This window comes from Aurantiacibacter gilvus (assembly GCF_038289935.1).
In the GTDB taxonomy this organism is placed as follows: Bacteria; Pseudomonadota; Alphaproteobacteria; order Sphingomonadales; family Sphingomonadaceae; genus Alteraurantiacibacter; species Alteraurantiacibacter gilvus.
The window spans coordinates 949,904-1,004,302 of the sequence record NZ_JBBYHV010000001.1; the positions used below are offsets into that span (position 1 = coordinate 949,904).

Annotated in this window: 57 protein-coding genes and 2 tRNA genes (2 of these 59 only partly in view); 42 read left to right on the forward strand and 17 right to left on the reverse strand. The window is 63.5% G+C overall.

The window, feature by feature from the left end:
* Positions 1-85, reverse strand: partial view of a NupC/NupG family nucleoside CNT transporter gene (locus AAEO60_RS04700; RefSeq protein WP_341672483.1) — the 5' end (the start) only. The gene continues 1,232 nt to the left of window position 1, outside the view; 85 of the gene's 1,317 nt are visible here — the first part of the coding sequence; it begins with the start codon at positions 83-85; its stop codon lies beyond the left edge, outside the window.
* Between the two features lie 140 nt (positions 86-225).
* On the opposite strand from AAEO60_RS04700, the gene AAEO60_RS04705 reads away from it, so the two are divergent.
* Together AAEO60_RS04705 and cdd are read left to right on the forward strand one after the other, a co-directional pair.
* Positions 226-894 carry a queuosine precursor transporter gene (locus tag AAEO60_RS04705; RefSeq protein WP_341672484.1) on the forward strand — a complete coding sequence of 223 codons (669 nt, stop codon included), beginning with the start codon at positions 226-228 and terminating at the stop codon, positions 892-894.
* Positions 891-1,319: a cytidine deaminase gene (gene cdd, locus AAEO60_RS04710; protein WP_341672485.1), complete on the forward strand. Its 429-nt coding sequence runs from the start codon at positions 891-893 to the stop codon at positions 1,317-1,319. The genes AAEO60_RS04705 and cdd overlap by 4 nt, the downstream gene beginning before the upstream one ends.
* Here the strand turns inward: cdd and AAEO60_RS04715 are convergent.
* Genes AAEO60_RS04715 through AAEO60_RS04725 form a run of 3 tightly spaced genes read right to left on the reverse strand, consistent with a single transcriptional unit; the run spans position 1,316 to position 5,270 of the window.
* Entirely contained in the window at positions 1,316-3,463 is a 2,148-nt protein-coding gene (locus AAEO60_RS04715) for a malate synthase G (RefSeq protein ID WP_341672486.1), read from the reverse strand. The two genes, cdd and AAEO60_RS04715, sit on opposite strands and share 4 nt — an antisense overlap.
* Positions 3,460-3,615: a hypothetical protein gene (locus AAEO60_RS04720; protein WP_341672487.1), complete on the reverse strand. Its 156-nt coding sequence runs from the start codon at positions 3,613-3,615 to the stop codon at positions 3,460-3,462. Before AAEO60_RS04720 ends, AAEO60_RS04715 begins: the two co-directional genes overlap by 4 nt.
* A 59-nt stretch (positions 3,616-3,674) precedes the next feature.
* Complete coding sequence (locus tag AAEO60_RS04725) at positions 3,675-5,270, reverse strand: isocitrate lyase (protein ID WP_341672488.1); 1,596 nt, start codon at positions 5,268-5,270, stop codon at positions 3,675-3,677.
* Between the two features lie 144 nt (positions 5,271-5,414).
* Between AAEO60_RS04725 and AAEO60_RS04730 the strand changes: the two genes are divergently transcribed.
* From AAEO60_RS04730 to rpmE, 16 genes are all read left to right on the forward strand, one after another.
* Complete coding sequence (locus tag AAEO60_RS04730) at positions 5,415-6,815, forward strand: helix-turn-helix domain-containing protein (RefSeq protein ID WP_341672489.1); 1,401 nt, start codon at positions 5,415-5,417, stop codon at positions 6,813-6,815.
* 81 nt (positions 6,816-6,896) lie between these two features.
* Positions 6,897-7,649 (forward strand): phosphatidylserine decarboxylase, encoded by a 753-nt coding sequence (locus tag AAEO60_RS04735; RefSeq protein ID WP_341672490.1) that lies wholly within the window; start codon positions 6,897-6,899, stop codon positions 7,647-7,649.
* Complete coding sequence (locus AAEO60_RS04740) at positions 7,646-8,590, forward strand: CDP-alcohol phosphatidyltransferase family protein (RefSeq protein WP_341672491.1); 945 nt, start codon at positions 7,646-7,648, stop codon at positions 8,588-8,590. The genes AAEO60_RS04735 and AAEO60_RS04740 overlap by 4 nt, the downstream gene beginning before the upstream one ends.
* 437 nt (positions 8,591-9,027) lie before the next feature.
* On the forward strand, positions 9,028-9,798 hold the full coding sequence (rpsB, locus tag AAEO60_RS04745; RefSeq protein ID WP_341672492.1) for a 30S ribosomal protein S2: 771 nt from the start codon (positions 9,028-9,030) through the stop codon (positions 9,796-9,798).
* Between the two features lie 147 nt (positions 9,799-9,945).
* Positions 9,946-10,872 (forward strand): translation elongation factor Ts, encoded by a 927-nt coding sequence (gene tsf, locus AAEO60_RS04750; protein WP_341672493.1) that lies wholly within the window; start codon positions 9,946-9,948, stop codon positions 10,870-10,872.
* 222 nt (positions 10,873-11,094) lie between these two features.
* Complete coding sequence (locus AAEO60_RS04755) at positions 11,095-11,361, forward strand: hypothetical protein (protein ID WP_341672494.1); 267 nt, start codon at positions 11,095-11,097, stop codon at positions 11,359-11,361.
* 89 nt (positions 11,362-11,450) lie between these two features.
* Positions 11,451-12,170: a UMP kinase gene (gene pyrH / locus AAEO60_RS04760; protein ID WP_341672495.1), complete on the forward strand. Its 720-nt coding sequence runs from the start codon at positions 11,451-11,453 to the stop codon at positions 12,168-12,170.
* Between the two features lie 6 nt (positions 12,171-12,176).
* Complete coding sequence (gene frr / locus AAEO60_RS04765; protein WP_341672496.1) at positions 12,177-12,731, forward strand: ribosome recycling factor; 555 nt, start codon at positions 12,177-12,179, stop codon at positions 12,729-12,731.
* Positions 12,732-12,791: 60 nt separating this feature from the next.
* On the forward strand, positions 12,792-13,433 hold the full coding sequence (gene uppS / locus AAEO60_RS04770) for a polyprenyl diphosphate synthase (RefSeq protein WP_341673544.1): 642 nt from the start codon (positions 12,792-12,794) through the stop codon (positions 13,431-13,433).
* Positions 13,420-14,202 carry a phosphatidate cytidylyltransferase gene (locus AAEO60_RS04775; protein WP_341672497.1) on the forward strand — a complete coding sequence of 261 codons (783 nt, stop codon included), beginning with the start codon at positions 13,420-13,422 and terminating at the stop codon, positions 14,200-14,202. Before uppS ends, AAEO60_RS04775 begins: the two co-directional genes overlap by 14 nt.
* Positions 14,199-15,353 carry a 1-deoxy-D-xylulose-5-phosphate reductoisomerase gene (locus AAEO60_RS04780; RefSeq protein ID WP_341672498.1) on the forward strand — a complete coding sequence of 385 codons (1,155 nt, stop codon included), beginning with the start codon at positions 14,199-14,201 and terminating at the stop codon, positions 15,351-15,353. The genes AAEO60_RS04775 and AAEO60_RS04780 overlap by 4 nt, the downstream gene beginning before the upstream one ends.
* Positions 15,354-15,404: 51 nt before the next feature.
* Positions 15,405-16,478 carry an RIP metalloprotease RseP gene (gene rseP, locus AAEO60_RS04785; protein WP_341673545.1) on the forward strand — a complete coding sequence of 358 codons (1,074 nt, stop codon included), beginning with the start codon at positions 15,405-15,407 and terminating at the stop codon, positions 16,476-16,478.
* 199 nt (positions 16,479-16,677) lie between these two features.
* Positions 16,678-19,392, forward strand: coding sequence for an outer membrane protein assembly factor BamA (gene bamA, locus AAEO60_RS04790; protein WP_341672499.1), 2,715 nt, complete (start codon positions 16,678-16,680; stop codon positions 19,390-19,392).
* The gene (locus tag AAEO60_RS04795) at positions 19,392-20,084 is read left to right on the forward strand and encodes an OmpH family outer membrane protein (RefSeq protein ID WP_341672500.1); all 693 of its coding nucleotides are present in this window, start codon (positions 19,392-19,394) and stop codon (positions 20,082-20,084) included. Before bamA ends, AAEO60_RS04795 begins: the two co-directional genes overlap by 1 nt.
* A 24-nt stretch (positions 20,085-20,108) precedes the next feature.
* Complete coding sequence (gene fabZ / locus AAEO60_RS04800; RefSeq protein ID WP_341672501.1) at positions 20,109-20,558, forward strand: 3-hydroxyacyl-ACP dehydratase FabZ; 450 nt, start codon at positions 20,109-20,111, stop codon at positions 20,556-20,558.
* A 354-nt stretch (positions 20,559-20,912) separates the two neighbouring features.
* A complete protein-coding gene (rpmE, locus tag AAEO60_RS04805) occupies positions 20,913-21,137 on the forward strand; it encodes a 50S ribosomal protein L31 (RefSeq protein ID WP_341672502.1) in 225 nt (74 codons plus the stop codon).
* Positions 21,138-21,269: 132 nt separating this feature from the next.
* On the opposite strand, the gene AAEO60_RS04810 is transcribed toward rpmE, so the two are convergent.
* The 3 genes from AAEO60_RS04810 to AAEO60_RS04820 all read right to left on the reverse strand — a co-directional run bounded on the left by AAEO60_RS04810 (position 21,270) and on the right by AAEO60_RS04820 (position 22,891).
* Positions 21,270-21,758: a DUF2165 family protein gene (locus AAEO60_RS04810; protein WP_341672503.1), complete on the reverse strand. Its 489-nt coding sequence runs from the start codon at positions 21,756-21,758 to the stop codon at positions 21,270-21,272.
* A 63-nt stretch (positions 21,759-21,821) separates the two neighbouring features.
* On the reverse strand, positions 21,822-22,268 hold the full coding sequence (locus AAEO60_RS04815; protein ID WP_341672504.1) for a GFA family protein: 447 nt from the start codon (positions 22,266-22,268) through the stop codon (positions 21,822-21,824).
* A complete protein-coding gene (locus AAEO60_RS04820; RefSeq protein WP_341672505.1) occupies positions 22,259-22,891 on the reverse strand; it encodes a prolyl hydroxylase family protein in 633 nt (210 codons plus the stop codon). Before AAEO60_RS04820 ends, AAEO60_RS04815 begins: the two co-directional genes overlap by 10 nt.
* Before the next feature lie 196 nt (positions 22,892-23,087).
* Between AAEO60_RS04820 and AAEO60_RS04825 the strand changes: the two genes are divergently transcribed.
* The 11 genes from AAEO60_RS04825 to AAEO60_RS04875 all read left to right on the forward strand — a co-directional run bounded on the left by AAEO60_RS04825 (position 23,088) and on the right by AAEO60_RS04875 (position 32,674).
* Positions 23,088-23,164 (forward strand) — tRNA-His (locus AAEO60_RS04825).
* Positions 23,165-23,209: 45 nt separating this feature from the next.
* The gene (locus tag AAEO60_RS04830) at positions 23,210-24,277 is read left to right on the forward strand and encodes a Leu/Phe/Val dehydrogenase (protein ID WP_341672506.1); all 1,068 of its coding nucleotides are present in this window, start codon (positions 23,210-23,212) and stop codon (positions 24,275-24,277) included.
* Between the two features lie 85 nt (positions 24,278-24,362).
* Positions 24,363-25,100: a heme ABC transporter permease CcmC gene (gene ccmC, locus AAEO60_RS04835; RefSeq protein WP_341672507.1), complete on the forward strand. Its 738-nt coding sequence runs from the start codon at positions 24,363-24,365 to the stop codon at positions 25,098-25,100.
* Positions 25,100-25,240, forward strand: coding sequence for a hypothetical protein (locus AAEO60_RS04840; RefSeq protein WP_341672508.1), 141 nt, complete (start codon positions 25,100-25,102; stop codon positions 25,238-25,240). Before ccmC ends, AAEO60_RS04840 begins: the two co-directional genes overlap by 1 nt.
* Entirely contained in the window at positions 25,237-25,698 is a 462-nt protein-coding gene (gene ccmE / locus AAEO60_RS04845; RefSeq protein WP_341672509.1) for a cytochrome c maturation protein CcmE, read from the forward strand. Before AAEO60_RS04840 ends, ccmE begins: the two co-directional genes overlap by 4 nt.
* Positions 25,695-27,695: a heme lyase CcmF/NrfE family subunit gene (locus AAEO60_RS04850; protein WP_341672510.1), complete on the forward strand. Its 2,001-nt coding sequence runs from the start codon at positions 25,695-25,697 to the stop codon at positions 27,693-27,695. Before ccmE ends, AAEO60_RS04850 begins: the two co-directional genes overlap by 4 nt.
* Positions 27,692-28,228: a redoxin family protein gene (locus AAEO60_RS04855; protein WP_341672511.1), complete on the forward strand. Its 537-nt coding sequence runs from the start codon at positions 27,692-27,694 to the stop codon at positions 28,226-28,228. Before AAEO60_RS04850 ends, AAEO60_RS04855 begins: the two co-directional genes overlap by 4 nt.
* Positions 28,228-28,632 (forward strand): cytochrome c-type biogenesis protein, encoded by a 405-nt coding sequence (locus AAEO60_RS04860; protein ID WP_423970136.1) that lies wholly within the window; start codon positions 28,228-28,230, stop codon positions 28,630-28,632. The genes AAEO60_RS04855 and AAEO60_RS04860 overlap by 1 nt, the downstream gene beginning before the upstream one ends.
* Positions 28,629-29,300 carry a tetratricopeptide repeat protein gene (locus tag AAEO60_RS04865; protein WP_341672513.1) on the forward strand — a complete coding sequence of 224 codons (672 nt, stop codon included), beginning with the start codon at positions 28,629-28,631 and terminating at the stop codon, positions 29,298-29,300. Before AAEO60_RS04860 ends, AAEO60_RS04865 begins: the two co-directional genes overlap by 4 nt.
* A 91-nt stretch (positions 29,301-29,391) precedes the next feature.
* Entirely contained in the window at positions 29,392-31,284 is a 1,893-nt protein-coding gene (locus AAEO60_RS04870; protein WP_341672514.1) for a potassium transporter Kup, read from the forward strand.
* A 70-nt stretch (positions 31,285-31,354) separates the two neighbouring features.
* Positions 31,355-32,674 carry an APC family permease gene (locus tag AAEO60_RS04875; protein WP_341672515.1) on the forward strand — a complete coding sequence of 440 codons (1,320 nt, stop codon included), beginning with the start codon at positions 31,355-31,357 and terminating at the stop codon, positions 32,672-32,674.
* A 10-nt stretch (positions 32,675-32,684) separates the two neighbouring features.
* Here the strand turns inward: AAEO60_RS04875 and AAEO60_RS04880 are convergent, their stop codons facing one another.
* The 5 genes from AAEO60_RS04880 to AAEO60_RS04900 all read right to left on the reverse strand — a co-directional run bounded on the left by AAEO60_RS04880 (position 32,685) and on the right by AAEO60_RS04900 (position 38,184).
* Positions 32,685-33,356 carry an inner membrane-spanning protein YciB gene (locus tag AAEO60_RS04880; protein ID WP_341672516.1) on the reverse strand — a complete coding sequence of 224 codons (672 nt, stop codon included), beginning with the start codon at positions 33,354-33,356 and terminating at the stop codon, positions 32,685-32,687.
* Positions 33,356-34,219, reverse strand: a complete 864-nt coding sequence (ftsY, locus tag AAEO60_RS04885; RefSeq protein ID WP_341673546.1) for a signal recognition particle-docking protein FtsY — start codon at positions 34,217-34,219, stop codon at positions 33,356-33,358. The genes AAEO60_RS04880 and ftsY overlap by 1 nt, the downstream gene beginning before the upstream one ends.
* 281 nt (positions 34,220-34,500) lie before the next feature.
* Positions 34,501-35,670 carry a MiaB/RimO family radical SAM methylthiotransferase gene (locus tag AAEO60_RS04890; RefSeq protein ID WP_341672517.1) on the reverse strand — a complete coding sequence of 390 codons (1,170 nt, stop codon included), beginning with the start codon at positions 35,668-35,670 and terminating at the stop codon, positions 34,501-34,503.
* A 13-nt stretch (positions 35,671-35,683) separates the two neighbouring features.
* Positions 35,684-36,496 (reverse strand): diaminopimelate epimerase, encoded by an 813-nt coding sequence (dapF, locus tag AAEO60_RS04895; RefSeq protein ID WP_341672518.1) that lies wholly within the window; start codon positions 36,494-36,496, stop codon positions 35,684-35,686.
* Between the two features lie 50 nt (positions 36,497-36,546).
* Complete coding sequence (locus AAEO60_RS04900) at positions 36,547-38,184, reverse strand: putative bifunctional diguanylate cyclase/phosphodiesterase (protein ID WP_341672519.1); 1,638 nt, start codon at positions 38,182-38,184, stop codon at positions 36,547-36,549.
* A 127-nt stretch (positions 38,185-38,311) separates the two neighbouring features.
* Here AAEO60_RS04900 and AAEO60_RS04905 point away from each other — a divergent pair, with 127 nt between their 5' ends.
* Positions 38,312-38,722, forward strand: coding sequence for an EVE domain-containing protein (locus AAEO60_RS04905; RefSeq protein WP_341672520.1), 411 nt, complete (start codon positions 38,312-38,314; stop codon positions 38,720-38,722).
* 89 nt (positions 38,723-38,811) lie between these two features.
* A complete protein-coding gene (locus tag AAEO60_RS04910; RefSeq protein WP_341672521.1) occupies positions 38,812-38,982 on the forward strand; it encodes a CsbD family protein in 171 nt (56 codons plus the stop codon).
* A gap of 60 nt (positions 38,983-39,042) precedes the next feature.
* Here the strand turns inward: AAEO60_RS04910 and AAEO60_RS04915 are convergent, their stop codons facing one another.
* Complete coding sequence (locus AAEO60_RS04915) at positions 39,043-40,698, reverse strand: thiamine pyrophosphate-binding protein (protein WP_341672522.1); 1,656 nt, start codon at positions 40,696-40,698, stop codon at positions 39,043-39,045.
* A 217-nt stretch (positions 40,699-40,915) separates the two neighbouring features.
* On the opposite strand from AAEO60_RS04915, the gene AAEO60_RS04920 reads away from it, so the two are divergent.
* Entirely contained in the window at positions 40,916-41,056 is a 141-nt protein-coding gene (locus AAEO60_RS04920) for a hypothetical protein (RefSeq protein ID WP_341672523.1), read from the forward strand.
* A 4-nt stretch (positions 41,057-41,060) separates the two neighbouring features.
* Here AAEO60_RS04920 and AAEO60_RS04925 read toward each other — a convergent pair whose 3' ends face one another.
* A complete protein-coding gene (locus tag AAEO60_RS04925) occupies positions 41,061-42,389 on the reverse strand; it encodes an MFS transporter (RefSeq protein ID WP_341672524.1) in 1,329 nt (442 codons plus the stop codon).
* A 119-nt stretch (positions 42,390-42,508) separates the two neighbouring features.
* On the opposite strand from AAEO60_RS04925, the gene pgsA reads away from it, so the two are divergent.
* Both pgsA and AAEO60_RS04935 read left to right on the forward strand, forming a co-directional pair.
* A complete protein-coding gene (pgsA, locus tag AAEO60_RS04930; protein WP_341672525.1) occupies positions 42,509-43,102 on the forward strand; it encodes a CDP-diacylglycerol--glycerol-3-phosphate 3-phosphatidyltransferase in 594 nt (197 codons plus the stop codon).
* 40 nt (positions 43,103-43,142) lie between these two features.
* Complete coding sequence (locus tag AAEO60_RS04935; RefSeq protein ID WP_341672526.1) at positions 43,143-44,594, forward strand: amidase; 1,452 nt, start codon at positions 43,143-43,145, stop codon at positions 44,592-44,594.
* Between the two features lie 7 nt (positions 44,595-44,601).
* Here AAEO60_RS04935 and AAEO60_RS04940 read toward each other — a convergent pair whose 3' ends face one another.
* Both AAEO60_RS04940 and rnd read right to left on the reverse strand, forming a co-directional pair.
* Entirely contained in the window at positions 44,602-45,498 is an 897-nt protein-coding gene (locus tag AAEO60_RS04940) for a hydrogen peroxide-inducible genes activator (protein WP_341672527.1), read from the reverse strand.
* A complete protein-coding gene (rnd, locus tag AAEO60_RS04945; RefSeq protein WP_341672528.1) occupies positions 45,495-46,763 on the reverse strand; it encodes a ribonuclease D in 1,269 nt (422 codons plus the stop codon). Before rnd ends, AAEO60_RS04940 begins: the two co-directional genes overlap by 4 nt.
* A 190-nt stretch (positions 46,764-46,953) precedes the next feature.
* Here rnd and aspS point away from each other — a divergent pair, with 190 nt between their 5' ends.
* The 8 genes from aspS (at position 46,954) to AAEO60_RS04985 (ending at position 53,435) form a co-directional block, all read left to right on the forward strand.
* A complete protein-coding gene (gene aspS / locus AAEO60_RS04950; protein WP_341672529.1) occupies positions 46,954-48,735 on the forward strand; it encodes an aspartate--tRNA ligase in 1,782 nt (593 codons plus the stop codon).
* Positions 48,736-48,799: 64 nt separating this feature from the next.
* Positions 48,800-49,264: a hypothetical protein gene (locus AAEO60_RS04955; protein WP_341672530.1), complete on the forward strand. Its 465-nt coding sequence runs from the start codon at positions 48,800-48,802 to the stop codon at positions 49,262-49,264.
* A 111-nt stretch (positions 49,265-49,375) separates the two neighbouring features.
* Complete coding sequence (locus AAEO60_RS04960) at positions 49,376-49,612, forward strand: acyl carrier protein (RefSeq protein WP_341672531.1); 237 nt, start codon at positions 49,376-49,378, stop codon at positions 49,610-49,612.
* A 97-nt stretch (positions 49,613-49,709) separates the two neighbouring features.
* A complete protein-coding gene (gene fabF, locus AAEO60_RS04965) occupies positions 49,710-50,972 on the forward strand; it encodes a beta-ketoacyl-ACP synthase II (protein ID WP_341672532.1) in 1,263 nt (420 codons plus the stop codon).
* A 1-nt stretch (position 50,973) separates the two neighbouring features.
* Positions 50,974-51,945 (forward strand): endolytic transglycosylase MltG, encoded by a 972-nt coding sequence (gene mltG / locus AAEO60_RS04970; protein WP_341672533.1) that lies wholly within the window; start codon positions 50,974-50,976, stop codon positions 51,943-51,945.
* Between the two features lie 76 nt (positions 51,946-52,021).
* Positions 52,022-52,540: a 2'-5' RNA ligase family protein gene (locus tag AAEO60_RS04975; RefSeq protein ID WP_341672534.1), complete on the forward strand. Its 519-nt coding sequence runs from the start codon at positions 52,022-52,024 to the stop codon at positions 52,538-52,540.
* Positions 52,541-52,573: 33 nt separating this feature from the next.
* Entirely contained in the window at positions 52,574-53,272 is a 699-nt protein-coding gene (locus AAEO60_RS04980) for a Crp/Fnr family transcriptional regulator (RefSeq protein WP_341672535.1), read from the forward strand.
* An 86-nt stretch (positions 53,273-53,358) separates the two neighbouring features.
* Positions 53,359-53,435, forward strand: a tRNA-Met gene (locus AAEO60_RS04985).
* A gap of 3 nt (positions 53,436-53,438) precedes the next feature.
* Here AAEO60_RS04985 and AAEO60_RS04990 read toward each other — a convergent pair.
* On the reverse strand, positions 53,439-54,399 hold the 3' portion of the coding sequence (locus AAEO60_RS04990; protein ID WP_341672536.1) for a hypothetical protein. 254 nt of this gene lie beyond the right edge of the window; the window shows 961 of its 1,215 coding nt (coding positions 255-1,215); the start codon falls outside the window, past its right edge — the gene reads right to left on this strand; the stop codon is at positions 53,439-53,441.

Consider the following 54,399-nt stretch of genomic DNA (forward strand, 5'->3'; position numbering starts at 1 on the left):
CGATGCGCAGGCTGATCTGCTTTTTGGCGTTCGACAGCAGGAAAGCGAGCAGCAGGATGACAGCTATGCCGGCAAGTGAGATCAATTGGGGTGGCACGGCAGCTCCAGGTTTCAGGCTATGCTTTCTGGCGAAACCACAGTCTTTGCCCATTAGTGCAGCGGGTTCAAACGGATTTTGCCCACAGGCCTCTTCCAATTCGCGACGCTGTTGAATAGCCACAGCCGATGGCACTCCAACCCAACACCACTTCGATGCCTCGCGCGCAGTTTGTCCTCACCATGTTATATGGCGGGATGACGGTGATCGCCGGGGTGCTGGCATTCAAGCAATTCGCCATCGGTCCGTTGGTGGTCGAAAGCGGAATCCTCGCCTTCCTGCTGCTGGTGGTGCTCTCCAGCACGACGGCGCAGCTTTATGGCAAGCCCGCGGCAGACCGGCTGGTACTGTGGGGTTTCCTGCCGCTGGCCTTCTCGATCGCGCTGATCTGGCTGGTGCTGGCGCTGCCGGTGTCGCCGGACATGCCACCAGAGAACCTCGCCGCGTTCGAGCTGGTCCACGGCCAGACGCCGCGCATCATGGCTGCCGGGCCAGTCGCCTACGGTGTCTCTCTGCTGCTCAACGTGTGGATCTTCAGCAAGCTGCGCGGCAAGGGCCCCGAAGGCGAGAACGGCGGCAACCTGTGGCTGATGGTGCGCGGGGGCATTGCTTCGGCGATCAGCCAGGCGGTCGACACGCTGATCTTCATCACGCTGGCCTTCTATGGCGAGTTTCCCATCGGCAACCTGCTGGTGGGGCAGGCCATTGCCAAGATCGTGCTGTCGCTGGTGCTGGTGCCGTTCCTGATCGCCGGTGCCGTGGCGCTGGCCCGGAAGATGGATGCGAGGCCAGCATGAACAAGGCTGCCCCCCTGATCGAAGCCGCCAAGGCAGCGCGCAAGCGAGCCTATGCGCCATATTCGCAGTTTCACGTCGGTTGTGCTGTCGAGAGCGCCGACGGCACGGTGGCGCTCGGCGCCAACATGGAAAATGCGTGCTACCGGCTGGGCGTCTGCGCCGAACAGTCGGCACTTGCGGCGGCGCAACAAGCCTTCGGGCTGGAGAAGGTCCGTCGACTGATTGTTGTCGGTGGTCCGGCAGACAGCGGCGAGGAGGCTGGTGCGCCGGTGACGCCGTGTGGCGGCTGCCGGCAGGCGATCCAGGAGGCCGCGGCACTGTCTGGTCACGATATCGAGATCGTCTGCTGCGACCATACAGGCGAGCAATCGATCACCACCACGATCCGCGAGCTGCTGCCCGCGGCTTTTTCGCTCGGCGACTAGCTGGCCTTCGCCAAGGCGCGGGCGCGGTGCAGGACCGGTTCGGTATAGCCGGACGGCTGCCGGGTAGCGGTAATGATAAGCTCGCGCGCGGCGTTGAGGGCGATGGAATTGCGCTCGTTCCCGGCCATCGGGCGATAGTCCGGATCGCCGGCGTTCTGCGCATCGACCTTGGCCGCCATGCGGTGCAGCGCCTCGTCGATCATCAGCCGGTCGACCACGCCGTGGTGTAGCCAGTTGGCAATGTGCTGGCTGGAAATACGCAGGGTGGCGCGGTCCTCCATCAGGCCGACGTCGTTGATGTCCGGAACCTTCGAGCAGCCGACCCCAGCGTCGATCCAGCGGACCATGTAGCCGAGAATACCCTGCACGTTGTTGTCGAGTTCGGCGGCCACCTCTTCTTGCGTCCAGTTCGCATCGTCTGCCAGCGGCACGGCGAGCAGCTTCTCCACCGGCACCATCGGTTCTGTCGCCCGCTCCCGCTGGCGCTCGCTGACCTTGCAGCGGTGGTAATGCGTGGCGTGCAGCGTGGCTGCGGTGGGCGAGGGGACCCAGGCGGTGCTCGCGCCGCTCATCGGATGCCCGATCTTCTGCGCCAGCATGTCGCGCATCGCATCGGGTGCGGCCCACATGCCCTTGCCGATCTGCGCCTTTCCGGCAAGGCCGCAGGCGAGGCCGATCTGCACATTGCGGTCTTCGTAGGCGGCGATCCATTCGGCGCACTTGATGTCAGCCTTGCGCAGCATGGGCCCGGCCCGCATCGAAGTATGGATCTCATCCCCGGTCCGGTCGAGGAAGCCGGTATTGATGAAGAACACGCGGTCCTTCACCGCGCGGATGCAGGCGGCAAGGTTGGCGCTGGTGCGGCGCTCTTCGTCCATCACGCCGATCTTGATGGTATGCCGCGGCAGGCCGAGAATGTCCTCGACCGCGGCAAACAGGTCATCCGCGAAAGCGCAATCGGCGGGTCCGTGCATCTTCGGCTTCACGATATAGATCGCGCCCTTGCTGCTGTTGGACAGGCGCCCAAGGCCCTTCAGGTCATGCAGGGCGGCAAGGCTGGTGACGGCGGCATCGAGCAAGCCTTCGAACATCTCTGACCCGTCGGGCAGGCGCACCGCCGGCGTCGTCATAAGGTGGCCGACATTGCGCACCAGCAGCAGGCTGCGTGTGCGCAAATTGCACTCCTCGCCAGCGGCATCGACATAGGTGCGGTCGGGGTTGGCCGTGCGCACGACCTTGCGATCACCCTTGTCAAAGCTCGCGACCAGGTCGCCGCGAACGGCACCCAGCCAGTTGCGATAGGCAGCAACCTTGTCTTCCGCATCGACGGCCGCAACCGAATCCTCCAGGTCGACGATGGTCGAGAGCGCGGATTCCAGGCGCACGTCTGCGATGTGGGCGGGATCTGTACGGCCAATGTCATGCTGAGGATCGATCACCAATTCGATCTTCAGGCCGTTGTTGTGCAACAGGATATTGTCACCGATCACGCCAAGATACTGGTCGGGGTCGGCCAACGGCGGGGTGCCGCCCGCCCAGTCGTTCCAGCTTCCGGTGGCGAAGGGCACTGTATCGTCAAGGAAGGCCTTGGCCCAGGCGATGACCTTTGCGCCGCGGTCGGGGTCATAGGCTGGCCCTTCGGGCAAGGCGCCATCGAGGGCGTCAGTACCGTAAAGGCCATCATAGAGGCTGCCCCAGCGCGCATTGATGGCGTTGAGCAGGAACCGGGCGTTGAGTGCCGGGACCACAAGCTGCGGCCCTGCAAGGGCTGCGATCTCGTCATCGACTCCTGCGGTGCCGATGCTGAAAGGCTCAGGCTCTGCTTCGAGGTAGCCGATCGCGCGCAGATAGGCGGGCGGCGCGCCAGTTCCGGCATGGGGATTGCGGCGGTGCCAGTCGTCGATCGCCTGCTGCAGGCTGTCCCGACGCTGAAGCAAGGCGCGGTTGCGCGCGGTGAAGTCCTTGGCGAGCGAGGCCAGACCCTGCCAGAAGCGGGCTGCCGCGATATCGGTGCCCGGCAGGGCCTCGGTTTCGATGAAGGCGGCAAGTTCGCTGGCAACCTCCAGCCCTGCACGAAGGACATGGTCTTCGCGAGGGGCCAGAGTTTCGCCTGCGTCGATCCTGGCAGGATTGGCGGGGGTCATCGGCCGAAGCGCCCCAGGCGGTGGTGCAGGTTCACCAGCTTGCGGGTTTCCGTGTTGTCCTCGCCATTGCGGATGGCGACGGCCAGTGCGTTGCGGATGAGGCCGAAATCCTCGTTCGAGAAGACCGGGCGGGCTATTGTCGGTTGTGCCATTTTACTTCTCCTTCTTCACTCTGCGCGGCGTCAGGCCGCAAACTGGTTCCTCGCAGCGTTTATGCTGCAAACTGGTTCATGGTGTTATGTTCGCCGCCGGCCTTGAGGGCCGCTTCGCCGGCGAAGGCTTCCTTGTGGTCGTCCCCGATGTCGGAGCCGGCCATGTTCTGGTGCTTCACGCAGGCGATGCCCTGGCGAATTTCCTCGCGCTGCACCTGCTTGACGTAGCCGAGCATGGCTTCCTCACCGAAGTACCGCTTGGCGAGGTTGTCGGTGCTGAGCGCTGCCGTGTGATAGGTCGGCAGGGTGATCAGGTGGTGGAAGATACCGGCGCGCTTCGCGGCATCGCGCTGGAAGGTGCGGATCTTCTCGTCGGCCTCGGCAGCGAGTTCGCTGTCGTCGTAGTGCTGGCTCATCAGCTGTTCGCGAACATACATCGACAAGTCGCGGCCTTCCGCTTTCCAGGCATCGTAGACCTGCTGGCGGAAGTTCAGCGTCCAGTTGAAGCTGGGCGAGTTGTTATAGACCAGCTTGGCATTCGGTACGACTTTGCGGATGCGGTCCACCATGCCCGCGATCTGATCGATATGCGGCTTTTCGGTCTCGATCCACAGCAGGTCCGCGCCGTTTTGCAGGCTGGTGATGCAGTCGAGTACGCAGCGGTCTTCGCCGGTTCCGGGGCGGAACTGGTAGAGGTTGGAGGGCAGGCGCTTTGGACGCAGCAGCCTGCCCTCGCGGCTGATCAGCACCTCTCCCGTACCAATGTCAGCCGCATCCACTTCCTCGCAATCGAGGAAAGCATTGTACTGGTCGCCCAGGTCACCCGGTTCGCGGGTGAAGGCGATCTGCTTGGTCAAACCGGCGCCAAGCGAGTCCGTGCGGGCGACAATCACGCCTTCGGGGATGCCCAGCTCGAGGAAGGCATAGCGGATCGCGCGGATCTTCTGCAGGAAGTCCTCATGCGGCACGGTGACCTTGCCGTCCTGGTGGCCGCACTGCTTCTCGTCAGAAACCTGGTTCTCGATCTGGATAGCGCAGGCACCGGCTTCGATCATTTTCTTGGCCAGCAGGTAGGTCGCCTCGGCATTGCCGAAACCTGCGTCGATATCGGCGATGATCGGCACGACGTGGGTCTGGTGGTTGTCGATGGCCTGCTGGGCCTTGGCTGCTGCAGCTTCGTCACCAGCCTCGCGGGCCTTGTCGAGTTCGCGGAACAAGCCGCCAAGCTCGCGGGCATCGGCCTGGCGAAGGAAGGTGTAGAGCTCCTCGATCAGCGCGGGAACGCTGGTCTTCTCGTGCATCGATTGGTCGGGCAGCGGGCCGAAATCGCTGCGCAGGGCGGCGATCATCCAGCCTGACAGGTAGAGGTAGCGGCCCTTGGTGCCGCCGAAATGCTTCTTGATGGAGACCATCTTCTGCTGGCCGATGAAGCCGTGCCAGCATCCCAGCGACTGGGTGTAGGCGGCGGGATCGGTGTCATAGGCCGCCATGTCCTCGCGCATGATCTTCGCCGTGTAGCGGGCGATATCCAGACCGGTCTGGAACCGGTTCTGCTGGCGCAGGCGGGCCGCGAACTCCGGGTCGATACCCTGCCAGTTCTGGCCTTGCTTGTGCTTGATGGCGGTCTGGCGGTGGATTTCGGCGAAATAGATCATGCGATTCGGTGTCCTTTGACAGGGTTGGCGAGGACCTTCCTGCCTGTCGCGCGGACCAAAATCGCTCTCTCCGATGTAATGTTGTCGAACTTTACAAAATTTGCGTGTAACGTTGTAAAGTTGATACCGTGCATGGAGGCCACCATGGCTGGGAAGACCTTGTACCTGGGCCCTCGGCTCAAGAAACTGCGGCGCGAACTGGGTCTGACCCAGGCGAACATGGCCGCCGACCTGGAGATCTCCGCCAGCTACATCGCCCTGATGGAGCGCAACCAGCGCCCCGTAACCGCCGAGATGCTGATCAAGCTGGCGACGACCTACCGCATCGACGTTGCCGACCTAGCTGACCAGCACGCAGACGAAACCGCCGCGCGGCTGCAATCGGCCCTGCGCGATCCGCTGTTTGCCGACATCGCTATCGAGCGGCTGGATATCGAGGACATCGCCACCTCCTACCCCGGCATGGCCGAGGCATTGCTGCGGCTCTACACCGCCTTTGGGGAAGAGCAGCTGGCTCTGGCAACGCGGCGTGAAAGCGCAGAGGGCATCGCTCGCGAGCCTGTGGCAGATCCCGTGGTCGAGGCTCGTGCTTTCCTCTCCGCGCGCCGCAACTGTTTTCCCCCGCTGGATGACAGCGCAGCCGCGGCTGCCAAGGAGTTGGACAGCTTCGATGCCATGCAGCGCCATATCGCCGATAGCTTCGGGCTGGACGTGCGCCTGGCGGACGATGGCCTGATGCGCGGCGGCCTGCGCTGGCACGACTACCACCGACGACGGATCCACATTGCCGAGCGGCTCGATCACTCGGGGCGCCGGTTCCAACTGGCCTTGCAGATCGCCATCCTCGAGCAAGGCGAGGCCATCGAAGGGCTGGTGGCGGAAGGGCGCTTTGCCGGCGAGGGAAGCCGCTCGCTCGTGCGCCGCGCCCTGCAGAGCTATTGGGCGGCGGCGTTGCTGATGCCCTACCGCGCCTTTCGCAAGGCGGCGGAGGAACTGCGCTACGATGTCGAGGCCTTGGCCGCGCGCTTTTCCGTCAGCTTCGAGCAGGCTGCGCACCGGCTCACCACCCTGCAAAAGCCGGGCGAGGAGGGAGTGCCGTTCTTCTTCCTGCGCGTGGACCGTGCCGGCAACGTGTCCAAGCGGCTCGACGGTGCGGGCTTTCCGCTGGCGCAGCATGGTGGCGGTTGCCCCTTGTGGAACGTGCACCAGGTTTTTGCGACGCCCGGGCTGGTCGACGCGCAACTGATCGAGATGCCCGATGGCGAGCGCTACGTGTCTATTGCCCGTGTCGTAAGGGCAGGGGGCGGCAGCTTCGGAAAGCAGAGCGTGCCGCGTGCCATCGCAATTGCCTGTTCGGCAGAGCACCTGGACCGGCTGGCCTATGCTGATGCCCTGAACCATGGCGAGCCGACGCCTATCGGGGTGGCCTGCCGCTTGTGCCACCGGCCGCGTTGCATTGCCCGTTCGGCCCCGCCAATGGGCCGCGAACTGGTCCCGGCGCGGTTCCGTGACAGCGGGGTGCCGTTCGATTTTTCTGCCGACTAGTCCGTCGTCTAGGCCAATCGTTCGCGCACAAGCGTAGTCAGCGGCTTGTGGCATGGCCTGCCAGTGCGTAGGTACTTCTTTATGTCAGGCGAATTGAGAGACAATCGTGGTCGCGGCGATGCCGAATGGGGCTTTCCCGCGATCCACCCGGAAGGCCGCAAGTACGGCGTGATCGCGGGTTTTGTCGCGCTGCTGGTGATGTTCGGTTTCGACTGGGAAATCTTTGGCACACTGCTGCTGGCGCTGTCCGCTGGCGTTTTCGCCTTCTTCCGCGATCCGGAACGCGTGGTGCCGCAGGGTGACCGGCTGATCGTCTCGCCTGCCGACGGGCTGGTCTCGCTCATCACCCAGGTTCCCCCGCCGCCGGAATTGCAACATGCGTCAGAGGATGGCAGCCGCGGTCTGGGAACCGAGCCTGTCACCCGCATTTCCATCTTCATGTCCGTATTCGACGTGCACATCAATCGCTCGCCTATTGCGGGGACCATCAAGCGCATCGTCTACATTCCCGGCCGTTTCATGAATGCCGACCTCGACAAGGCGAGCGAGGAGAACGAGCGCCAGCATGTCCTGGTGGAGCGTGTCGACGGCACCGCCATCGGTTTCACCCAGATCGCCGGGCTTATCGCGCGGCGGATCATCCCGCTGGCCAAGCCGGGTGACATTGTTGCCGCCGGCCAGCGCGTGGGCCTGATCCGCTTCGGCAGCCGTGTCGACGTCTACCTGCCCGCCGGGACCGATGCGAAGGTGTTGCTCGGCCAGCGCGTAATCGCGGGCGAGACGGTGCTGGCAGAAATCGGCACGGTCGGCCTGTTGGAGGGTGTCAGCCAGTGAGTGCGGATCACGACTACGACGAGGAAGAGACGGCAACACCCGGTCCGGCATGGCTTGGTCCCAAGGCCAGCGAGCACGAGGTCGTAACCCGGTCGCGGGCAGGCAAGGGCCTGTCGATGCGTTCTCTGGTTCCCAATGCCATTACTGCGGCAGCGCTGTGTTCCGGCCTGACCAGCATCCTGTTCGCGATTGCTGGACAGTGGGACAAGGCAGTCTTCGCCATGATCATTGCCGGCGTGCTTGACGGGATGGACGGGCGCATCGCCCGCCTGCTCAAGGCCCAGTCGCGTTTCGGCGCGGAGCTGGACAGCCTCGCCGATTCCGCCAGTTTCGGCATGGCACCCGCGCTGGTGCTCTACCTGTGGTCGCTGGCGGAGGTGCCGCGGTTCGGCTGGTTGGCGGCTCTCGCCTATGCCATTTGCTGTGCCTTGCGGCTTGCCCGCTTCAATGCCCAGATTGACGTCGACGACCAGCCTCACAAGCTGGCAGGATTCCTCACAGGAGTTCCTGCACCAATGGGGGCGGGCTTTGCTTTCATGCCCATGTACCTGTGGCTGGCGACCGATGAAGACGTCTTCCGCGAACCCTGGCTGGTGGGCCCGTGGCTGGTGTTCGTCGCCTTGCTGATGGTATCCAACCTCGCCACGCCCAGCTGGAAATCGCTGCGCCCGTCACCTAGTTTGAAACTGTTCGTCCTCGTGCTTGCCGGACTGACGGTGGGCGGCCTGCTGATCGAAACCTGGTGGACGCTGGTGCTGATCGGCGTGGTCTATTCCGCACTGATCGTGTGGACTTTGTTCCGCTATGCGAAGGTGAGGCGGCAGCAGAGAGTCGATAAAGCCGCCGCAGACAAATCCGAGACCGTTACGCCGCCAGAAGGGCGAAAGCCTCTCGCGGTTGACGAGGTTGAACAGCAACTGGCGCAGGATCGCGATCCATAGCAGCCAGTTCGGAGCGGATCGTACGCCAGTGGGCCAGCCCCTGGACGATCGACTCAAGGCACGATGCCAGCGACAGCGCGGCGATCATTCCGAAGAAGAGCGAGATTGCGATTGCCAGTGCCATAATGAGTGCCTTTGTTTCGATTCGTTCTTGTTGCGTTCCATGTTCCACTTTCGTTCCATCGGGTCAAGAACTTTTGTTCCCGTGATGTTCTCATCGGGTGTTCCAGGGCGCGATTTGGGACTGGATTTCCCCGAAGCTCTGGGCTAGTGGCGCGACCGCCTGAAGGGCAGGAACGATTCCCGTTTCTGCCAATGACGGCAAATCCACATGGAAGGCACTGACATACCGGTGCCGCCTGAGGGCCCAGTCGCAAGATGGGACTCCAAGGGTCGGTTCCCCGTCTTCCAGAGGTTCAACCGGAAAGGAATTACCTATGGCGGGTCCCACCGTCACCATGCAGCAATTGATCGAGGCCGGCGCACACTTCGGCCACCAGACCCACCGCTGGAACCCGCGGATGAAGCCGTACATCTTCGGCGACCGCAACGGCGTTCACATCATCGACCTGTCGCAGACCGTGCCGCTGTTCGCACGCGCGCTCGACTTCATCTCCTCGACCACCCGCGCAGGCGGTAAGGTGCTGTTCGTCGGCACCAAGCGCCAGGCGCAGGAGCCGATTGCACAGGCTGCCCGTTCGTGCGGCCAGCACTTCGTCAACCACCGCTGGCTGGGCGGCATGCTCACCAACTGGAAGACGATCTCGCAGTCGATCAAGGAACTGAAGACCCTCGAGGAAAAGCTGTCGGGCGATACCCACGGCCTGACCAAGAAGGAAATCCTCCAGCTGACCCGCAAGAAGGACAAGCTGGAACTGTCGCTGGGCGGCATCCGCGACATGGGCGGCGTGCCGGACGTGATGTTCGTGATCGACGCCAACAAGGAGGATCTCGCGATCAAGGAAGCCAACGTGCTTGGTATTCCGGTTGTCGCGGTTCTTGATACCAATGTCGATCCATCGGGCATTTCCTTCCCGGTTCCGGGCAACGACGACGCCAGCCGCGCCGTGCGTCTGTACTGCGATGCCGTTGCTGCCGCTGCAAGCGCCGGCAAGGGCGAAGGCGTGGTGGACTCAGGCACCGACATCGGCGCCATGGATGCACCGCCGGCAGAAGCAGTTGCCGAGGAAGCTCCGGCCGAGGCCTGATCTTCATCTGATGCGCGGCCTGCGACCGGGTCGTAAGCCGCGCGTCACAATTGCATTTCATGGCGCCTACGCCGCGTGGCCACTTGTGGTCACGTGACCCGGCAAGGGTAATCCGGCGCCACTTTTGAAGTATCGAAGGAAATAGACATGGCTGCATTTTCTGCATCCGACGTGAAGGCCCTGCGCGAAAAGACCGGCGCGGGCATGATGGACGCCAAGAAGGCGCTTGAAGCTGCCGGTGGCGACATCGAAGCTGCCATCGACGCACTGCGCGCCAAGGGTCTCGCTACCGCCCAGAAGAAGTCCAGCCGCACCGCGGCAGAGGGCCTCGTTGGCGTGGCTGTCGAAGGCACCAAGGGCGTTGCCGTCGAAGTGAATTCGGAAACCGACTTCGTCGCCAAGAACGACAAGTTCCAGGACTTCGTGCGCAAGACCACCGACGTGGCCCTGGGCATGGACGGTGACGACGTCGAAGCACTGAAGGCTGCCGGCTATCCCGATGGCGGCACCGTGGCCGAAAAGCTGACCGACAATGTCGCCACCATCGGCGAAAACCAGCAGGTGCGCCGCATGAAGAGCGTTGCTGTCTCCAGCGGCGTGATCGTGCCTTACATGCACAATGCGCAGGCTCCGAACCTTGGCAAGATCGGCGTGCTCGTCGCGCTCGAGAGCGAAGCCGGTGCCGACGTGCTGGAACCGCTGGGCAAGCAGCTGGCCATGCACATCGCCGCTGCCTTCCCGCAGGCCCTGACCGCGGAAGACCTGGACGCGGACGTGATCGAGCGTGAGCGCAAGATCGCTGCCGAGAAGGCTGCCGAAAGCGGCAAGCCCGAGAACGTGCAGGAAAAGATGGTTGAAGGCGCCATCAAGAAGTACGCCAAGGAGAACGCTCTCCTCAGCCAGGTCTTCGTGATGGACAACAAGACGCCGATCGCTGATGTCGTTGCCGCCGCCGGCAAGGAAGCCGGCACCGCCATCGTGCTGAAGGACTATGTCCGCTTCCAGCTGGGCGAAGGCATCGAGAAAGAAGAAAGCGACTTCGCCGCAGAAGTCGCGGCTGCCGTCGGCGGCTGATTTTTTCCTCTCTTTGAGGCTTCAAAGGGGGCCGTCGCACTCTCGGGTTCGGCGGCCCTTTTTGTTTTCTGGCACGGCGAAGTCCGGGGCGGGGAACGCAACATTTGGGAGGCACTGCATCTTCGCGAGTTGGCTATTGGCCTCGCCCCAATATCCTGCGATGCCGGGCCCATGCCTTGGCGGAAAGCTCAGCAACGACGACGCGCAGAGCAGGGGATAACCTTGCGGGTGCTGCAGGTTGTCCGGCGCGGCCTTCTTCGCAGCCAGTTGCAGGCATCTGCTGACAACGACGGCGTCTTCGTGGCAGTGCAGGGGCCCTCAATCCAGTGGGCGATCCTAGGGGGATCGCTGGCGCAGCAGCGCGGGCTGGAATTTCGCGAGATGCGTGTCAGCCGCGATCAACCAGTCTACCTCGTCTGTCGTGGCAGCAATTGGCAAATTGGTGATGAGATACCGACTGACCAGATCGTCTACCGCTACGAACCTTAGGCGGGCGAAATCACGTCGGAACACTTGGCACATTGCCTCGCTGTCTCTAACAGTCGCGCCAACCTGCTTTCGAGAGGAACTATCCACCCATGTTGCTGCCCGACACCAAGCGTATCCTGCTCAAGCTTTCGGGCGAGGTGCTGATGGGCGAGCAGGACTACGGCATCGACACCGACTATGTCATGCGCCTCGCCGAAGAGGTGAAGGCAGCGAAAGAGACCGGTCTGGAGATTTGCCTGGTCATCGGCGGCGGCAACATCTTCCGCGGGATGTCGGGCGCCGCGCAGGGCATGGACCGCGCGCAGGCCGATTACATGGGCATGCTCGCCACGGTGATGAATGCCCTCGCCATGCAGAGCGCGCTGGAGCAGCTGGGGGTCCATACCCGCGTGCAAAGCGCGATCCAGATGGACCAGGTGTGCGAGCCGGTGATCCGCCGCCGCGCCGAACGGCACCTTGAAAAGGGCCGTATCGTGATCTTCGCGGCGGGCGTGGGCGCGCCCTATTTCACCACCGATTCCGGCGCTGCCCTGCGTGCTGCGGAAATGCGCTGCGACGCGCTGCTGAAGGGCACCAGCGTGGACGGGGTCTACAGTGCCGATCCCAAGCGCGATCCCGATGCCAAGCGTTTCGACACGGTCACCTATGACAAGGTGCTGGCAGACAATTTGAAGGTGATGGACGCCTCGGCCGTGGCCCTGTGCCGCGACAACGACATCCCCATCGTGGTCTTTTCGATCCGCGAGCGGGGCAATGTCGCGCGGGTGCTGGCGGGCGAGGGCGTCCAGACGATTGTACAGAAGGACTAGAGAGCGATGAAGTACGACAAGGCAGACGTTGAGCGCCGCATGGCTGGAGCGGTGGAAAGCCTGAAGGGCGACCTTTCGGGCCTGCGCACGGGTCGTGCGAACACGGCGCTGCTCGATCCCGTGGTGGTCGAGGTCTACGGCTCGATGATGCCGCTCAACCAGGTGGCGACGGTCTCCGCACCCGAACCGCGCATGCTCAGCGTGCAGGTGTGGGACAGGGCCAACGTCAGCGCCGTGGAGAAGGGCATCACCAAGGCCAACCTCGGCCTCAACCCGATGAGCGACGGCCAGACGGTGCGCCTGCCCATGCCCGACCTCAACGAGGAACGCCGCCGTGAGCTGGCCAAGCTGGCAGGCGACTATGGCGAGAAGGCCAAGATCGCCATCCGCAACGTGCGCCGCGACGCCAACGACGCGCTGAAGGAAGACGAGAAGAAGAAGGAAATCTCCGAAGACGACCGCAAGCGTCTGGAGGACGAGGTGCAGAAGCTGACCGACAAGTATGTCGCCGACGTCGATGCCGCCACGGCCGCCAAGGAAAAGGAAATCATGACGCAGTAAGCGTCGATAGGGTCGCGTCCGGTGGCTGAGTCAACATATCCTCGCCATGTCGCGATCATCATGGACGGCAATGGCCGCTGGGCGAAGCGCCGCGCCTTGCCGCGGGCCATGGGCCACAAGGCGGGCGGCGATGCCGTGCGCCGGACGGTGCAGGCAGCGGAAGACCTGGGGCTGGAATGCCTGACGCTCTACGCCTTCTCCAGCGAGAACTGGAAGCGCGAGGAAAGCGAGATTTCCGACCTGATGAACCTGATGCGCAGGTTCATCGAGGCCAACCTTGCGGACATGATCGAACGCAAGGTGCGGTTGAAGATCATTGGTGATTTCAAGGCCTTCGCTCCCGATATTGTCGAAAAGCTGGAAGACGCGCTGGCGCGCACAAGTGGCGGCACACGCACCCTGGCAGTGGCACTCAATTACGGCGCGCAGCAGGAAATCGCTCGCGCGGCGCGGCTGGCGGCTGAAGCGGGTGCAATCGACCCTGAAAGTATCGAGAAGCACCTCTACACTGCCGACCTGCCGCCGCTCGACCTGCTGATCCGCACCAGCGGCGAGGTGCGGCTGTCAAACTTCCTGCTGTGGCAATCGGCCTATGCCGAAATGCTCTTCCTCGACGTGCTCTGGCCCGATTTCGGCGAAGAGCACCTGCGCGCGGCCTGCGAGGAATTCGCCAAGCGGGAGCGACGCTATGGCGGGCGGTGATCCGGCTCCCGAGCGCAAGCGCGACCAGCTGAAGGCAGCGGCGAAGAAGGCTGTCGAAGTTCCCGTCAGCGTCCGCACCAGCGACTTGCCAAAGCGCGCGGCGAGCGCGTTGGTGATGCTGGCCGTGGTCGCAGGCGTTGTTTGGGCGGGCGGCTATGTCTGGTCGGGCTTTGCCGCGCTGGTGGGGCTGGTCGTTTACGGTGAGTGGTCGCGCATCGTGCTGCGCATGACCGAGAGCACGATCAAGCGACTCGTCGGTTTTGTTCTCGGGGTGATCTATGTCGGCGGGGCGACCTACTTCCTTGCCGTTTTCGGCAATGACGAGGCCATGGGCGTGCCCGAAGGCCAGTGGCACTGGCCATTGCTGGCACTGGTCGCCGTGGTGATTGCCACCGACACCGGCGCCTATTTTGCCGGACGCGCCATCGGCGGCCCCAAGATTGCCCCGTCTATCAGCCCGTCGAAGACCTGGGCAGGGCTTGCCGGCGGCATGGCCTGCGCAGCGGCAGTGCTGGCACTGATCGCGGAGTACACCTTCGTCGAGATGCCCCTGCTTATGGCACTCCTCGTCGGCGCTGCGGTCGCGGTGGTGGCGCAGGCGGGTGATTTCCTCGAGAGCGGGATGAAGCGCAAGGCGGGCCTGAAGGACTCCGGATCGCTGATTCCCGGTCACGGAGGATTCTTCGACCGGCTCGACGGACTATTGGCCGTATCCTGGGCGGCTGGCGTATGGATGTTCGCGGCTCTACTGTACGCGCCGGACCTATGACCCGCTCGATTTCCATTCTCGGAGCCACCGGCTCCATCGGCGATTCCACGCTCGACCTCGTGCGCTCGCAGCCGGGTGAGTGGCGCGTCGTTGCGCTCAGCGCCAATTGCTCGGCGGAGAAGCTGGCGCGGCTGGCCATCGAGTTCGGCGCCGAGATTGCCGTGGTCGGCGATGAGGCCTGCCTGCCCGAACTACGCGAGCACCTCTCGGGCACGGGGATCGAGGCAACAGGCGGTGCGCAGGCGCTGTGCGAAGCCGCCGCGCGTCCGTGCGACCTAACTGTGGCCGCTATCGTCGGCTGTGCGGGCCTTGCACCCACTATGCGGGCCATCGAGCAAGGCAACACCGTCGCGCTAGCCAACAAGGAAGCGCTGGTCTCCGCCGGCGAGGTGATGACGCGGCTGGTCGCCGAACACGGCACCACGCTGCTGCCGGTCGACAGCGAGCACAATGCCATCTTCCAGTGCCTGCAGGGCAACGATCTTGCCGACGTGCGCTGGATCACCCTGACCGCGAGCGGTGGGCCCTTCCGCACCAAGACCATGGTCGAACTGGAAGCCGCCACGCCTGCCCAGGCCGTGGCCCATCCCAACTGGGACATGGGCGCCAAGATCAGCGTCGATTCCGCCACCATGATGAACAAGGGACTCGAGTTCATCGAGGCCTTCCACCTGTTCCCCGTGGGGCTGGATCGGCTGCGGATCATCGTCCACCCGCAGAGCGTGATCCACTCGATGGTAGAATATCGCGACGGTTCCACGCTCGCCCAGCTTGGGCCGAGCGACATGCGCGTGCCCATCGCGTCGACGCTGGCTCATCCTGCGCGCATGGATACCCGGTGCAAGCCGCTGGACCTTGCAACCATCGGGGAACTCACCTTTTTCGCGCCTGATGAAGAACGCTTCCCGGCCACGAAACTGGCGCGCGAGGCGGCCCACGCCGGGGGCGGGGCGCCCGCCGTGCTCAATGCCGCGAACGAGGTGGCCGTGGCGGCCTTCCTTGCGGGTCAGCTGAAATTCACCCAAATTTCTGCAATAGTGGCTAGAACCCTCGACAATTACGCGCCGCCTGCGCCAACATCGCTCGACGCCGTGCTGGCTGTCGATGCCGAGGCAAGGGCGCGCGCGGCTGCAATGCTGGAGCCTGTTTAAGTGAGTTTCGAATCCGTGCCCTTCTGGGTCTACATCGTCGGCTTCCTGCTGATGCTTGGCCCGCTCATCGTCCTGCACGAACTGGGCCACTACCTCGTCGGGCGCTGGTTCGGCGTTGGGGCAGAGGCTTTCTCGGTTGGCTTCGGCAAGGAAATTGCAGGCTATACCGACAAGCGCGGTACGCGCTGGAAGCTTTCACTGCTGCCCATCGGTGGCTACGTGCAGTTCAAGGGTGACATGAACCCCGCCAGCGTGCCTGATCCGGCTGCGCCCGCGGAACCTGACGCCTTCCAGACCAAGCCATTGTGGCAGCGCGCCCTGATTGTGGCAGCCGGACCGGTTGCCAACGTCATCATCGCCGTGGCCATCTTCTCCGCCTTCTTCATGATTTTCGGCAAGCCCGTGGCTAGCGATCCAGCGGAAGAGAACTTTGTCGTCGCCTTTGCCGAAGAGTCACCGGCGCGCGAGGCCGGTATCCAGATCGACGACCGTATCGTTGCGGTCGAAGGTAAGGAAATGGAATCCTACCGCGAGGTACAGCAGGCGATCTGGCTCTATCCCAATCGCGAACTGGACATCACGGTAGAACGTGACGGGCAGCGTATTACCTACCCGATCACGACCCGTTCCGAAGAGATGACGGATCAGTTCGGCAATGCCTCCACCATCGGCCTGATCGGCGTCGAAAGTCGCCCGACCGAACGCAATTTCGAGGCGGTTGGGCCGATTACGGCCGTCGGGCTGGCAGTCCGCCAGTGCGCCGACATGTTCGACATGATGGTGACCGGCATCGGCCAGATCCTGTTCGGCGAACGCTCGGTGAAGGAGCTGGGCGGACCGATTACCATCGCCAAGGTGTCTGGTGAGCAACTGAGCCTCGGCTGGCTGGAATTCGTCAGCTTTGCCGCGCTCATCTCGCTTAACTTGGCGTTCATTAACTTGCTGCCAATCCCTGCCCTCGACGGCGGGCACCTGGCTTTTTATGCAGTGGAAGCAGTCCGCCGCAAACCAGCCAGTCCCCGCAGTCAGGAGCTCGCGTTCCGCACCGGTATGGCCATCGTGTTGGCACTGATGCTGTTCGTGACGATCATCGATATCGCCAAGCTGCCGATTTTCGGGAGCTAGGCCTGGTATCCTCAAGTGGGGAAAGGACTGCACTTTCGACGCGATTTCGGGCAACTTCGCTTGATTGCCACTCTGGCATCGGGCAAGGGCGCACTTCGCGTTTGAAACCGGACGATGCATCCCGCGGGGGGCGGGCTGACGGGCAGACCGGGTTCAATGCCCCTGAGCGGGCGCGAGTGTCGAGACGAGTGGACGGATAATGGGTTCCAAGGCCAAGACGATCAAATCCCAGCATTATGCCGTAGCCCTGCTGGGCTGCACCATTCTCGCCGGTATGCCCATTGCGGCGCTGGCGCAGGACGCTGGCGACCTTACGCTGCCTCCGGAAGAGAGCACGGCGGCACCGCAGGAAGAAGAACCGGCGGTTGCACCAACTCCGGCACCCGCACCGCAGGAACAGGGTGAAATCATCCGCACCATCGCGGTTGCCGGTGCCGAGCGCCTGGAGCCGGAGACCATCGTTTCCTACATCCAGTTGCGCCCCGGCATGGTCTATACGGCAGCTGCGGGTGACCAGGCCCTGCTGGACCTGGCCGAGACCGAGCTGTTTGCGGACTTCGAACTGGCCTTCAACGACGGCAACGTCGTCATCACGGTCGAGGAAAACCCGATCATCAACCGCATCATCCTGGAGGGTAACCGCCGGATCGACGCTGACGAGATCATTCCCGAAATCAACCTGGCCCCGCGCCAGATCTTCACCCGTTCCCGCGTCCGTGCGGACGTTGCCCGCATCATCGAACTGTACAAGCGGCAGGGTCGCTTTGCCGCGACCGTCGAACCGCAGATGGTCATGCTCGACCAGAACCGCGTCGACGTGATCTTCGAGATTTCCGAGGGCCCCAAGTCGCGCGTTCGCCAGATCAACATCATCGGCAACGAGGTGTTCTCCGACGGCGAGTTGCGTGACGAGATGGTTACGCGCGAAGCCAGCCTGTTCGCGATCTTCAGCTCGAACACCAGCTACGACCCTGACCGTCTTGCCTTCGACCAGCAGAAGCTGCGCCAGTTCTACCTCACCGAAGGCTATGCCGACTTCCGCGTCGTTTCCGCCGTGGCCGAACTGACGCCGGACAAGCGCGACTTCATCATCACCTATGTGGTGGAAGAGGGCGATCGTTACACCTTCGGCGACGTCGAGGTTGTCAGCCAACTGCGTGACTTCTCGTCCGAACAACTTTCCGCCGGTCTCGTGATGTCACCGGGCGACTGGTACAATGCCGAGCAGATCGATGACACGGTTGAGGGCCTGACCGAGACCGCCGGTGCCTTTGGCTATGCCTTTGCCGACGTGCGTCCGCGCATCACGCGCAACGCTGAAGAGCGCACGATGGACGTCACCTTCACGGTGGCTGACGCGCCGCGCGTCTACATCGAAGCGATCGAGATCAACGGCAACACGCTGACACAGGACAAGGTGATCCGCCGCGAGTTCCGTATCGCGGAAGGCGACGCCTTCTCCAGCCTGCAGGTCGCCCGTTCGACCGCGCGCATCAACTCGCTGGGCTATTTCCAGGAGAACTTCGAGATCGAGCAGGTCGAAGGCTCCAGCCCGGACCGCATCATCCTGCAGGCCAACGTGCAGGAAGAGCCGACCGGCGAACTGACGCTGTCCGCCGGTTTCTCCTCGCTCGAAAGCTTCATCTTCAACGGTTCGATCAGGCAGAACAACTTCCGTGGGCGCGGCCAGACGATCGGCCTGGGCGTCAACTATTCGCGCTATTCGCGTTCTGCCAATGTCAGCTTCACCGAACCCAAGGTGTTCGACCGCGATATTGCCTTGGGTTTCGATATCTACCGGCAGGACTTCAACAACGGCTACTTCAACCGCGACAGTGCCACTTACGAGCAGTCGACCACCGGCTTCTCGCTGCGCGTTGGCGTGCCGCTGAGCGAATACATGAGCCTGCTGGGCAGCTACACGCTGAACTACCAGGATGTGACGGTCGACGAATCGCGCTTCTTCTTCGATTTCGACGGCGACGGCACCGCGCAGTGCGAGCCGCTGATTGCCGGTCGCTACCTGTGCGATGCGCTGGGCGGACGCCTGCAGTCGATCCTCGGCACTTCACTGACCTATTCCACGCTCGACAGCCGCGTGCGGCCGACGCGCGGCATGAATGCCGTTGCAACGGTGCAGTTCGCCGGCTTGGGTGGTGACACGCGCTATGTGCGCGTCCGCGGCGAGGTCTCGCGCTACTGGAACCTTGGCAGCGGCTTCATCGGTTCGCTCCGTCTTGAAGGCGGCTACATCAACGGCCTTGGCGACGATGTACTGCTGACAGACCGCTTCTTCCTCGGTGAAGGGCAGATCCGCGGCTTCGACATTCGCGGTGTGGGACCGCGCGTTGTGCGCCGAACCTACGAGCTTGACGAGAATGACGAGCCCGTGCTGATCCCGTTGGGCGATGACCGCAACCAGGACGATGCGCTTGGCGGCGAGGCCTATTACCTGGCTCGGGCGGAAATTGAGATTCCGCTGGGTTCGGGCGTGCGCGAACTGGGCTTGCGCCCCTCGCTGTTCGTGGACGTTGGTTCGGTGTTCGGGGTCGATGCGCCGCAGCTGACGCAGAGTCCGCTGCCCGATGGCCTGTTCATCCCGCAGCGTGATGGCAACGGCAATCCCGAGTTTACGCAGTTTACGCTGGACGACACGGGTGCCGTTATCGGATCCATCACCACCATCAACCCGGTGGCGCCGGATGGCCGCCTGAATACGCCGATCGGCCTTGACCTGCCGCCGTTCTCCGAAGAATTTCTCGGCGACACCCCGTCGCCGCGTGTGACTGCCGGTCTCGGCGTCAACTGGAACTCGCCGTTCGGTCCGTTCAGGATCGATATAGCCTATGATATTCTATCTGAGCGCGGCGACGAAACCAAACTCTTCTCCTTCAATGTAGGAACGCAATTCTGATGAAAAATCTCGTCAAAACCTCGCTTGGTGCCGCACTGGCTGTTGCCGGTGCGAGCCTCGCCGTGCCCGCCGCCGCCCAGGTGAACGGCATCGGTACCGTCGATCTCAGCTACGCCGTGGCCAATTCGCAGGCCTTCCAGACCGGCTACCAGCAGATTGCCACACAGTACCAGGCACAGCGCACCACCATCGAACAGCGCCAGCAGCAGCGCCAGCAGTTGATCCAGACCTTCGACACCAACAGCGATGGCCAGCTGGACGCCACCGAACAGGCTGCCACGCAGGACCCGAACAACGCCACGGTGCAGCAGATCCAGGCGATCGACCAGGAAATCGCTACCCTGCAGCAGCCGATCAATCTTGCCCGCGTCTACGTGGTGCAGCAGGTTGCCCAGCAGTATTCGGCTGCCATGCAGACGGTGATCAGCGAGCAGAACATCCAGTTCGTGATTTCGCCTGATGCCCTGATCTACGCGCCGGAAGGTGCTGACGTCACCGAGGCTGTCACCACGGCGCTCGACACCCGCGTGCCTTCGGTCGCCGTCGTGCCGCCGGCTGACTGGCAGCCCAGCGACGCTGCGGTGAACCTGTTCCAGCAAATCCAGCAGATCCTGCTGATGGCCGCCATGCAGCAGCAGCAGGCCGCCGCTGGACAGCAGCCGGCCGAAGCGCCCGCCACCTCGGGCCGCTAATAGCGCAAGAAACGGGGCAGGGTCATGAGCGACAGCTACGACATACCGCGCATCCTCAAGGCCCTGCCGCACCGTTATCCGATGCTGCTGGTCGACCGTGTCACCGAACTGGTGAAGGGCGAGAGCATCAGCGCCATCAAGGCAGTCACCTTCAACGAAGGTTTCTTCCAGGGGCACTTTCCCGGGCGGCCGATCATGCCGGGCGTCTTGCAGATCGAGGCGCTGGCACAGGCCGCCGGCATTCTCGGCATAGAGACGCTCGATCTCGCCGACAGCGGCAAGCTGGTCTATTTCATGGCCATCGAGAACGCCAAGTTCCGCGCTCCGGTAGAGCCGGGCTGCCTGTTGCAGCTGGATGTTGCCTTCACCCAGCAGCGCAGCAAGATCTGCAAGTTCGACGGCAAGGCCAGCGTTGACGGCAAGGTGACCTGCGATGTCAGCTTTACGGCGATGATCGCGGACCCGCCTAGTTGATTTTCGATCCGGCCTCCGCCGGATCGTCCTCGGTGCCATTCCCTCCGCTGTGCTGCGGGGGCACCTGCGGGTCGCGCGCTTGCGCTCGGTCGGGCGCCGATTGCGCCCGATGTCGGCGCTACCCCTCTGTTCGATGCGAGTGACAGTTCCATCGGAACCGCAAGGACAACCGTCCGCCTGCAGCGGGCGCGCAGCGAAGCGGAGCGGAGCGCGTCTAGCGAGGACGATGGCGCGGAGGCGGCTTCGCAATCAAACAATCCTTGCAATTGAAGGTTGCTCCCGTTAGGGGCGCGCCTTCTTGAAATTCCCATCTGCAGGTCGGTCGGAACCGGCCAGACGCAAAGGACATATGCCATGAAGGCCGATACGCATCCCGAATACCACGTCATCAACGTCAAGATGACGGATGGCACCGAATTCCAGACCAAGAGCACCTGGGGTGCCGAGGGCGATACGATGAACCTCGAAATCGACCCGACCAGCCACCCGGCATGGACCGGTGGCCCGCAGCGCATCCAGGACGGCGGCCGCGTGGCCAAGTTCAACCAGCGTTTCGGCGGCCTGAATCTGAAGAAGTGACGCATGGGCTGATCCCGGACCTGATCCGGGATCTGGCGCAGTCACCCACGAGATTCCGGCTTTCGCCGGAATTCCAAGAGGGCGGCCCGATCGGGCCGCCCTTTCTGATTCTGCGGCAGCTACTGCCGCGAGCTAGTCGTCCGGTGTCAGGTAGACGAACAGCACAGTCACTGTGGAGGCCATGGCGAACATGAAGGCTCCCTTCAGCGATCCGTCGCCCACCTGTGTCTGCCACATCTGGAAGAAGGCGGAGCCGATGGTCATGAACAGGCCAAACCATGTCAGCAGGGCAAAGCCGGCAGCAAAGACGGAGGCGCGCTTGGCTTCCGTGAAGGCCGCCGCATCGCCCTTGCGCGCGGCGAACAGGTCCCACCCGCCTTTGAGGCCGAAGAAGGCCGTGGTGAACTCACCCGCCAGCACGATGGCGAGCGCGACCCACGCCAGCGCCGGATTGGCAGACGTAAAGAACAGCGTGTCCGGGTAAGCGGTATTGTCCGCGCCAGACATGACGTAGCTCAGCGAAGCGTGCGCCGCTTCGATGTTGGCGACGTTCTGCAAGGCGTAGATGAGCGCATGGAAGCCGATGACGGCCACCAGTGCGGCCTTGATTAGACGAAGCATAGTCCCCCCTTGTTCTGCGACCCGGAGGAAGGGTAGCTCGTTGCTCGCCTTGCGGCAAATCGGCTAGATCACGCCCTTCGGCCAGACCTTGTCCGGCGTCGCCTCGAACCGCAGCCAGCCCGCCTGCGTCCGTTCGCCGCCGAAGTCGTCGACATGGCGCTGGCCGTTGAAAACGGGCACTTCGGGAAAGTCCTCGTAAGGCCGCACGCCTTCCAGCGTGGAGGCGTTGATGGCGAACTTGTCCTGATCGCTGCGCGCCTGGTGCATAACGTGGATACCGCAGTTCGAACAGAAGTGGTGCGAGGCCGCCATGGTGTTGAACCGGTAGCACGACAGCGCGTCCTCGCCCTTGGTCACGGTGACGGCGTCGACCGGCACATAGACCATGGCCGCGCCCTTCATCGCGCAGATCGAGCAGTTGCAGCGCGAAGGCACGAGCCGTTCGTCGGGAAACTCCACCGAGAACTGCACGGCGCCGCAATGGCAGCAGCCTTTACGCGTCACCCCCATGGCTTTTCCCGGTACCACTTGGTGATCACGTACTTCACCCCTTTGCGTACCTTCATGCCGTGGTGGAGCGTGTTGGGATTCACGCGGCCGTCAGCACGTCGGTTGTCCCAGCACAGCAGCCGTCCGGTTTCTGGCTTGAAGGTCTTGTCGATCACCTTGAAGCGGGTGCCGCCGCCGGCTTCCACCTCGTTGAGATAGACCATGAAGGTCCAGGTCCGGTTGCCGGACACCTTGCAATAGGTGTTGTAGTCCAAGCCCCCCGGTTCGAAATAGTCGGTGTGGGGCTTGAACTCCTGCCCTTCGGCATAGCGCTGGCCCTGCACCGGCTCGCCATGGGCGCGGTTGATGCCGTTCAGTTCGAACAGCATGTCCTCGAGGTCCTTCACCGCGGCCTCCTTGGGATCGAGGTCGCAGGTCTCGCTGGTGCGGAAGTAGTCGTCGCCATTGGCGTCGGCGATAGTGGAGGGTCGGCGATCCCGGTCGATCAGTTCGATGAGGCCTTCGCACAGGTCATCGGGAATGAAATTGGCGCAGGTGAGCAAGGTGAGCCGCGAGGAGGGGACCTGCCGCATCCCGTCGTGCTGGCCGAGGATGTCTACAGAGGTCTCGCCCGGATTCGTCATGCCGACATTGATAAACCCGGCGATGGGCTGCGCAAGCCCAAGTAATTTTCTTGCGTTTGAGGCGCCGACAAGCACTTTTCGCTTTGCTTGCCAGCCGACTTGTGCAACAGGCCAGCGCCCGCGGCGGATGGCCCTTGACCACCCGGCGCAGACCCCTAACAGGCCGCATCTTGGCATGCGGAACCTGGCATGTGTGGCGATCGTAGCTCAGTTGGTTAGAGCGCCGGTTTGTGGTACCGGAGGTCGGGGGTTCGAGACCCCTCGATCGCCCCATTTCCCCAGCTTTCCTGCCGCGTTGAAAGCGATGAGGGGCGAATTATGCCGGCATTCTGGAGCGAACCCGACTGGGACGAGCACGAGCGCGTCGAGGTGGTGCATGATCGCGCCTCCGGCCTCACCGCGATTATTGCGCTGCATTCCACCCATCTAGGCCCCGGCGCCGGTGGCACCCGATTCTGGCACTATGCCGAACCGGCCGGAGCCATGCGGGATGCGCTACGGCTCTCCCGCGGGATGAGCTACAAGAACGCCATGGCCGGCCTACCCATCGGCGGCGGCAAGGCCGTGGTTCTGCTCGACAAGGATCGCAAGAAGACCACTGCCATGCTGCATGCCTTCGGCGACGCCGTCGAAGCCATGGGCGGCCAGTACGTCACCGCCGAAGATGTGGGGGCGACCGTTGCCGACATGGAGCTGGTACGCGAACGCACGGAGCATGTCTGCGGCTTGCCGGTCGGCGAAGGCGATGCCGGCGGTGATCCGGGTCCCCTGACTGCAATCGGTATCTATCAGGGCATCAAGGCCGCCGTGGCGCACAAGCTGGGCAAGGACAGCATGCAGGGCGTACGCATAGCCGTGCAGGGCGTCGGTTCGGTCGGTGGCGGCGTTGCGCGGCTGCTGGCCAAGGACGGCGCGCGGCTGTGGCTGGCCGATGTCGACGACAAGCGTGCCAAGGCCCTGGCTGCCGAGCTTGATGCCGAGGCCGTGGCTGCTGACCAGATCATGTCGACCACCTGCGACGTGTTCAGCCCCAATGCGCTGGGCGCCATCCTCGACGAGGAAGGCATCGCCCGGCTCGACTGCGCGATCGTGGCGGGCGGAGCCAACAACCAGCTGGCACGGCCGGAGCACGGCACCATGCTGCACGAGCGCGACATTCTTTATGCGCCTGACTACGTCATCAACGCGGGCGGCATCATCAATGTCAGCCTCGAGTATCTTTGCCGGCGGTCAGGCGAGCCTTGCGACATCAACGAAGTGCGCAAGCGCATCGCGCAGATTCCGGGCCGGCTTGACTCTATCTGGCAGGAAAGCGACGCCACCGGACGTCCCTCCAACGAGGTGGCCGATACCATGGCACAGATCCTTATCGGGCGGGGCGTCTAGAACCGTACACAAACCTTCCGGTTTTGCTTGTCGGACGCGGCTGCGGCTGCAATAGGGTGCGGCCAAAGATAGACTTTGTCCGACGATGCACGGCTTCGCCAATCCCGCCCGATTCCTGAGAATCGCCAAGTGGCTCACGCCGCTCTGTCTTTTGGCAGGGCTGGTGATATTTGGCGCGGTAATCGGCTACGGCCTTTTCTTTGCTCCGGCAGAGCGCCTGCAGGGCGAAACCGCGCGAATCCTCTTCATCCACGTGCCCACGGTCTGGTTCGGCATGGCCGGCTGGACCACCATCGCGCTCGCCAGCCTGGCAGAACTGGTCTGGCGGCACCCGCTGGCGGCACTCGCTGCCCGTGCGGCGGCGGTGCCGGGCGCGGTGTTCACCACGCTGGGCCTGCTGACCGGTTCGATCTGGGGCCGTCCCGCATGGGGTACCTGGTGGGTGTGGGACGGGCGGCTGACCAGCTTCCTCGTCCTGCTGTTCCTCTACCTCGGCTATATCGCCCTGGCTGGCGCGCTGGACCGCGAAGGCAGCAACAGCCGCGTGGCGGCGATTTTCGGACTGGTGGGCGCGGTGAATATCCCGATCATTCACTTCTCGGTGATCTGGTGGAACTCGCTCCACCAGCCACCAAGCATCTCCACCAGCGGATCGGCCATGGCGCCCGAATACCTGTGGGGCATGCTCGCAGGCGCGCTGGGCATCTCGCTGCTGTTTGGCGGGGTGGTACTGGCCCGTATGCGGATGCTGCTTGCGAGGGTACAGGCCGAGGCGCGGCTGCGCCGCAAGGCCATGGGCGCGGCGGAAGGGCTCGCCAGCTGATGCCCGAACAACTTGATCAATGGACTTACGTGATCGCTGCCTATGCGGTGGTGATTGTCGGCACGCTCGGTATGGTGGGGTGGAGCTGGATTGCCATGAAACGCGCCGAGAAACGGCGTGAGGAGACTCGCAGGAAATGACCTCGGCACTGAAACCCAAACACCAGCGGCTGGTGCTCGTCATCGTCGCGCTGGTCGCGCTGATCGGCGCGGGTGTCCTCGCGGCCTATGCCCTGCGCAACCAGGCGAGCTATTTCTACGTGCCTGCCGACATTGCCGCCAACCCGCCCGAACCGGGGCAGGACATCCGCCTTGGCGGCATGGTGGAAATGGGTTCGATCAACACCGCGGACGACGGCGTCACTGTCCACTTCGTGGTCGGCGATGGTGAGGCGCGGGTGCCGGTTACCTATGCCGGGATCGTGCCGGACCTGTTCGTGGAAGGCTCCGGCGTGGTTGCCGAAGGTGCCATGAACGCTGATGGTACGTTCGTCGCCAGCAACTTGCTGGCCAAGCACGACGAGAACTACATGCCGCGCGAGCTTGAAGGCATGACCATGGAAGAAGCGCGCGAGACCGTTGCGGAAACCTACGAATGATCGCTGAAATCGGTCTTGCTGCCCTGTGGCTGTCGGCGGCGCTTGCGGTCTTGCAGCTTGTCGGCGGCTTCTTCGGCGCGCGTGACGAAAACAACGAGCTGCGCGCGCTGGTGCGTCCGGCAGCCGTGCTGCAAGCCGTGCTCTGCGTCATTTCGTTCCTCTGCCTCGTCTGGGTCTTCGTGATCACGGACTTGTCGGTGAAGCTGGTGGCGAGCCATTCGCATTCGATGAAGCCGCTGGCGTTCAAGATATCCGGTGCATGGGCGAATCACGAAGGCTCCATGCTGTTGTGGATCACGGTCATGGCGGCAGCGGGCGGCCTGATCGCACTGATCGAACGCCGCCTGCCCGAACGCACCATGATGGCGACCTTGGCTTCGCAGGCCTTCGTGGCGATCGGCTTTTACGCCTTCATCCTGCTCGCATCGAACCCGTTCGAGCGGCTTTCGCCGGTGCCCACGGACGGCAACGGCCTCAACCCGCTGCTGCAGGACATGGGTGTGTCGTTCCACCCGCCGACGCTCTACATCGGCTATGTCGGGCTGTCGGTGGCTTTCAGCTTCGCGCTGGGCGCGCTGATGACGCGCAATGTCACGCCGGACTTCGCCCGCGTCATGCGCCCCTGGGTGCTGGCTGCGTGGATCTTCCTGACGATCGGCATCACCGCCGGTTCCTATTGGGCCTATTACGAACTGGGCTGGGGTGGCTGGTGGTTCTGGGACCCGGTCGAGAACGCCAGCCTGATGCCATGGCTGGCCGCGACGGCCCTGCTGCATTCGGCCAGCGTGCTGGCGGCGCGCGACGCGCTGCGGACCTGGACGATCATGCTGGGGGTGGTCGCCTTTTCCATGTCGATGGTCGGCACCTTCCTGGTGCGCTCGGGAATCCTGACCTCGGTACATGCATTCGCGGTCGACCCCGAACGCGGCAGCTTCATTCTCGCGCTGCTGGCGCTCTACATCGGTGGTGCGCTGGTGGTCTTCGCCTTGCGCGCCAACACCATTGCCGAAGGCCAGAGGTTCTCCATCACCAGCCGCGAGGGCGCGCTTGTGGTGAACAATGTCGCGCTGTCGGCCATCCTCGGCATTGTCCTGCTGGGAACGCTCTATCCGCTGCTGACCGAAGCTTTCGACGTGCGCGTGTCTGTCGGCCCGCCGTACTTCAATCCGGTGAGCGCCATCTTCCTCGTGCCCATGCTGATGGTGCTCGCGGTCGGCCCGCTGCTGCGCTGGCGCAAGGATTCGCTGTCGCGCGTGAAATGGCCTGTCGTCGTGAGCGGGGCGGTGACGCTTGCCGTGCTCGTCGCCGTCGCGCTGCTGGCTGAAATCGACATCTTGCCACTGATCGGTCTCGCGCTGGCCGCAGGTGTTGGCATTGCCAGCTTCATGCCTTTGCGCGGGCGCCGCTTGCGGCGCACGCCGCTCGCCATCTGGGGCATGTGCATTGCCCACTTCGGCGTCGCCGTCGCCCTGTTCGGGATGGCCGCTGACAGCGCCTTCCAGCAGGAACGGCTGGTGGCTGCCAATGTCGGCGACACCATCGAGATCGGCCCCTGGGAAGCCACGCTGCAGTCGATCAGCCCGGTCGCCGGCCCGAACTGGACCGCCATGCAGGCCGACATGTATTACAGTTATGAAGGCGGGGACCTGATGGAAGGCCACCCGCAGGCGCGCAGTTTCTGGGCACCTCCGGGCGAAACCAGCGAGGTCGCACTGATCACCCGCTGGAACGGCCAGCTCTATGCTGCAGTCGGCAACATGGCCGAGGATGGCCGCTGGCAGCTGCGCTTGTGGTGGAAGCCCTTCGTCACCTGGATCTGGTACGGCGGCCTGCTGATCGCGCTTGGCGGCGCGCTGGCCCTTGTCGGCCGCGTGGTAAGCGACTTGCGCCGCCGCGAGGCGGAGGCACAGGGCGAAGCACGAGCCTATCCCGACGAAGCGGAATATGCCGACTACGATGATGAGTCGTCGGTTCCGGCAGCGGAGACGCAGTCATGAAGCGCCTGCGTTACACTCTCTGGTTCGTCGTCGGCCTGGCAGCTGCGCTGTTCGGCCTGTTCGCCTACCAGTTGTCGCAGCCGAAAGACGAATTCGTGCACAGCGCCATGGTAGGCCAGCCGATGCCAGCATTCGACTTGCCGCCTGCGGTTGAAAGCCGTCCAGGACTGTCGAGCGCTGACTTAGCTGACGGCACGCCCAGGCTGCTCAATATCTTTGCCAGCTGGTGCATCCCTTGTGCTGCCGAAGCGCCGCAGCTCGAAGCGCTGGAGCGCGCCGGGGCCAATATTGTCGCCGTCGCTATCCGTGACCGGCCCGAGGACGTGAACCGCTTCCTCGCCATCTACGGCAACCCGTTCACCCGCATCGGTAGTGACGACATTTCCGAAGTGCAGCTGTCGATCGGCTCCTCGGGCGTGCCGGAGACCTTCGTGATCGATGGCAACGGCGTGATCACCTACCAGCACATCGGTGACATCCGCGAGGAACACGTGCCGATCCTGCTGGAAGAACTGCGGAAGGCCGGATCATGATGCGCTGGCTCGCCGCCCTGCTGTTGCTGGCCATCGCTGCGCCCATGGCGGCGCAGGACACCATGCCGCCCGCGCCCTATGCCTATACCCAGCTGGAAGACCCGGCACAGGAAGAGCAGGCGCGCGAGCTGATGCACACGCTACGCTGCCTCAAGTGCCAGAGCCAGTCGATTGCCGACAGCGACGCGCCCATGGCGGGCGACATGCGCCACCAGGTCCGCACACGCATTGCCGCCGGCGAGAGCTCGGATGAAATCCGCGAATGGCTGATCTCCCGCTACGGCGACTATGTCAGCTACGAACCGCAGATCAGCTCTACCACCTGGCCGTTGTTCGTTCTGCCGGTGATCCTGTTGCTGCTGGCCGGGACGGTGCTGTTACGAAGGATGGGGCGCAAGTCATGACCTGGATCGCTGTAATCCTGCTGGCGCTGCTAGCCTTCGCACTGGCGGCCGTTGCCTTCAGGCTGGAAAAGGGGCTGTGGACCAGCCTCGCCGCGGCGCTGGGCTTCGGCCTCGCCGGCTATGCCTTGCAGGCCCATCCGGACATGCCGTCTGCGCCCAAGTCTGCGTCGGCTCGCGCGGCCGAGCTGGAATACGACGTGGTGGAAGCGCGGCGCGAGTTCGTGGCCCAGCGCGACTGGTCGCAAAACCGCCTGCTGGTGACCTCCGACGCCATGGCGCGGCTTGGCCGGTTCGAAGAGGCGGCACAGTTCCTGGCCGGGGATACGGAACGCGACCGGCGCGATTTCGAGGTCTGGCTGGCACTGGCAATCGCTCTTACCGAACATGCCGATGGCGCGCTGACGCAGGCGTCGCTCTACGCTTACCAGCAAGCCGCCAATGCCAAGCCGGACAGTCTTGCGCCCGGATATTTCCTTGGTGTGTCGCTGGTTCGTCAGGGCCGCCTGATGGAAGCGCGGCAGGTCTGGCGCGAAACTCTCGAAGCTGGTCCCGAAGACGCGGCTGGCCGTGCCGGTCTGGAAGATCGCCTTGCGCGACTCGACGCGATGCTGGGCGCGATGAGCCAGGGGCAAGCTCCGACCGTGCCGGAAGACAACACCGGCGAGTAATGCTGCACCGCATCATGTTGCGGGACGCGATATTCGCTGCTAACGCGCCCGCTTCGCCGCCCCGTAGGGGCCAGATGGGCTTTAAATCCAGATGAGTGCAACCGGACAAGACCGGGAAACTGCCAAGTTCAAACTCGCTGCAGGTGCCATCGGCATCGTCTTCGGCGATATTGGCACGTCACCCCTCTATGCATTCCGCGAGACCTTTCGCGGGGCGCACGAGATGCCCATCGACAACCTGCACGTCCTGGGCGTGGTCAGCCTGATTTTCTGGTCGATGACGCTGATCGTAGCGATCCAGTACGTCACCATCCTAATGCGGGCGGACAACAACGGACAGGGCGGTAGCCTCGCGCTTGTCGCCCTGCTGTCGCGCTCGATGGGCAAGACGAGTTACGGCTGGCTGGTGGTGCTGCTGGGTGTGGCCGCCACGGCGTTATTCTACGGCGACTCGATGATTACCCCTGCGATCTCCGTGCTATCGGCGGTGGAGGGGCTTACAGTGGTGAACCACCAGCTGGATCGCTACGTGATCCCGATCGCTCTGGTGCTCCTGATCGGCCTGTTCGTCCTGCAGAAGCGCGGCACGGCGAAAGTCGGGGCGCTGTTTGCACCGGTTATGATCCTCTATTTCACGGTGATCGCCGGACTGGGGATCGTGCAGATATTCAACACGCCGGAAATCCTTTGGGCCTTCAATCCCTGGTATGCGGTGCAGTTCTTCCTCGAAGAGAAGGTCTTCGCATTCCTTGCGCTGGGTTCCGTCGTCCTTGCGGTGACCGGTGCCGAAGCACTCTATTCGGACATGGGCCACTTCGGTCGCGGACCGATGAAGCTGTCATGGTTCGGCTTCGTCATGCCTTGCCTGTTGCTCAACTACTTCGGCCAGGGAGCGATGATCCTGGGCCTGGGCGATGCGGCGGCGGAAGAGGCGATCATGAACCCGTTCTTCTACCTCGCGCCTGAGGCCTACCGCCTGCCGCTGGTGATCCTGGCGACCTGCGCCACCTTCATCGCCAGCCAGGCGGTGATCTCGGGCAGCTTCTCGATCACCCACCAGGCGATCCAACTGGGCTTCGTGCCGCGCCTGTCGATCCGCCACACCAGCGACGAGCATTCCGGCCAGATCTACATCCCGGTCATCAACTGGGCGCTGATGTGCGCGGTCATCCTGCTGGTGCTGACCTTCCAGAACTCGTCCAACCTCGCCAGCGCCTACGGTATCGCGGTGACGGGCGCGGTGACCATCGACACGCTGCTGATGGGCGTCTTGTTCATCGGTGTTTGGAAATGGAAGAAATGGATCGCCATTCCCGTCGTGGTGCTGTTCCTGATTGTTGATGGAGCCTACTTCGCGGCGAACCTCACCAAGGTTCCGGACGGTGGCTGGTTCCCGCTGTTGGTGGGGGGTGTCGCCTTCACCATCCTCACGACCTGGTCAAAGGGACGCAAGCTGATGCGGGCGCGCATGACCGAGGCTGGGTTGCCACTGGATATCTTCGCCAAGTCCGCCAGGTCGAGCACGGCGCGCGTGCCGGGCACGGCGATCTTCATGAATTCCGGCTCTACCGGAACACCATCGGCGCTCTTGCACAACATCAAGCACAACAAGGTGCTGCACGAACGCGTCGTTGTGCTGACGGTGAAGATCGAAGACGTGCCCTACATCGAAGAGGACGAGCGATGTAGCATCGAGGAACTGGGCGACGGCTTTTTCCGCGTCATCCTGCGCTATGGCTTCATGCAGGAAACCGACGTGCCGATAGCGCTGAAACGGCGCGAGATGTGCGGCGGTCCGTTCGACATGATGCAGACCAGCTTCTTCCTCAGCCGCCAGACGCTGCTTGCGGCGGACAAGCCGGGCATGATGGTCTGGCGCGAGAAGCTGTTCGCCTGGATGATGCGCAACGCGGCCACGCCCATGGAGTTCTTCCGCCTGCCGACGAACCGCGTGGTGGAGCTGGGCAGCCAGGTCGAGATTTGACCGTTCCGTCCTGCTGACATAGCGTCAATTGTCCGGCGCCCATCCTGCTCGCTGTGACAGGGGGGCATCGATGAACACAGAACAACAGCACGCGGCGGAGCATCCGGCAGCGCATAGGCCGCTTGGCCTGGCCATGAGCCTCTCGCTTGTCATAGGCACCATGGTTGGCAGCGGGATCTACTTCCTGCCCTCGTCACTCGCGCCACTGGGGTGGAACATGGTGCTGGGCTGGGTGATCAGCGGGGCAGGTGCGCTGTGCCTCGCAGTAACCTTTCGCTACCTGATCGACGGCACCGGCGCGGGGATGCAGCACAATATCGAGCGGGTGATCGGCGAGGTGCCAGGATTCCTCGGCCTGTTCGCCTACTGGGCATCGGGCTTTACCTCGATTGCTGCCCTGGTGATTGCAGGCGGATCGATCATCTCCGGATTCCTCTATGACGATGCCCCGACCTGGGTTGGTGTTGTCGCCGCCTTCGCATTGCTCGCCCTTATCACGGCGGCGAACCTGATCGGCACGCGCACGGCGGGCTGGGTGCAGGTGGCGTCAGTGGTGATCAAGCTGATCCCGTTGGTGCTGGTGATCGGCGCGGTGGCCTGGGTCTTCGGCGGATCGGGACAGGTGCAGCCGATGGCACCGGCTCAAGTAAGCATGAACAGCGTGTCCGGTGCCGTGGCGCTGACCTTGTTCGCATTTCTCGGTTTCGAAGCGGCCACCATCCCGGTGAACAAGGTCGACAATCCCAGGCGCAACATTCCCATCGCCCTGATTGGCGGCACTTCGCTGGTGGTGGTACTCTACCTGCTTGTCAGCGTGGGACTGGTCCTCGTCATGCCGTGGCAGGACATCGCCGCCTCATCCTCGCCCATATCCGATGGTCTTGGGGTCCTGCTGGGCCCGGTGTCGGGAACGCTGGTGGCGCTTTGCATCCTTGCAAGTGTGACCGGCTGTGCCAACGGCCTGGTCCTGATAGGAGCGGATTGCACCTATTCCATGGCGCTGCGCCGCGAGATGCCGCAGTTCTTCACGCATACCAACGCGCGTGGCGTGCCCGTGTGGGGCGTGGTGGCCCAGGTGCTGGTGATCGCCGTGCTGATCCTGGCCAATACCTCGCGCGGCCTGTCGGGCATGTTCACTTTCATGGCCCTGCTGACCACCGGCGGCGTGCTGGTGTTCTATGTAATGGCGGTGATCGCGGCGGCGAAGGAGAACCGCAAGATGGCGCGTTGGCCGGTGCTGGTGCTGGGCATGATCTTTGCCGGGTTCACCATATACGGCTCCGGCCTGGAGACGAGCATGTGGGTGCTGGTCCTGCTGTTGATCGCCATGGTGGTCCGCTGGCTGTGCCAGCGCGGACGTCCGCTAGAGGCGGAAGCCAGTACATCCTGATTACCGAGGCTCAGCCCGGCGGCGGGGTGTCGTCGGCAGGATCGTTGTCCTCCACGCTCAGCCCGTGGCGCATCAGCATGGGCACCTGGGTGAATGTGAAGAGGAAGGTCAGCGGCATGAACAGCCACAGCTTCATTTCCAGCCAGGTCTCGAAGCTGACAAGGTAGAGCAGCGCGGTGTTGAGCACAGCGAGGACAATGAAGAACAGGCCCCAGTTGCGCGACAGCTTCAGCCAGCCCTCGTCGGTGAGCCCTTCGAATGCGGCTTCCAGCAGCACCTTCAGCAGCGACTTGCCCTTGGCGTATCCCAGCAGCAGCACGACGGCGAATAGCACGTAGATAATCGTCGGCTTCCACTGGATGAAACGTTCGTCCTGGAAGTAGATCGTGAGCGCGCCGAATCCGACGATCAACAAGGTCGACATCCACAGCATGGGACTGACCTTGCCCAGCATGAACTTGCTGACGGCCAGCGCCACCACCGAGGCAACGACGAAGGCGCCCGTGCCATAGATCACTGCGAGCGTACTGAGCGCGGCAAATGTCAGCTCGTCTGTGACCACGTCAGAGTCGGGCGAGTAGTACTTGTAGACGAGGAAGAAGATCAGCAGCGGGCCATAGTCGACCGCGACATTGAGCCAGCCGCTCTTGGGCTTCTTCGCTTCGGGTGCTGCGTCAGTCATCATGCCACTCCAGCAATGACCTTGGCGACCAGGTCGGGATCGAAGGGACGCAGGTCGTCCAGTGTTTCGCCAACGCCGATGGCGTGGATCGGCAGGCCGTATTGTTCTGCCGCTGCTACCAGCACGCCGCCGCGCGCGGTGCCGTCGAGCTTGGTCATGATCAGGCCGGTGACGCCGGCCACTTCCTTGAAGATCTCGATCTGGCTGAGCGCGTTCTGGCCGTTGGTGGCGTCGAGCACCAGCAATACGTCGTGCGGTGCTTCGGGATTGAGGCGGCCCAGCACTTTGCGGATCTTGGCGAGCTCGTCCATCAGCTCGCGCTTGTTCTGCAAGCGACCGGCAGTGTCGACGATCAGCGCGTCGATACCGGTATCTGTCGCCTGCTTCACCGCGTCGAACACGATCGAGGCCGGGTCTCCGCCCTCGGGGCCGGTCACAATCGGCGCTCCAATGCGGTCTGCCCAGACCTTCAGCTGGCCGATGGCGGCCGCGCGGAAGGTGTCGCCGGCCGCCAGCATGACGCCGTAGTCTTCTTCCTGCAGCCAGTGGCCCAGCTTGGCGATGGTGGTGGTCTTGCCGCTGCCGTTGACGCCGATCACCAGGATAACCTGCGGGCGCGGGAAGGCGGTGATTTCGAGCGGCTTGGCGACGGTGCGCAGGATAGCGGCGATTTCCTCCGCCACGGCTTCCTTCAGCTCGCGCTCGGTGATCTTCAGGCCGAAACGCTTTTCCGCCAGCTTGGCGCGGATGCGCGCGGCGGCGCTGGGACCGAGGTCGGAAACGATCAGCGCGTCTTCCACCTCGTCCAGCGTCGCGTCGTCCAACGTCGCCGTGCGCATGGTGGTGGTAACCTTGGCGACGATTGAAGCCGGTTCCGGTGCAGCTGCAGGGGGTGGTGCTGGAGCTGGTGCCGGAGTTGGTGCCGGTGTCGGAGCAGGCGCCGCGACGGGCTCAGGTTCTGGCTGCGGTTCTGGTTCGGGAACAGCCTCCGGTTCGGGAGCAGACACGGCTTCGGGCTCCGGCTCGGGCGCTGCTTCCTCTTCGGCGGCCGCTTGTTCCTCGTCCACCACGGCAGACAGGTTCTCGGACAGCCGGTCCGAGGTCTTGCGAAAGCCTCCGAACAGTCGTTCCGTCCAGCTCTTGCTCACAGCAGCAGACCTTCCTCGACGCGGCTTGGCGTCACAGCAACAATGGTTCCACGCGGCGTGCCATCAGGCACCGCCACCCGTGCGAAGTTCCCCGCATAGCCTGTGCCATCGGTCTCGGTAAGGACCGAAAGGGGTGTGCCCACAAGGCTGTCGAGCCAGGCGGCGCGCGCCTTTGCCACGGCAGCGCGAAGCTCGGCAGCGCGCGTCTTGATCACGGCCTTGTCGAGCTGCGGCATGCGCGCGGCGGGCGTGTTGGGGCGGGGCGAGTAGGGAAAGACGTGACCGTGGACCACGGGCAGTTCTGCGACGATGGAGCAATTGTCCGCGTGGTGCGCCTCGGTCTCGGTCGGGAAGCCTGCGATCAGGTCTGCCCCGACGGCGATTTCCGGGCGCGCGGCCTTCAGCCGCTGCACCAGGTCAATCGCGTCATGACGCAGGTGGCGGCGCTTCATGCGCTTGAGGATCAGGTCGGAACCGTGCTGTAGCGACAGGTGCAAGTGCGGCATGACGCGCGGCTCATGCGCGAACAGGTCGAACAGCAGCGGATCGATCTCGACCCCGTCGAGCGAGGACATGCGCAGGCGCTGGAGCTGCGGAAAGGCATTGAGCACGGCGCCCACCAGTTCGCCCAGCGGCGGGGCGTCCGGCAAGTCGTGCCCCCAACTCGTGACGTCGACTCCGGTAAGCACCACTTCGGGCGCACCTTGGTCGAGGTGGCGCTCAACCTCGCGCAGTACCTGCGCAACGGTGAGCGAACGGCTTTCCCCGCGTCCCTGCGGGATGACGCAGAAGGTGCAGGCGTGGTTGCAGCCGTTCTGCACCGCGATGAAGGCGCGGGTGTGCTGAGGCGGTACGGGCTCGACCGCCTCGGGCACGTTCCACGCGCGGGCATCCAGCTTTTGCGTGTTGGGTACCAGCCCATCGACCTCGGGCATGGCGGCCAGCTGTTCGCGTTCGATGTCTGCGGCGCAGCCGGTGACCAGCAGGCGCGCATCGGGCCGCACGCGGCGGGCCTTGCGGATCGCCTGGCGGGTCTGGCGCACGGCTTCCATGGTGACCGCGCAGGAATTGACGACGATCACGTCCTCGTCAGCCACGAGCGTGCGGATGCGTTCGCTCTCGGCGATATTGAGGCGGCAACCCAGGGAAATGACTTCTGCGCCCATCAGGCCCAAACCCTCACGAGTATTCACTCCAGTCGAAGGTGCCGCGGAAGCTCTCGGCGGCCGGGCCGGTCATGGTAATACGGTTATCTTCGCCCCAGCCGATGACGAGCGGTCCGCCCGGCAGGTGCACGGTGACCTCGCGTTCGGTCAGCCCGCGCCGCATGGCGGCGACCGCCGTGGCGCAAGCGCCCGTGCCGCAGGCCCGCGTCAGGCCGGCTCCGCGTTCCCAAACGCGAAGGCGCAGCGTGTGGCGATCCTCTATGGTGGCGACGTTGACGTTGATGCGATCCGGAAACAGCGGGTCGTGCTCGATCTCGGGTCCAAGCTGGTCCAGCTGCACCACGTCGTTGTCCTCGACGAAGAAGACGATGTGCGGGTTGCCGACGTTCACTGCAACCGGGTGCTCCAGACCATCCCAGCCTACCGGCAGCGAGAGCGTGTCCATGGCGTAGGCGAGGGGGATGGTGTCCCAGTCGAGGCGAGGTTCGCCCATGTCGACGGCTATGCCGCCTTCGCTGGCGCGAGTTTCCAGCAGGCCGCCAGAGGTGGCGATGCGGGCATTGCCGCCGGCCAGCATGCCCACGGCGCGCGTGGCATTGCCGCAGGCTTCCACCTCGCCGCCATCATGGTTGTAGATGCGCATGGTGAAGTCGGCGTCTTTTGCCGGCTCAAGGACGATCAGCTGGTCGCAGCCGATGCCGGTGTGCCGGTCCGCCAGGGCGGCAGCGACTTGCGGCGTCATGGCGGCAGGCAGCGGCGTCTCGCGTGCGTCGAGCACGACGAAATCGTTCCCCAGTCCGTGCATCTTGATGAATTCGACGCGCATGAGCGCCACCTAGGGGCGCGAGGGCCGCTGCGCAATGGCGCGTGACCTGCTTAGCTTGCCCTTCGCTGCTCGCTCGCAAGGGCGGTCGGGGCTCCGGCGCTGTCGCCCAGCATGTTGAGTTCGGCCAGGCGGCGGCGCGTGGTCTCGGCATCTTCAGGCTTGCCATAGAGGTAACCCTGGCCTTTCAGCTCGCCCATTGTCTGCAGATGCTGCAGGACATCGTTGCTCTCGACGCCCTCTGCCGTAATCGGCAGCGACAGGCCCTTTCCGAGCGACACGATGGCCTCCACCAGTTCCTTGCCATTGGCTTCGCCCGAAAGCTCCGTGACGAAGCTGCGGTCGATCTTCAGCCGGTCGAAGGGCAGCGAACGCAGCTGCGACAGACTGGAATAGCCGGTGCCGAAGTCGTCGAGGCTGATCTTGACACCCTGGTTCTTCAGGCTCGAGACGATCGAGCGCACCGCGCCAATGTTCTCGTGCAGGCAGCTTTCGGTGATCTCGATTTCCAGCCTCGCAGGCGGGAAACCGGCTTCGACCAGCAACTGGATCAGCTTCTGCGCAAACCACGGATCGCGCAGCTGGATGGGCGAGATGTTGACCGAGAGCGTCAGGCTCTGGTCCCATTGCTTGGCGTCCTGCAAGGCTTGGCGGATCAGGCACTCGGACAAGATGCCGATCGCGTCGATTTCCTCGGCAATCGGGATGAAGATTTCGGGACTTACGAGGCCGTATTGCGGGCTCTGCCACCGGGCGAGCATTTCGAACCCGACCAGCTTGCCGCTCTCGAGGTCGATCTGCTGTTCGTAGTAGGGGACGAATTCGCCTGCCGCGATGCCCTTTCGGATGCCCGCTTCCAGCTCGTTGCGGAAGCGCAGTTCGTCTTCCATCTGCGGTTCGAACCAGAAGGAGCGGTTCCGCCCGCGCTTCTTGGCATGGTACATGGCGATATCGGCGCGGTGGATCAGCGTTTCGGCGTCTTCCGCCGTGGCTTTGGCATGTTCCGTGCCGGACTCGGCAAGGCCGATTGAAACCGTCGCCTCTACCGTCATGTTATTGAGTTCGATCGGTGCCGATACATGCCGGATCACGCCGGCGACCACGTCATCGACATGGTCCCGCGCGCCGAAATCGAAGGGCATGGCGCAGGCAAATTCGTCACCGCCGATCCGCGCAAGGATGGCGCTCTCTGGCAAGGCTTCTTGCAGGCGTGTGGCGACCGCGGTGAGCACACGGTCACCCGTCTGGTGGCCGTTCAGGTCGTTGATCTGCTTGAAGTTGTCGAGGTCGATCATCATCACCGCGATCTCGCGTGAAGTGCCGGAGAGTTCCCGTCGCAGGGCCTCCATCGCCGGCGGGCCGCTGCGGCGATTGAGACAACCCGTCAGCGGATCACGCTCAGCCAGGTCGCGGGCGCGCTCCTCTGCGGCACGGCGCTCGCCGATTTCGTGATTCAGGTCCTTGTAGCGTCGCCAACCGAAAATCAGCAGGGCAATGTTGAGCAGTACGGCGTTGGTCAAGAGCAGGTCGGGCGAGTTGCCATGGCCCATCCAGGCGCGGACAATCTGCGGCATGATCGTGCCGCCCGTACCGACAAACAGGATGATAGCTGCAATCGCAATCCCCAGCGCGATGACGTCGCGCTCGGCGTTGCCGATCTGCCCCTTTTCGGGTGCCGGTTTGCTCTTCAACTGCTTTCTCAAAGCCCAGTGTCCCCAGTTCTCGGAGCAGGCTTATCCGGCAACATGTTCAATATCAGGTTAATTGCCCGAGCAGGCATTACCAGCTAGTGGGCGGCCGAAGCGAAAGGAGAGACAATTGCCCAATTACTGGCTGATCAAGTCCGAACCATTCAAGTATTCCTGGGAACAGCTCGTTGAGGATGGCGAGACCGTGTGGGACGGCGTTCGCAACCACCGTGCGGCCAACAACCTGCGGGCCATGGAGGTGGGCGACCAGTGCTTCTTCTACCATTCCAACAAGGGTCTCGAGATTGTCGGTATTGCCGAAGTGAGCGAGGCCGGATTGATCGATCCCACCGATCCCGAAGGCAAGTGGCCGACGGTGAAAGTGAAGCCGGTGCGCGAGCTGGACAGCTATGTCACGCTCAAGGCGATCAAGGCGAATGCAACGCTCGAGGGGATCGAACTGGTCCGGCTGGGGCGCCTGTCCGTGGCTGAAATACGGCCAAGCGAGTGGAAAGAAATCCTTGAAATGTCAAAGACCTAATTCGGAACAATTCCGGTGTTGAGGCCGTTGGGAAGGTAAGGGGCAGGCGATGAACGCCGCCCGCCAACACTGACCAACGGAGGTTCCCCATGGGTGAACTCAAGGAAAAGATCAAAGGCAACGTCAACGAAGCCATCGGCGAGGTGAAGCAGGAATCGAAGGATCCCGAAACCCGCAGCGAAGGCAAGAAGCAGGAAGCCAAGGGCAAGGCCCAGCAATTCAAGGGTGAAGTCGAAGGCAAGCTCGGCGACGACATCTGATCTCAGTCAGCCTGAGACACCGAGAGGCCGCTCCGCAAGGGGCGGCCTTTCTGCTTTGGGCTAGCTGTCGCGCAGGCCGCTGACGGTCGCGCCACCGGCGGAAAGCTGCTCGATATCGGTGATGCAGTGGATCAGGCGGACGCCCTTGCGCCCCATGGCCTCTTCCAGCGCTGCATCGAACTCCGCATTGGTCGCCACGCGCTTGCCCCAGCCGCCATAACTTTCCGCCATTCGCGTGAAATCCGGGTTGGCGAGGTGCGTAGACGCCTCGCGGCCGGGATATTCGCGCTCCTGGTGCATGCGGATCGTGCCGTAGGTGGAATTGTCGAACAGGATCACCAGCAGGTCGAGCCCGTACTGGGCGGCGGTTGCCAGTTCCTGCGCGTTCATCAGGAAATCGCCGTCACCGGCGGCAGCGACGACGCAGCGGTCCGGATGGCGAAGCGCGGCTGCGACGGCTGCGGGAATGCCATAGCCCATGGCGCCAGCCGTGGGGGCCAGCTGCGAGGGGTAGCCGGCATAGGGCCAGTAGCGGTGCCACCACCCGGCGAAATTGCCTGCGCCATTGCAGATGATCGCATCGACGGGCAGCAGGCGGCGACACGTCGCCATGGCCAATGCCAGGTCGAGATCGAATTGCGCTTCCTCGCGCGGGGAGTTCCACGCGAGCCACTCTGCATGCGCTTGCGCGCCGCAATCGAAGTCGATCAGGTCACCGTCGTCCCACAAGGCGGCGCTCTCGGCGAATTCGGCCATGTCGGCGCAGATAGGCAGGTCGGTGCGGTAGACGCGGCCAAGCTCGTTGGGGTCGGGATGGACGTGAATCAGGACCTGGTCGGGGTGGTCGGGCGTCACCAGCGTATAGCCGTCGGTGGTCGCCTCTCCCATCCGGCCGCCCACCACCAGCAGCAGGTCTGCCGCCTTCACCCGCTGCACGAGCTTGGGGTTGGGCCCGTAGCCGAGGTTGCCGGAATAGATTGCCGACGACGGCGGAATCGAATCCTGCCGCCGGAAGGCCGTGGCAACCGGGATGCCGATCCGTTCGGCGAACTCGGTGAAGTAGTGCCGCGTACGCTCGTTCCACCCGGCACCGCCGACGATTGCGAGCGGCGCCGCCGCATCGCCGATCAACTGCATCATCGTGGCCATGACATCAGGGCAGGGCGCTTGCGCGGGCTTGGTCACGGCGGGGCGCACCGGGGCGGTGATGCCCTCTTCGTGTAGCATGTCCTCCGGCAGGGCGAGCACGACAGGTCCGGGGCGCCCGGAGATGGCCGTCGACCAGGCGCGGGCAATGTATTCCGGGATGCGGTTCGCATCGTCGATCCGCGCTGCCCATTTGGCGATCGGGGTGAAAAAGGCGGGGAAGTCGACTTCCTGGAAACCTTCGCGGTCGCGCATTGATCGGTCGACGTCACCGATGAACAGGATCATCGGCTGGCTGTCCTGCATGGCGACGTGCACGCCAATGCTGGCATTGGTGGCCCCCGGGCCGCGGGTGACGAAGGCGATCCCAGGCTGGCCGGTCATCGCGCCGTCTGCACAGGCCATGAAGGTAACGCCGCCTTCCTGCCTGCAGGTGACGGTCTGGATCGCCTGGCAATCGCTGAGCGCGTCGAGCACGGGCAGGAAGCTTTCGCCGGGAACGGTGAAGGCGCGCGTTGCGCCTTGTTCCACGAGGCAGTCGACAAGCAGGCGGGCAGCGGTCTTGGTCATCATCCAGCAGTTAGCCGCGCGCCGCGGAAGCGGCAACCGGTTACGCACGATACCAACCATCGCGACGCGAGTTGCCAACCGTCCCGATGGTGGACAGAGGCTGTTGGGGGTATCGCCAAACATTACCAAAAAGTTAAGATCGGCGCCCATGAGAAGAGCACTGGTCCTAACTACCGAGTCGGCCCGGCACCCGTTCCGGGCATCGCTTCCTCCGCACGTGCTGGCACGTGCGAACGAGATCGAGCCGATGGCTCCGTGGCGCAGACGCTTCGCTCTCGGCCTGACGCGGCAGGACCTGGAAACAGTCGCGGCGACCTATGCTGCGGGCTTCATCGCCACCATCACCTTTATCGCCTGAGAGCCTAACCTGCCGAAGCAGCGGCCATGTTCGCCTGCTTTTCAGCCTTGTAGAGTACGCCTCCCAGCCAGGCGGACATCAGGCACATGATCGCGCTGAGCAGCACCTGCTCCACCAGCGGAACACCCACGGCGCTCAGCCCGCCGGCGATCAGCGATCCGATCACCATGGCCCCCGAATTGACGATGTTGTTCGCCGCCACCGCCCGGCTGGTGGCTGATGGCGCCACGCGGGTTGTCAGGAAGGCATAGAGCGGCACCACGAACATGCCGCCGAATACGGCGATCAGCAGCAGCGAACCCACCAGCAGCCAGGCCAGCGGCCAGGACAGGAAGGTCGCCGTATCCATCAACTGGCTGGTGTCGACATCCGCCTGCCAAAGCCGGCACACGCCGTAGAGCGCGGCCACCATGGCGCCCATGGCCAGCACCGAGGCTGGCGCATAACGGGCCGAGACCTGCCCTTTCAGCATGAGGTTTATCGCCACCGAGCCGATGGCGACACCGATGGAGAAGACCACCAGCATCAGGCTGGCGACTTCCTTGCTGGCCATCAGCACGTTCTTGGCCAGCGGCGGAAACTGGATGAACAGGACGGCGCCGATGGTCCAGAAGAAGCTGATAGCCAAGATCGCAAAGAACACCTCGCGATTGCCCATGGTGTCCTTGATCAGCCGGAACGAGCTGCTCAGCGGGTTGAAGTCGATCTTCTCGATCTCGCCCATCGGCGGCGCAGTCGGGATCTGCTTGCTGGTGAAGAAACCGATCACGGCGAAAATGACCACACCTACTGCGGCAGCTTCTACCGAGATGAAGCCCGCCAGGATTGTGCCGGTCATGATGGCGATGTAGGTGCCGGCCTCAACTAGCCCGGTGCCCGCGAGCACTTCTTCCCTCTTCAGGTGCTGCGGCAGGATCGAATACTTGATCGGGCCGAGGAACGTGGAGTGGGTGCCCATGGCGAACAGCGCCAGCATCAGCAGGGGCAAGGCCAGCGTGGTCACCATGATCCCCTGCCAGGCAAGAATTAGCCCGGTTGCGCCGACCGTCATGATGACGATCTCCGCTGCTTTCACGATCCGGATTATCCTTGCCTTGTCGCGCATGTCAGCCAATTGGCCTGCGAGGGCGGACAGCAGGAAGAAGGGCAGGATGAACACACCCGATGCCAGGGCGCTGAAATTGGTCTCGTCCTCTGCCGAACTGTAAATGCTGTAGACGACGAACAGCACCATGGCATTCTTGTAGAGGTTGTCGTTGAAGGCGTTGAGCAGTTGGGTGCAGAACAGCGGCAGGAACCGGCGTTGCTTGAGCAGGTGGGGAGAGGTGAACATGATACCTTCGTGCTGCGCCCGCCGGGCGGTTGCGCAGCGGTCTACCGGCTTTTCCGGCAATGTGCAGCCTGAACTGTGTCTTTTGCCCGCCAGCATTACCGGCTAGGACAGGTTCCAACATGTGGACCTTGCCCAACATCCTGACGCTCAGCCGTATCGTTGCATTGCCTTTGCTGGCCTTCCTGCTGTGGTGGCCCGGTTGGGAGCTCGGCTTCCTGCTGGCATTCGCGCTCTACTGCCTGATGGGTATTACCGACTATTTCGACGGCATGCTGGCGCGTTCGAGCGGGGCGGTGAGCAAGCTGGGCATTTTCCTCGATCCCATCGCCGACAAGATCATGGTGGCCACGGTGATCCTGGTGCTGGCGGCCCAAGGCATCTTGCGCGGCCCCTACGTGGGCGACGCACACGTCATCGCCGGCCTCATCATCCTGATCCGCGAGATCGCCGTTTCGGGCCTGCGCGAATTCCTCGGCGGCCTTCAGGTCAGCGTACCGGTGTCCAAGCTGGCAAAGTGGAAGACCACCTTCCAGCTGGTCTCTCTCGGATCGTTGATCCTCGGGCAGGGCCTGCCGAGGTGGAACATCGTCGCCGCAGAGGTGGCGCACAACGTGCCGCATACGGTGGGGCTGGTGACGCTTTGGGCAGCTGCGATCCTGACGGTGGTCACCGGCTGGGACTACCTGCGGGTCGGCCTGAAGCACATGGATTAGAACTGCTGCTCCTGTCGGAGCATCCTTGGGGGAGGAAACAATGCCGGACACCAACGTGGCCCTTGCTCCGGCAAGCACACAGCTTGAAATGCTGCGCAGCGGCGACATCAGTTCAGAGGAACTCCTCGACCTGTTTCTCGCACGGATCGAAAAGCACAATCCGGCGATCAATGTGGTGATAGCCTTCGACCTCGACCGCGCCCGTAGCGAAGCAAGGGCAGTCGATGCGGCGCGTGCCCGGGGCGACGAATTGCCGCCGCTTGCGGGCCTGCCAATCACCATCAAGGAGTGCTTCGAGGCCGTCGGATTGCCCGCGACTTGCGGCTTTCCCTTCCTCGCTGATCATCGGCCTTCCGAAGATGCCGACGCGGTAAAGGCTCTGCGCGATGCGGGGGCGATCATTCTTGGCAAGACCAACCTGCCGCAGGGCGCGAGCGACTGGCAGAGTTTCAACCCGATCTACGGACTCAGTCGCAATCCCTGGGATCACGATCGTTCGGTCGGCGGCTCGTCCGGCGGATCGGCAGCCAGTGTGGCCATGGGCTTCACGGCGTTCGAGCTCGGCAGCGACATCGGCGGTTCGATTCGCATCCCGGCGCATTTCTGCGGCGTCTACGGGCACAAGAGCTCCTACGGCCTGGTTCCCATGCGCGGGCATATTCCCGGCATGCCCGGCGCGCTTTACGAAGTGGAGCTCGGCGTTGCCGGGCCGCTGGCTCGCAGCGCCAAGGACCTTGAAATGCTGCTGCCCGTGCTCGCAGCGCCCGACAAATTGCCCCTGCTGTCCGCACCGCGACATGAACGCCTGGAGGACTTTCGCATCGGCCTGTGGCTGGGGGAAGGATCGGATTACCTGCTCGACGATGGCGTCAGGCAGGAACTGGAAGCCTATGCCGAGCGCCTGACAGCAGCAGGGGCAAGGGTTGAGCGTGTTTCCCTGCCGGTCGATCCGGACGAAAGCCTCGAAATCTATCTCAACACGCTATTCGCCATCGTCGGCGCCGGTGCTCCCGGCGAGGCGGACGAGTTCGCCAAGTATATCGACAGCGATCCGACCGGGATGGCCGACAAGATGGTCCGCTACATGCGTTGCACGCTGCCCGAGTGGTTCGAACTGCAGGACAAGCGCGAGCATCTTTACCGCAAGTGGGCGTCCTTCTTCGACGAATACGATGTCCTACTGACCGCGCCCGTACCCATCGTCGCCTTCCCGCACATGGCGGACGGCGAGGGTGTCCATTCCGAACAGCTCGAGCGCCGCATAATCGTCAACGGGAGGGAGGAGCCCTACCTCGATTTCAGCTGGCAGGGTCTCGCGACTGTTGCCAAGCTCCCGGCTACCATCGTTCCGACCGGTGGCGCGTCAGACGGAATGCCGGTCGGCTTGCAGGTCATCGGCCCGTTCATGGAAGACCTGACGCCAATTCGCTTTGCCGTCTTGGCGGAAGATGCCCTCGGCGGCTTTTCCCCGCCGCCTGATGCCGAGGACTAAGTCTGGGTCATCCCGCCCGCAATTCCTCTGCCAGCATTCTGAATTCCTCCGAACGCGGCGAGTTGGCGCGCCAGACCAGGGCGATCTCGCGGCTGGTGTGGGTACCCTTCAACGGGCGGGCGACGACTTCGGTCTCGTGCAGGATCCCGGCGTCGATGGCCATTTTCGGCAGCATGGTGAGGCCAAGCCCGTTGTCGACCATCTGTACCAGCGTATGCAGCGAAGTGCCGATCATGGTGGCCGAGGCGCGCAGTTCGGGCCGGTTGCAGGCGGCCAGCGCATGGTCGCGCAGGCAGTGGCCGTCTTCCAGCAATAGCAGGCGGCCTTCGTCGATCATCATCGGCGGGATCTCCGCCGGCGGGTCACGCGGATCGTCCTTGGGAAAGGCAACGTAGAGGTCGTCCTCGCCGATCGTTTCCTTCTCCACATCACCGGTGGCGAAGGGCAGGGCCAGCAGCACGCAGTCGGCGCGGCCATGGTGTAGCGATTCGATGGCGTGGTCGCTGGTTTCCTCGCGCAGGAACAGCTTGAGCTGCGGACGCTCCTTGCGCAGGCGCGGCAGGATGCGCGGCAACAGGAACGGCGCGATGGTGGGGATCACGCTCATGCGCAATTCGCCCGACAGCGGCTTGCCCGCGGCCTGCACCAGTTCCGCCAGCTCTTCCGTTTCGCGCAGGACGCGGTGAGCCTTGGCGACGACGTTGTTGCCCAGAGGCGTGAACCGCACCACGCGGCGACTGCGCTCGACAAGGGTCACGCCGAGAAGTGATTCCAATTCTCGGATGCCCGCTGAAAGCGTTGATTGTGAAACGAAACTTGCCTCTGCCGCACGACCAAAGTGCTGGTGCTCGTGCAGCGCGACGAGATACTGCAGCTGCTTGATCGTAGGGAGGTAAGTGCTCACTGCGATGCCGTTACGGCTTCTGCCCCGCCTTCACCTTCAACCTCGTCGTCAACTGCGGTCTCGGTATTGTCGCCGTGTACCACGGCATCGCCATTGGCGACATCGTCGATGTGGGTCATCTTCAGGCGACCTTTTTCGACTGCGAAGGCCAGCTTGCCTTCGACCAGATCAAGCGCATCCTTGCCGAACACTTCGAACCGCCAGCCGTCGAGTACCTCCAGCTTGCGCACGCCCGCTGCCAGGGCTTCCAGCTCGTCAGACTTGGTGAGCAGCCGCGAGGCCACGTCGATTTCCCGCGCGCGGATCTTCAGCAGCAGTTTCAGCAGGTCCGCCACCAGTGCGCCTTCCTTGCCCAGCGGCGCACCGCGCTTGGGCTTCTCGGGCATTTCTGCCGGGTCGAGCGGTTCGGCATCGCGCAGCACACGCATCAGCCGCTTGCCGATGTCGTTTTCCTTCCAGGCGTTGGACAGTCCGCGTACCTTGGCGAGATCGGCCTGCTTCTTCGGCGGGTGGCTGGCGAGGTCGGCGAGCGTCTCGTCACGAATGATGCGTCCGCGCGGGATGTTCTTGTCCTGCGCTTCGGTCTCGCGCCAGGCGGCCAACGCCTTGAGGCGGCCCAGCACCTGCGGATTGCGGCCGGGTGCCCGGATCCGCCGCCAGGCGAGGTCGAGGTCGTTGGCGTAGTTCGCTGGATCGGCCAGCTTTTCCATTTCGGCGTTCAGCCAGTGGCCGCGATCGGTCTTGATCAGCTTCTTGAGCATGCGGGGGAAGATCTTGGCGAGATAGGTGACGTCGCCGATGGCATATTCGATCTGCCGCTCGGTCAGCGGGCGGCGCCCCCAGTCAGTGAAGCGCGCCCCCTTGTCGATGGTCTTGCCCAGCCAGCTCTCGACCAGGTTGGCATAGCCGATCTGCTCGCTCTGGCTTATCGCCATCATGGCAATCTGGGTGTCGAAGATGGGAAAGGGCGTCTTGCCGGTGAGATTGTAGACGATTTCCACATCCTGCCCGCCGGCGTGGAAGATCTTCAACACCTCGTCATTCTCGGTCAGCAGTTCGAGCAGCGGGGACAAATCGATGCCGTCAGCCAGTGGATCAATGGCGGCGGCCTCGTCCTCGTTGCCCACCTGCACCAGGCACAGCATCGGGTAATAGGTGTTCTCGCGCATGAATTCGGTGTCCACGCACACGAATTCCCCCTCGGCAAGGCGGGTGCAGAGGGCTTCGAGGTCTTTGGTCTTGGTAATCAGGGGATGGATTTGCATATCGTCTTTTCTGTCTGGCCGGTTCACCGTCCTGCGGCTCAGCGGGGCCATCAAGGTGGTTCACCTTGACAAAAGGCACTGCTTCGCCTGTTAGCGCGCGCATGAATCTGGCCCTGATGAATCATGCAAGGGGCCAGCGCAACGCATGCGCGCCCTTAGCGCCATAACCCGTGAAATGAAAAGAGTCCCCATGCACGCCTATCGTACCCACAACTGCGCAGCGCTGACCAAGACCGACGTTGGCGAGACCGTTCGCCTGTCCGGCTGGGTGCACAACAAGCGCGATCATGGCGGCGTGCTGTTTGTCGACCTGCGCGACCATTACGGCATCACCCAGGTGGTGGCTGACAGCGACAGCCCGGCGCTGCCAGTGCTCGAGCGACTTAAGCTGGAATCGGTCATCACCATCGACGGCGACGTGAAGGCGCGTGCTGCCGAAGCCGTGAACCCGAACCTGCCTACTGGCGAGATCGAGGTCTTCGCCCGCGAGATCACGATCCAGAGCCGCGCCGAGGAACTGCCGCTGATCGTCAACTCGGCGGAAGACTATCCCGAGGAAGTGCGCCTCAAGTACCGCTTCGTCGACCTGCGCCGCGAGCGCGTCCACGCCAACATCATGCTGCGTAACCGCGTGATCACGTCCCTGCGCCGTCGCATGACCGAGCAGGGCTTCAGCGAGTTCCAGACGCCGATCCTGGGTGCCTCCAGCCCCGAGGGCGCGCGCGACTACCTCGTTCCCAGCCGCTTGCACCCGGGCCGTTTCTACGCGCTGCCGCAGGCGCCGCAGATGTTCAAGCAGCTGCTGATGGTCGCGGGTTTCGATCGCTACTTCCAGATCGCGCCCTGTTTCCGCGACGAAGACCTGCGCGCCGACCGGTCACCGGAATTTTACCAGCTCGACTTCGAGATGAGCTTCGTGACGCAGGAAGATGTGTTCCAGGCCATCGAGCCGGTGCTGGCCGGCGTGTTCGAGGAATTCGCCGACGGCAAGACCGTGACGCCCGCCGGTGAATTCCCGCGCATCCCCTACGCCGAGACCATGCTAAAGTACGGCACCGACAAGCCCGACCTGCGCAACCCGCTGGTTATTTCGGACGTCACTGCGCACTTCGAGAAATCGGGCTTCGGACTGTTCGTGAAGATTGTCGGCGGCGGCGGTGTGGTGCGCGTGATCCCCGCGCCGAACACGCACGAGAAGAGCCGCAAGTTCTTCGACGAAATGAACGACTGGGCGCGCAAGGAAGGCTTTGCCGGTCTTGGCTATGTTACCCGCAAGCAGGGCGAGTTCGGCGGCCCGATCGCCAAGAACCACGGCCCCGAGAACATGCAGAAGATCTATGACGAGCTGGGACTCGGCGAGAACGACGGCCTGTTCTTTGCGGCGGGCAAGGAAAAGGACGCCGCCAAGCTGGCCGGTGCCGCGCGCACCCGCGTTGGCGAGGAACTGGGCCTGATCGAAAAAGGCTGCTTCAAGTTCTGCTGGATCGTCGATTTCCCGATGTTCGAATACGACGAGGACCTCAAGAAGATCGACTTCAGCCACAACCCCTTCTCGATGCCGCAGGGCGAGATGGAAGCGCTTGAGACGCAGGACCCGCTTTCGATCAAGGCCTGGCAGTACGACATCGTCTGTAACGGCTACGAACTGTCGTCGGGTGCAATCCGGAACCACCGTCCGGACATCATGTACAAGGCCTTCGAGATCGCGGGCTATTCGAGGGAAGACGTCGACGCGAACTTCTCCGGCATGATCGAGGCGTTCAAGCTGGGTGCCCCGCCGCACGGCGGTTCGGCCCCGGGCATCGACCGCATCGTCATGCTGCTGGCTGACGAACCGAACATCCGCGAGGTGATCGCTTTCCCGCTCAACCAGAAGGCGCAGGACCTGATGATGGGCGCGCCGAGCGAAGTGTCGGCACGCCAGCTGCGCGACGTGCACATCCGCACGGTCGAACCGCCCAAGCAGGGCTGATCCGCCACGTTCGTGGGATCGAGGTATCGCTCCTGCGGGGATAAGTGCCCCGCAGGAGGCGTTGATGCACGATACGATTCCCCGTGTAGACTGGCTGCTCAAGCCGCCGGGACTCATTCGCAGCGCGGCCTGCTATTCGGCTTTCCTCATCGACGGGCGCCTGCACCTACTGCGCAGCGGGCCGGGATGGCAGAAGCTTTCCGATGCCTATGCCATTGTCGGAAACGTCGTCGTCGATCGGCAGATCGCGAAGAATCGCGCCTTTCTGCAGCAGATGCAGGGGTGGGATCTCGCGCGTGACGTGCCGCAGCGGGCGGAGATCAGCTATCGACTGGACGCGCTCGAAAGCGTCTCGGTGAAGGAATATCCCCATGTGCACATTGCGGAAATTCGCATCAAGGCGCGTGAGGGGGAACCCGGAAAGATAAGGCTGGTGGCGCAGGATTTGCTGGGTGATCCGCAGCAGCGCAGGGCGTTCTTTGCGCATATCCCGGCGCGGGAAGACGCCCATGCCCTTGGCAGCGGCTGACGCGGCCCCATATTTCACCCGCAGGCAAATCGTCGCCTGCCCCTTGCCAGCCATCGCCCCGTTCATTAGGGCGAAAGCGAAATTCATCACCCCAAGTTTGAGAGGGCATACATGAGCGATATCGCTGACCGCGTTAAGAAGATCGTTGTCGAACATCTCGGCGTTGAAGAAGACAAGGTGTCCCCGGACGCCAGCTTCATCGATGACCTGGGTGCCGACAGCCTCGACATTGTCGAGCTGGTCATGGCCTTCGAGGAAGAGTTCGGCGTGGAAATCCCCGACGACGCTGCCGAGAAGATCAACACCGTCGGCGATGCCAACAAGTTCATCGAGGAAAACGCCGGTTAAGCCGGACTAACCCTGTTCGCGAAAGCACCCGCCGACGCGGACGGGGACGAAGGGCTCAGCCGTGGTGGCTGGGCCTTTCTTGATTGGAGATCACAGTATGCGGCGCGTTGTCGTTACCGGCCTTGGCCTGGTCACCCCGCTCGGAGCGGATGTCGAAACCACCTGGAGCAACCTGCTTGCCGGCGAAAGCGGCATCGGGACGATCACCAAGTTCGATACGGATGGGCAGAAATGCACCATCGCGGGCGAGGTGAAGGACAAGGATCACCCCTGGGGCTTTGATGCCGACAAGCGCGTGGATCACAAGATCCAGCGCCAGGTCGACCCTTTCATCGTCTACGGTATCGACGCTGCCGGGCAGGCCCTGGAAGACGCTGGCCTGACGGAGCTGGACGAGGCGACCAAGCTGCGCGCCGGCTGTTCCATCGGCTCGGGCATCGGCGGCCTGCCGGGTATCGAGCTCGAATCGGTCAACCTGCACGAACGCGGCCCCGGCCGTGTGTCGCCGCACTTCGTCCACGGCCGCCTGATCAACCTGATCAGCGGCCAGGTGTCGATCAAGTACGGCCTGATGGGCCCGAACCACGCCGTGGTGACAGCTTGCTCCACCGGCGCGCACTCGATTGGCGATGCTGCCCGCATGATCCGCGATGACGATGCCGACATCATGCTGGCCGGCGGCGCCGAAGCTACGGTCTGCCCCATCGGCATTGCCGGTTTCGCCCAGGCCCGTGCGCTCAACTGCTCGATGAACGACCGGCCGACTGAAGCCAGCCGCCCCTACGACAGGGACCGCGACGGCTTCGTCATGGGTGAGGGCGCAGGCGTGGTGGTGCTGGAAGAGTACGAGCATGCCAAGGCCCGCGGCGCGAAGATCTACGCCGAAGTGGTGGGCTACGGCCTTTCGGGCGATGCCTACCACGTCACGGCTCCGCACCCGGAAGGCAAGGGCGCGGAGAATTCCATGCGCATGGCCATCCGCAAGTCTGGCCTGGAACCGACGGACATCGACTACGTCAACGCCCACGGCACCTCGACCATGGCCGACACCATCGAACTCGCCGCGGTGAAGCGCGTACTGGGTGACGACCTTGGCGGTGCCTCGATGAGCTCCACCAAGAGCGCCATCGGTCACTTGCTGGGCGGCGCGGGCGCAGTCGAATCGATCTTCTGCATCCTCGCCATCCGCGACCAGGTCGTCCCGCCCACGCTCAACCTGCACAATCCGGACGAGGGTACCGAAGGTGTCGACCTGGTGCCGCTCACCGCGAAAAAGCGTGAAGTCGGCGCAGTGCTCAACAACAGCTTCGGCTTTGGCGGTACCAATGCCTCGCTGGTGATGAAACGCGTAGAGGACTGAGATGAAAAAGCTGCTGGCCACCCTCGTGGCGCTGGGCGTCCTGGCCGTTCTGGTCATGGGCGGCTGGTTCGCGATGGGCTGGTACGGCAGCGCGCAGGTGGAGGAGGAAACGGCCTTCATCGTGCCGTCCGGCTCATCGCTGACTTCGGTCGCCGATGACCTTGAGGAACAGGGCCTGATCGGCTCGTCCGAGGCATTCCTGCTGCGCGCCAAGGTGTTCGGCAGCGACGATCCGATCAAGGCGGGCGAGTTCCTGCTGCCTGCCGGCGTCAGCAATGCCGGTATCCTCGACACTTTCCAGCACGGGGACGTGATCCGCCGTTTCATCACCATTCCCGAAGGCACGCCCTCGGCGATCGTGCATGACATGTTGATGGCGGAAGACCTGCTGGTGGGCGAAATCCCGGTGCCGGACGAAGGCTCGGTCCTGCCGCAGACCTACGATTTCGAGCGCGGCGAAGAACGCGTAGCCGTGCTCGCCCGCATGCAACGGGCGATGGACGAGACGATTGCCGAGCTGTGGCCCAACCGTTCTTCGCGCACCGTGGCGACCACGCCTGAAGAGGCGGTGATCCTCGCTTCCATCGTCGAAAAGGAAACCGGCGTTCCGGAGGAGCGGCGCATGGTCGCGGGCCTCTATTCCAACCGCATCCGGCAGGGGATCTTCCTGCAGGCCGACCCGACGATCATCTACCCGATCACGCGCGGCAGGCCGCTTGGCCGGCGTATCCGCCAGTCCGAAATTGCCGACATCAACGACTACAACACCTACCAGATGGCGGGGTTGCCGGCGGGGCCGATCACCAACCCGGGACGCGAATCCATCGCTGCCGTGCTCGACCCGGCAGAGACCAATGCCCTGTTCATGGTGGCTGACGGTTCTGGCGGGCACGAGTTCAACGACACCCTGCAAGGGCACAATGCCGCCGTAGAGCGCTGGTTCGCCTTGCGCCGCGAGCGGGGCGAGATGTGACGACCCGTTTCGTCATCCCGGACCCGATCCGGGATCGCCTGCGGCAAGCAGTTCCGGGTCGAGCCTGGAACGACGAATGATGACGAACGCTCCGCTCATCGTCACTGCCGAATTGCCTGAGGACATCTATTCCTGGGCGACCCAGCTGCGCACCGACCATTTTCCTCCGGAGCGCAACTTTCTCAAGGCCCACGTCACCCTGTTCCATGCCCTGCCGCCAAGCAGTGAGGCCGAGGTGCGGCAGTGCCTTGCCGCCATGGCGCGCGATCATGCACCGGTCGACGTCCGCCTCACCGGACTGATGAAGCTGGGGAAGGGCACTGCCTTGCGCCTGGAGAGCGAAGGCATGCTGGCACTGTGGCACGACCTCGCAGACCGTTTCCACGGCCTCACCACTCCGCAGGACGAACACCCTCCGCGCCTGCACATAACCATCCAGAACAAGGTCAGCATCGAGGAGGCCAAGGCCCTGCAGGCCGAACTGGAGCCACGCGTGCTGCTGCGCGATTTTGCTTTCCGCGGTCTTGGTTTGCACTACTATCGCGGCGGCCCGTGGGAACGCGTTGCCAGCTTTGCCTTCAGGAAGAGCCGGTAATCGTGTTAGGAGGGCGCTGAAAGGGGTTAGGCGATGGCTGAATTGTCGCGCGGGATGGCCGACTTGGGGCCTGCCTATCTCTATGTATTCCTTGGCATCCTGGTCATCGCTACGGCGACGGGATCGCTGCGCAATATGCGCCTGCTGATCTTGTTTGCCGGGGTTGCCGGCACCCTCCACTTCGCGCTGTTGGACGGCCTCGCCTGGAGCACCGCGTTGACGGCCCTGCTGACGGTGGTGGCGACGGCGCAGGTCGTGCTGCAACACCAGCGCGCCAAGCGCGGCTTCACCAGTGTCGACGAGCAGCGGCTGATCGAGGACGTGCTGCAGGTCCACGAACCGGCAGACCAGCAGCACCTGCTCGACCTGCTCGAATGGCGCGAACTGGAACCCGGCGATACACTGGTGCGGCAGGGGCAGACCGAACCGCCGCTGGTCTACATCGCCAGCGGCCATGCCAAGGTCGATCATGACGAACGCGAGGTGGGCACCTGCGGCCCCGGCGAATTCGTCGGCGAGATGAGCGTGGTTGCAGGCGACTGCGCTTCCGCCACTGTAACCTCTACCGAGCCTATGCGCGTGGCCCTGATCGACCGCGATGGCCTGCTGGTGCTGACGCGCGGCGTGCCCGAAGTGGGCCGCGCTTTCGACCGCGCGCTCAACCGTGGACTGTCGGCCAAGGTGCGCCGCATGAACGATGCCCTTGCGGCCAATCGCCAGCAATTCGATTAACCGCAAATCGCCAGTTGACCGATGGCGCGACCCGACCTAAACGGCGCGCCTCGCTTCCGCCCTCGGGCCCTGGAAGCGCGCCGGATGGCGGAGTAGCTCAGGTGGTTAGAGCAGCGGAATCATAATCCGCGTGTCGGGGGTTCGAGTCCCTCCTCCGCTACCAACATCAGCGCGAGAACACGGCACCGTGGGGTGCTCCTTCACCGGTCCAGCCGTGGGGCCAGGTCCGACTTGCAAAGCTGAAACCTACCTCGCCGTCTTCGCCTCGGAACGTGTCGTCTATCGTCAGCGTTCCTGTCGCGTCATCAAGCTCAAGAAGATACATGCGCTGGCCCGAACTGCCGGGGGTGACCACAAGCCGGCGAATATCGGGGTCCCATGCCGTCCAGTGCGGAACGAAATCCTCTCCCATGTCGAGGCGTGAGACTTCTACCGGTTCAGCTCCGTCGGAAATGTCGAGGACAAAGAACGCATGTATGTCAGGTGCAGCCTGCACCATGTAGCGGCCCATGATAGTGGGCACGCCGCACCAATTTCCAGGATACTGGTGAACCAGCTGCGCATTGGGGGCGGGGCTATCGAGGCCGGTCACACGCTGAACACCGCACGAGAGGGTGTGAACATAGACCGCGCCATCCGGTCCGACCCGCGGCTCTTCGGGCGAGATATGGCCGTTGAGGCGTGGGCCGGGATCGAGGCGGTGGGTTCCAAGAAGTTCGAGATCTGAGAGTCGAAAAACCTGGTAGGTGTTGCTGGTCATGAGCCAATCGTTGCTCATGGGCGAATTGGTCACCAGCACCCGATCAAGTTCGGGCAGGACTGCCAGGCCGTAGGGAAGCAGGCCTTCGTCAGCAAAGGCCGGATCGGCGTTACTTACCGAACGGACCATCGCACCGCTATCGTCAATCTCCACTATCCCGCCGCTCATCACCGGCATCTTCATGTCGGCGTGATGTTCGGTGTGCTGGAAGGTCGCCAGGACATTGCCATTTGGCAGGCGAGCAAAGCTGTGCGGCATGCTGTATCCGCCAAGGCTGGTGAATGCCCCTGCCTGACGTGGCTGAAGCGGATTTGTAAGGTCGAATATTATCGTCCGGTTTGCCTCATGATCGTTGGCAAACAACATA

Excerpts from the sequence above, each read along its gene's own strand:
- AAEO60_RS04865 (WP_341672513.1), top strand. The coding sequence starts at position 28,629 with ATGACCTGGATCGCTGTAATCCTGCTGGCGCTGCTAGCCTTCGCACTG.
- AAEO60_RS04915 (WP_341672522.1), bottom strand. The coding sequence starts at position 40,698 with ATGACCAAGACCGCTGCCCGCCTGCTTGTCGACTGCCTCGTGGAACAA.
- fabF (WP_341672532.1), top strand. The coding sequence starts at position 49,710 with ATGCGGCGCGTTGTCGTTACCGGCCTTGGCCTGGTCACCCCGCTCGGA.
- AAEO60_RS04955 (WP_341672530.1), top strand. The coding sequence starts at position 48,800 with ATGCACGATACGATTCCCCGTGTAGACTGGCTGCTCAAGCCGCCGGGA.
- AAEO60_RS04795 (WP_341672500.1), top strand. The coding sequence starts at position 19,392 with ATGAAAAATCTCGTCAAAACCTCGCTTGGTGCCGCACTGGCTGTTGCC.
- AAEO60_RS04830 (WP_341672506.1), top strand. The coding sequence starts at position 23,210 with ATGCCGGCATTCTGGAGCGAACCCGACTGGGACGAGCACGAGCGCGTC.
- AAEO60_RS04720 (WP_341672487.1), bottom strand. The coding sequence starts at position 3,615 with ATGGCACAACCGACAATAGCCCGCCCGGTCTTCTCGAACGAGGATTTC.
- AAEO60_RS04820 (WP_341672505.1), bottom strand. The coding sequence starts at position 22,891 with ATGACGAATCCGGGCGAGACCTCTGTAGACATCCTCGGCCAGCACGAC.
- AAEO60_RS04935 (WP_341672526.1), top strand. The coding sequence starts at position 43,143 with ATGCCGGACACCAACGTGGCCCTTGCTCCGGCAAGCACACAGCTTGAA.
- mltG (WP_341672533.1), top strand. The coding sequence starts at position 50,974 with ATGAAAAAGCTGCTGGCCACCCTCGTGGCGCTGGGCGTCCTGGCCGTT.
- AAEO60_RS04855 (WP_341672511.1), top strand. The coding sequence starts at position 27,692 with ATGAAGCGCCTGCGTTACACTCTCTGGTTCGTCGTCGGCCTGGCAGCT.
- cdd (WP_341672485.1), top strand. The coding sequence starts at position 891 with ATGAACAAGGCTGCCCCCCTGATCGAAGCCGCCAAGGCAGCGCGCAAG.
- AAEO60_RS04860 (WP_423970136.1), top strand. The coding sequence starts at position 28,228 with ATGCGCTGGCTCGCCGCCCTGCTGTTGCTGGCCATCGCTGCGCCCATG.
- AAEO60_RS04840 (WP_341672508.1), top strand. The coding sequence starts at position 25,100 with ATGCCCGAACAACTTGATCAATGGACTTACGTGATCGCTGCCTATGCG.
- rpsB (WP_341672492.1), top strand. The coding sequence starts at position 9,028 with ATGGCGGGTCCCACCGTCACCATGCAGCAATTGATCGAGGCCGGCGCA.
- AAEO60_RS04880 (WP_341672516.1), bottom strand. The coding sequence starts at position 33,356 with ATGACTGACGCAGCACCCGAAGCGAAGAAGCCCAAGAGCGGCTGGCTC.
- AAEO60_RS04875 (WP_341672515.1), top strand. The coding sequence starts at position 31,355 with ATGAACACAGAACAACAGCACGCGGCGGAGCATCCGGCAGCGCATAGG.
- pyrH (WP_341672495.1), top strand. The coding sequence starts at position 11,451 with ATGTTGCTGCCCGACACCAAGCGTATCCTGCTCAAGCTTTCGGGCGAG.
- AAEO60_RS04890 (WP_341672517.1), bottom strand. The coding sequence starts at position 35,670 with ATGGGCGCAGAAGTCATTTCCCTGGGTTGCCGCCTCAATATCGCCGAG.
- AAEO60_RS04810 (WP_341672503.1), bottom strand. The coding sequence starts at position 21,758 with ATGCTTCGTCTAATCAAGGCCGCACTGGTGGCCGTCATCGGCTTCCAT.
- ccmE (WP_341672509.1), top strand. The coding sequence starts at position 25,237 with ATGACCTCGGCACTGAAACCCAAACACCAGCGGCTGGTGCTCGTCATC.
- AAEO60_RS04715 (WP_341672486.1), bottom strand. The coding sequence starts at position 3,463 with ATGACCCCCGCCAATCCTGCCAGGATCGACGCAGGCGAAACTCTGGCC.
- AAEO60_RS04705 (WP_341672484.1), top strand. The coding sequence starts at position 226 with ATGGCACTCCAACCCAACACCACTTCGATGCCTCGCGCGCAGTTTGTC.
- aspS (WP_341672529.1), top strand. The coding sequence starts at position 46,954 with ATGCACGCCTATCGTACCCACAACTGCGCAGCGCTGACCAAGACCGAC.
- AAEO60_RS04775 (WP_341672497.1), top strand. The coding sequence starts at position 13,420 with ATGGCGGGCGGTGATCCGGCTCCCGAGCGCAAGCGCGACCAGCTGAAG.
- AAEO60_RS04975 (WP_341672534.1), top strand. The coding sequence starts at position 52,022 with ATGATGACGAACGCTCCGCTCATCGTCACTGCCGAATTGCCTGAGGAC.
- AAEO60_RS04735 (WP_341672490.1), top strand. The coding sequence starts at position 6,897 with ATGTCAGGCGAATTGAGAGACAATCGTGGTCGCGGCGATGCCGAATGG.
- dapF (WP_341672518.1), bottom strand. The coding sequence starts at position 36,496 with ATGCGCGTCGAATTCATCAAGATGCACGGACTGGGGAACGATTTCGTC.
- bamA (WP_341672499.1), top strand. The coding sequence starts at position 16,678 with ATGGGTTCCAAGGCCAAGACGATCAAATCCCAGCATTATGCCGTAGCC.
- frr (WP_341672496.1), top strand. The coding sequence starts at position 12,177 with ATGAAGTACGACAAGGCAGACGTTGAGCGCCGCATGGCTGGAGCGGTG.
- rnd (WP_341672528.1), bottom strand. The coding sequence starts at position 46,763 with ATGCAAATCCATCCCCTGATTACCAAGACCAAAGACCTCGAAGCCCTC.
- uppS (WP_341673544.1), top strand. The coding sequence starts at position 12,792 with ATGGACGGCAATGGCCGCTGGGCGAAGCGCCGCGCCTTGCCGCGGGCC.
- AAEO60_RS04850 (WP_341672510.1), top strand. The coding sequence starts at position 25,695 with ATGATCGCTGAAATCGGTCTTGCTGCCCTGTGGCTGTCGGCGGCGCTT.
- AAEO60_RS04980 (WP_341672535.1), top strand. The coding sequence starts at position 52,574 with ATGGCTGAATTGTCGCGCGGGATGGCCGACTTGGGGCCTGCCTATCTC.
- AAEO60_RS04870 (WP_341672514.1), top strand. The coding sequence starts at position 29,392 with ATGAGTGCAACCGGACAAGACCGGGAAACTGCCAAGTTCAAACTCGCT.
- AAEO60_RS04780 (WP_341672498.1), top strand. The coding sequence starts at position 14,199 with ATGACCCGCTCGATTTCCATTCTCGGAGCCACCGGCTCCATCGGCGAT.
- tsf (WP_341672493.1), top strand. The coding sequence starts at position 9,946 with ATGGCTGCATTTTCTGCATCCGACGTGAAGGCCCTGCGCGAAAAGACC.
- ccmC (WP_341672507.1), top strand. The coding sequence starts at position 24,363 with ATGCACGGCTTCGCCAATCCCGCCCGATTCCTGAGAATCGCCAAGTGG.
- pgsA (WP_341672525.1), top strand. The coding sequence starts at position 42,509 with ATGTGGACCTTGCCCAACATCCTGACGCTCAGCCGTATCGTTGCATTG.
- AAEO60_RS04910 (WP_341672521.1), top strand. The coding sequence starts at position 38,812 with ATGGGTGAACTCAAGGAAAAGATCAAAGGCAACGTCAACGAAGCCATC.
- AAEO60_RS04925 (WP_341672524.1), bottom strand. The coding sequence starts at position 42,389 with ATGTTCACCTCTCCCCACCTGCTCAAGCAACGCCGGTTCCTGCCGCTG.
- AAEO60_RS04725 (WP_341672488.1), bottom strand. The coding sequence starts at position 5,270 with ATGATCTATTTCGCCGAAATCCACCGCCAGACCGCCATCAAGCACAAG.
- rseP (WP_341673545.1), top strand. The coding sequence starts at position 15,405 with ATGCTTGGCCCGCTCATCGTCCTGCACGAACTGGGCCACTACCTCGTC.
- fabZ (WP_341672501.1), top strand. The coding sequence starts at position 20,109 with ATGAGCGACAGCTACGACATACCGCGCATCCTCAAGGCCCTGCCGCAC.
- AAEO60_RS04960 (WP_341672531.1), top strand. The coding sequence starts at position 49,376 with ATGAGCGATATCGCTGACCGCGTTAAGAAGATCGTTGTCGAACATCTC.
- rpmE (WP_341672502.1), top strand. The coding sequence starts at position 20,913 with ATGAAGGCCGATACGCATCCCGAATACCACGTCATCAACGTCAAGATG.
- AAEO60_RS04730 (WP_341672489.1), top strand. The coding sequence starts at position 5,415 with ATGGCTGGGAAGACCTTGTACCTGGGCCCTCGGCTCAAGAAACTGCGG.
- AAEO60_RS04815 (WP_341672504.1), bottom strand. The coding sequence starts at position 22,268 with ATGGGGGTGACGCGTAAAGGCTGCTGCCATTGCGGCGCCGTGCAGTTC.